This is a genomic window from Catellatospora coxensis, from assembly GCF_016862635.1.
Classification (GTDB): Bacteria; Actinomycetota; Actinomycetes; order Mycobacteriales; family Micromonosporaceae; genus Catellatospora; species Catellatospora coxensis.
Genome location: NZ_BONI01000059.1, coordinates 1 through 54852 on the forward strand (window position 1 = coordinate 1; position 54852 = coordinate 54852).

A 54852-nucleotide genomic window follows, 5' to 3' on the forward strand; every position below is an offset into this window, starting at 1 on the left:
ACTGGAACACGTCGGCCCGGGTTCGCCGCAACGGCGCGGCGAGCCGGGGCCACCCCGCACCACCCGTCCCCATTCCCGCCCTCGGGCCGCCTCCGGCGCCGGGGGCGGCCCCGTCTCCGGGTCCGGTCAGGGTCGCGTCCCTGATGCGGGACCGGACGCCGACAGCCAGGCTGGCCCGCATGGCACGCAGAAGTGGGCAGTGGGGGCGGCAGACGCTGGTATGGCTGCACGCGGTCACCTCGATCGGCTGGATGAGCCTGGCGCTGTGCCTGTGCGTGCTGCTGATCACGCGCACCCCGGCCGGTTACGAGGCCGCCCGCGTCCTCGACAAGCAGCTGCTGGCGCACCTGGGCACGTCGTCGGCCTTCACCGGGTTGATGCTGTCCGCGCTCACGGCCTGGGGATACCTGCGCTACTGGTGGGTGCTGGCGAAGTTCGCGGTCACCCTGACGCAGCTGTACGTGGGCATCGCCGTGCTCAGCCCGCGCCTGGACGCACTGTCCGACCCCGGCGCCGCCGCCGACCCCGGCCCACTGATCGTCGCGTCGGCGCTGATGGCCTCGGCGATCGCCGGTCAGGCCTGGCTGTCGGTCGCCAAACCCTGGCGGCACACCCCGTGGGCCGACCCGCGGTGGCGCACGCCGACCTTCCCGACCTGGCTGTACTGGGCCGCGGTCGCGGTCCCGGTCCTCGACTTCGTGCTCTGGCGGGCGGTGTTCGGCTCGCCCGCGCCGCTGCTCTCACTGATCATCGCGCTGGCCTTCCCGCTCTACCGACGCCGCCACCTGCGCCTGGCCACAGCCTGACCGGCCCGACCAGCCCGGACCGCACCGGCCCGGCCACCCGCGGAGCGGACCCGGCCGAGCCGGACGTGATCGGCTGCCAGACGTGACCGAATCGGTGCCGCGGCGGTTGCCGTGCGGGTCAGCGGTCGCCGACAGGACCGAAGAACTGCGGGAATTCGCTTCCGGCAAGGAGCTCGGCCAGCGTCGGGTCCCGGGTGAGGACCGCCGGATCGGCCAGTGCGGCCTCGCCCAGGCGCACCACCGCGTCCTTGAGGGCGGTGCTGAACCGCTGTGCCTGCGCAGTCGCAGGCAGGTGCCCGACCAGCAGCGCGGGCAGCAGCAGCCGGCGAGCGAGCAGTTCCTGTGCCGACGTCGTCTGCGGGCGGCGCACCACCGAGACGTTGACCCGTACGGCGTGCTCGTTGCCCGGCGGCACGCCCGGCCGGTCGGTCTCGATCGCCGCGTACCGGAAGCCGTGCGCGACCTCGCACGACCCGCACGACACCGGCCCGGAGCCCAGTCGGCCGCCGCACTCGGCGCAGGGCAGCCGGTCCAGCGCCGCGTCCACGACCCGCCAGTCGTGGCGGTGCGGTTCCTGCACGACCATCCGCGCGATGTCGACTTCATCGTCGGGTGACAGCACGCCGAAGCCCGCCACGTAGTCCCGCCACTGCTCCTCGACCAGGGCGTCGACCAGCCCGGCGCAGCGGGCACAGTGCGGCGCGCCGCCGAACTCCCACGCCGGGCAGTCCGGGCAGGGACGCAACGGGTCACCGACCTGCGGGCGTACCGCCATGACCGCCTCCTCACGCACCGGGCCGCGACCGGCCGCGGCCAGCCTGCCAGGCGCGGCGGCCGGGCCGCCAGCAGATTCGGCGCGCCTGCCGCTACGACGGGTTGTCGGACGGCCCCAGCAGCACCCGGTTGCCCAGCGGCTGCGCCAGGCGCACCGTGTACAGCGCGGTGCGCAGCATCGCGTCCCGGACACAGCTCTCGGCGCCGCCCGGCGTGGCGGCGGGGAACGCGGTGGAGACCCGCAGCCGCACGACGGCGGCCTGCGCGGTCTCCACCGCCTCGGCCGCGTACTCCCGCACCGGCTGCCCGGGGCAGAGCGGGCCGGGCGCGGGCAGGCGCAGCGTCAGCGTCACTCCGTCGGCGGCGAGCCCTGCCTGGTCCATCACCCGGTCCGTGAACTCCACCGGCCAGAACGCGGTGTCGGCCGGCGCGGCGACGGCCAGCGGCTGGAACGAGTCCGGCGCGGTGAACAGCCACGCGGGAAGCAGCCGCGGGCCGCGGTCGGTCCGGAACTCGGCCGTGCCGAGTTCCACCTTCGTGATCAGCAGTGGCGCCGGGCTGGCATCGGGCGCCGAGGCGGGATCGCCGACGGCGGCGAGCAGGTCGTACGCCTGCCGGGAGCTGATCGCCGGCAGCTCGAACGTGCCGTCGGGCAGGGCGGCCCTGACCGTCGCCGGGCTGTCCGGCAGCTCGGTCCGCAGCTTCAGCCGCCCCTGCGACATGGCGATCTTCGCGTCGCCGGTGTGGTAGCCGTATTCCCGCACCCGGCCGTCCAGCAGCAGGATCGGCCGCGGCTTGCGGTCCACCGGGAAGTCGGCGAACCGGGCGAGCCGTGCCGCTTCGTCGGCGGGCGGCGACGCCTCGGCGACCAGCGGCACCGCCGCACCCGGCGTCGGAGCGGGCACCGGCGCACACCCGGCGAGCACGAGCGCCGGCACGGCGAGCAGCGGACAGGCGATGCGGATCAGGCGGCGCGTCATGAGTTCTCCCCCGGGACTGCGGTGCACGTCACTGGATCGACGCACAACAGCGCACCCCGGTTGCCGTGCGGGCCCTAGGCGTCGCCGTCGCCCGGCGCGGGGGGCGTGACCAGCCGCCAGTACTGCCGCCGCTGCTCCTCGCGCACCAGCACGCCCAACCGGCGCAGCTCCTCGCGCAGCAGCGCGGACTCGGCCTCCTCACGTTTCGACAGCGCCTTCGCGCGGGCGGCCAGCAGCGCGCCCGCGCCCTCCGGCAGGCCGGGCAGGTCGGGCACCCAGAGCCGGAACAGCGCGCCGTGCGGGTCGCCCTCGTCGCGCCACGGGTAGCCGTGCGCGGTGAACGCCGCCCGCAGGTCGGCGGCGCGCAGGTCGGAGCCCTCCCGGGCGTGTTCCCAGCCGTCCGGGCCCTGCAGCACGAGCTGCTTGCCGTCGACGAACACCGCGGCCACGTCGGCGCGGGCGACCGTACGCGACGGGCCGTCGACGCGGGCCAGCACCGCCGCCTCGTCGGTAACCGTCACCGTGAGCCGCTCGCCGATCGCGGTCAGCACCAGCAGCAGTCCGGCGACCAGGCCCAGCACGAGCGCACCGATCGTGGCCCACGGCTCCGGGATCTCCGCGATTAGCTTGAACGGGCCCTGGAACGGCGCCCAGGACAACCCGGCGATCCAGCCCGCGGCGGCCTTGAGCAGCCAGCCGAGGGCCATGCCCGCGATCGGGAAGCCCCAGGCGATCAGCGCCCGCTCCCCGGCCGGCACCGTCACGACCGTCTCCGCGCCCCGCTGCGACATCGCCGCCCCCTGCCCGTCGGGTGATCTCGCCGCGGTCGACCGGCGGGTCCGCGGCATCGCCGCCGAGCCTGGCACACCTCGTGCCGCGGCGCTACGCGAGTGCGTCGCGTACACGCGGAGCCGGCACACGCGGATCGCGACCGTCCCGCAAGCCGAGGGGCGTGCCCGCGCCGGCGGATGGGTGCTGCACATTTGGGCGTTAAGAAGGGCACCTTCTACATCGCATAGCGATGTGAAGGTGCCCTTCCTTTCACGTCGGCGGGCTCAGTTCGGGGTGCTGTGCTTGTCGAAGCCGATGTACAGGCGGGCCTCGGCGTTGCCGCCGAGCGCGGTCATCGTCTCCAGCTCGCGCAGCCGCAGCAGCGCGGGGTGCTCGGCGTACACGGCCGCGGCCTCGGCGAGCCGGCGCAGCGCGTCGACCTCGGCCTCGACCCGGATGCGCTGCGCGGCGGCGTCGGCCTCGGCGGCCAGCCGGGTCGCGTCGCGCTTGCCGGCCGCGGTGACCTGGTCGGCCTCGGCGCGGGCCCGCGCCTCCAGCACGTCCTTCTCGGCCTTGGTACGCGCGTCGACCAGCTGCGCCTCGGCGAGCCGCTGCGCGGCCAGCACCCGGTTCATGACCTCCTGCAGGTTGCCGGGGAAGACGATGTCCTTCACGTCGGCCCGCAGGATCTCCACGCCGTAGCCGGCCGCCGCGCCCTGCACGTCGCGCAGGATGTCCTCGGACAGCTGGTTGCGGTTGGTGAGGATGTCCTCCAGCGTCATCGACGCCAGCGAGCGGCGGGCCGCGAGCTGCACGTCGCTGTAAACGCGGTCGGTGTAGCTGTCCACCCGCTCCATCGCGGCGACCGGGTCGACCACCTTGAAGTGGGTCAGGATGCTCACCCGCAGCGCGACCTTGTCCGAGGTCAGGATCTCCTGGCCCTTCAGGGTCAGCTCGCGCTCGCGCATGTCCACCAGGGTCACCTCGACGACCGGGCCGCGCTTGCCGAAGCGGCCGCCGGCGGCGGGCAGCTCGTACCGGCCGGCCTCCAGCACGCCGACGAGCCGGCCGTCCTCGTAGCGCAGGCCGCGGTGGGTGTTCTTGATGATGATCTCTGTGGTGGCGCCCATGGCGATTCCTCATGGTGAAGGGAAGAGGGTCGCCCCGGAGCGGGTCCGATGGCTAGGACGGGTATCAGGCTAAAGAGGCCTGTCAGCATGGAATGACGGATTCCAGTGCACTTTGTCTGGCAGACACCCGCTATGAGCCCGCCGGGGCGAGATCACTTCATCACGGACCCCGTTGCCCGGCAACGGATTTTCGGCTCCCGTGGCGGCGGGCCCGCCCATGGCCGATGCTGGAGGCGTGTACGACGTCGCGATCGTCGGGGCCGGGCCGGCCGGGTCGGCCGCCGCGCTCGCCGCCGCGCGGGCCGGGGCGAAGGTGCTGCTGCTGGACCGGGACGTGTTCCCCCGGGACAAGGCCTGCGGCGACGGCATCGCCCAGCAGGGACTCGAGGTGCTGGCCGGGCTCGGGGTCACCGGGCTGACCGACGGGTACCCGCCGATCCGCTCGCTGCGCCTGACCGGGCCGGGCGGTGCGCAGGCGGCGCGGGAGCTGCCCGAGCCCGCGTACGTCATCCCGCGTGCGGTGTTCGACGCCCGCCTGGTCGCCGCAGCGGTGCGGGCCGGTGCGACGTTGGAGCAGCACACGGTACGTGCCGTCACGGTGCGCCCGGACGGCGTCGACCTCGGCGGCGGCCTCGCCGCGCGGGTCGTGATCGGGGCGGACGGCGCGAACTCCACCGTGCGCCGGGCGCTCGGCGTGCCCCGCAACCCGCCGGACCGGCTCGCCGTGGCCATCCGCGCCTACACTCCCGACGTCGTATCGCGAACGCGCCCCGGCTCCGGGCGGCCGCACCGCGACGCGACGCACGCCCTCCCCTCCGGGCCGGAGCAGCGCATCGTCATGACCGGGCAGCGGTGGCCCGCCTACGCGTGGTCGTTTCCGATCGGGGACGGGCGGCGCAACGTCGGATACGGGGAGCTGACGTCAGCCGGGCCGCTCCGCCGCACGCATCTGCTGGAGCGGATGCACGAGCTGCTCGGCGACACCGGTGCGGCCGAGGTGGCCGACGCGCGGGCGCATCACCTGCCGCTGTCGACGTGGCGGCCGCCGGCCGGGCACGGGCGGCTGCTGCTGGCCGGGGACGCGCTGTCGCTGATCAACCCGTTCACCGGCGAGGGCATCTTCTACGCGGTGCTGTCCGGGTCGCTGGCCGGGCAGGCCGCCGTGTCGCCGGGCGGCCCGGCCGCGGGGCAGGCGTACACCGTCGCGCTGCGCCGCCGCCTGGCCCGCCACCTGCGGCACACCAGCCTGGTCGCCCGCCTGACCGCACGGCCCTGGGTCGTCGACGCGGGCATGCGCGCCGCCGCCCGCGACCAGCGCGTCTTCGACGGCTTCGTCACCCTCGGCCTAGGCGACGGCCTCCTCACCCCCCGCCTCCTCACCGCCGTCGCCACCGCCGCCCTCCACCGCCGCTGACCTGGCTGCAGTTTCGGGGAAAGCGCAGCTTCGGAGACACCGATTCCTGCGGTTTGCCCGAAACTGCAGCGAGAGGCGGCCCGGGTGCCACGTGGGGTGCTTCATCTAAACGTTGTATTGGCGGGCGTCACGGTATGGAGGCGGGCGACTACATTGGATCGGCGCCGTCCACCTACCTGAGGACCGCCGATGACTGAGACCCCTGCTCGGCCGCGGTTGCGGCCGCTGCTGACCGCGACCGCGGTGACGCTGACGATGCTGTTGGCGGGCGCTGCGGCCTGCGGGCCAAAGGACAACGCGCCGACGACCGTGGACGACCTGTTCCGGAAGACCGATGTGTACGGCCAGCCGAAGATCAAGATCGGGGTGGCCGAGGACCAGCCGCTCATGGGCAAGATCGTGAACGGGCGGTTCGAGGGCTTCGACATCGAGATCGCGCGCTACCTCGCCGAATCGCTGGGCTTCCAGGGAGACAGTCGCATCGAGTGGGTGCCGCTGCAGACCGAGGACCGCGAGAACGCGCTGGTGTCCGGCCAGGTGCACCTGGTGGTGGCCAGCTACTCGATGACGCCCGACCGGGAGAAGGAGATCGACTTCGCCGGGCCGTACTTCGCCACCAAGCAGGAACTGCTGATCCGGACCGCCGACCGCGACAAGATCCGCAACCTCAGCGACCTGGCCCAGCCCGGCCGGGAGACCTGCGTGGTGGGCGGGTCCACCGGCGAGCGCCAGTTCACCGACCGCGGCCTGAAGGTTTACCCGGCGGCGACCAACCGCGAATGCCTGGAGCGGCTGATGTCGGGCAAGTCGCACGCCTACTCCACCGACGAGACGATCCTCGCCGGATACCTGTCCGAGCACCCGAAGGACCTGTTCATCGTCGACGTGCCGATCGGCGCGAACGAGCGGCTCGGCATCGGTGTGTCCAAGCAGGACCCCGAGCTGCGCGACCTGGTGGCGTACTTCCTGCGCAAGAGCTATGACGCGGGCCGGTCGACGGGCACCAGCCCGTGGCTGGCGGCCTATCGGCGCACGCTGGGGCCGTGGCTCGGCGACGACACCACCCAGCCGCCCATCGACGCCCCCGACCTGGTGGACTACGACGAGAAGGCCCGCAAGCCATGACCGGGTCCGGCGAGCCGGGGCTGCCGCCGCCCCGCAAGCGTTCCGCATGGCGCGCCGGGCAGGGCTTCTGGACGGTGGCGGTCGGTGTGCCGGCCGTCTTCTCCGTGATGCGGCTGTGGATCGAGGCGGGCGGCGAGCTGCAGACCACGCTGCTGCTGGTCGCCAACGTGGGGCCGGTCAACCTGCTGGCGGCGCTGTTCACCACGGCCACCCGGCTGGTGACCACGGGGCTGGTCACGGTGTTCGCGCTCGGCTCGGTGCTGGCCGTGAGCACCGAGGGCTGGCCGCGCCGGCGCCCGCTGTTCGCGCGGTGGTACGCGATCGCGCCGCCGTGGTTCCTGGCCGGGCTGTTCGCCATCGCGCTGGCGACGTGGCAGATCATCTTCCTGCCGCTGCTGGTGGTGGCCGCGGTGGCGGTGTTCCAGCGGGAGCTGGCCGCGCTGGGCTGGCCGCGCTGGCGGTGGGCGGTGACCGTGGCGGTGGCGCTGGCCGGATACGGCTGGCTGGTCGCGCCGACGGTGCTGCAGGCCTGGCGGACCGGGGAGCTGTTCGCGGTGGCGCTGCTGGTCGTGCCGCCGGTGCTGGCGCTGGGAGTGAGCGGGCCGCTGCCCCGGTGGCTGGTGCTGCCCGCGGCGGCGCTGGCGCAGCCCGGCATCGCGGTGGTGATGCTGATCGCGGCCGTGCCGGTGGTGATGACGCCGGTGCTGCCGATGACGGTCACCACCGTGGCCACCCCCGCCGGGGTGCCCGAGGAGGTGCGCGGGCACGTGATCAGCACCGACGACGTCAACACGGTGATCCTGCAGGAGCGCGGCGGCGTGCGGTACATCGACAACGACGACATCGAGGCGCGGGTGCTCTGCCCCACCGCGGAGGAGCTGGTGCGCTACCGGTTCTGGGTGCGCGAGTTCCACGTCGAGGACTCGCTGCTGGGCGCGCTGGGCCGCCGGGTGCGCCCGACGACCCCGGTCAGCGCGGTCTGCCGCATCCCGACCTGAGCGCGGCTCGACCCTGCCGCGAGCGGCTGAGCGGGGGCGGATGTCCGGCGACGGGCGTTAGATGGGGAGCGGGCGCACCGCTCCCCGTCTTCGTCGGCAAGGAGGCCGTAATGCAGAAGATCACTCCGTACCTGTGGTTCGACACCCAGGCCGAGCAGGCCGCGGCGCACTACACCTCGATCTTCAAGAACTCGCGGATCGTCAGCGTCGTGCCCGGCCCCGAGGGGCGCGCGATGCTGGTGAACTTCGAGTTGGAGGGCCAGCCGTTCGTCGGCCTCAACGGCGGGCCGGCATTCCACTTCACCGAGGCGATCTCGTTCTACGTGGACTGCGCGGACCAGGCCGAGGTCGACGAGATGTGGGCGCGGCTGGCCGAGGGCGGCGAGGAGGGCCAGTGCGGCTGGCTCAAGGACCGCTACGGCGTGTCCTGGCAGATCGTGCCGAAGGTGCTCGCCGAGCTGATGGGCGATCCCGATCCGCAGAAGGCGAGCCGGGTCATGCACGCCATGCTCGGCATGACGAAGATCGACATCCAGGGCCTGCGCGACGCGTACGAGGGCAGGTCCTGAGCCTGCGATGTTGTGAAGGGCACCTTCTACAACGCGGAGCGTTGTGAAGGTGCCCTTCCTTTGTTCTAAGCGCGAGGAGTGCGCCACAGGGCGATCGCGAGCCAGACGCAGCCCGCGGCGACGAGCACGCCGTGGCTGACGCGGACGGCGGCCGGGGTGAAGAACTGGGGCAGGAAGGTCGCGAAGCCGATCGCGAACAGGACGCCGGACAGGCGCGGCAGGACACCGGAGCGGGCGATCGCCACGGCGGCGAGGATCGCGCCGGCGGCCAGCAGGATCAGTCCGATGCCGAAGGTGGTCACCGCGGCCGGCAGGTAGCGGATGTCCTCGGCCAGGCCGAGCAGGTCGAGCTGGGCGCCGGCGGTGTGCTCGGCGGCCAGCACGTGCAGGGCGAAGTCCTCCGCGCCGTAGAAGGGCAGGGTGAGGCCGGCGCCGATCCAGGCGGTGACGGCGGCGGTGAGCGCCAGCGGTTCGGCGCGGGTGCCGTCGACGACGCGGCGTACCGCCAGCAGGGCGAGCGGCACGAGGATGAAGCCGATCATCGCGAACAGGTGGGTGGCGACCCACCAGGGCGAGGACATGGCTTCCTGCGCGCCCTGCAGCGTGGTCTCGTCCCGCCACGGGCGCAGGCCCGGGTACAGCGCGAACAGGACTCCGGCGGCGGCCAGCGCGGCGGCCGCCAGGCGGATCCGGGTAAGGGGTGCGGACATGGTCTTCTCCTCAGGGGTGAGCCGGCAGGGAATCGAGCAACGTGGCGATGAGCTGCCGGTATGTCTCGTCGAGGTCTTCGGGCAGGCCGAAGCCGCCGGCGGACTCCAGCGAGGCGAAACCGTGCGCGATGACGCGCAGCTTGCGGATGGTGTGGACCTGGCCCGCGGGGTCGAGCCGCCAGGGCCGTAGCGCGGCCTGGATGACTTCGAGCTGCCGGATGCCGGCCGCGGCGAGTTCGGGGTGGTGCAGCGGGTCGACGGGCATCGCGGCGTAGCGAGCGGGGTGGGCCACCACGTACGCGCGGTAGGCGTGCATCAGGGCGGTGATCGCGTCCGCCCCGCTGCGGCCCATCGCCGCGGCGGCGAAGCGGTCCGCGAGTTCGTTGAGCACGCGTATCCCGACCTGGGTCTTCAGCTCGGCGAGGCCGCCGACGTGTTTGTAGAGCGACGGGGCGGCGACACCGCAGCGCGCCGCGACGGCGGCCAGGGTGAGCGCGGCGACGCCGTGCTCGTCGATGACCTCGACGGCCGCCTGGACGACGGCCTGAGTGGACAGTCCGGCCCTGGGCATGTCGCCGCCCCCTTCCGTTGGCTAATGTGCGTAGCTTACACGCTACTGGCATTAGCCAACCGTCGTCAAGCGGACGCTGCGCAGCGCGGTCGAGCACGGCGGATAAGTGGGCAATTATGGACATTAAGGACTAAATCCGATACAAAGGGCATACCTGATCGAGCGCGTGGCGGGGAAGCGCTCCAGGTGTGCCGGCGACGGCTCCCCCTGACACCTGTGCCTGCCGCTACGCCTCCAGCAGCAATGTCCATGGTCTACGAGTCGGCTCGGTCGATTCGGGTTCGGAGGCTGGCATGTCGTTTCGAAGGTCCCTGGCGACAGGTGCTGCGGTGGCCACCGCGCTCCTGCCGTCACTGCTGAGCGCCACGCCCGCGCAGGCGGCGGTGATCCCCGGCGTGGGCTCCGCGCCGCTGGTCGCGTACGCCGACCGCAACTTCACCGGCGCCAAGCAGTCCTACGGGACGGGCGTGTTCGACGCCGCCAAGAAGGAGCTCGGCGTCGTCGGCAACGACGCCATCACCTCGCTCTACGTAGCCTCCGGATACCGCGCCCTGGCCTGCGACAACGGCGGCTCCGAGGGCAACGTGAACAAGGGTTCGCTGGGCGCCTGCCGCTACTTCGACGCCGGGCTGCACCAGTTCGTCGGCGGCGACCTCAACGACAAGATCTCGCTGCTGGCCGTCATGGGCAAGCCGGTCAAGGGCACCGCCGTCACCGCGTTCCAGAACACCAAGTTCACCGGCACCTCGCTGCCGCTGGGCTCGGGCGGCTTCGGCCAAGTCGCCGGCAACCTGTCCACGCTGGCCGACTCGGTCAAGTCGCTGAAGGTCACCGACGGATACCGCGTCGTCGCCTGCGACAACGACGCCAAGCCGGGCACCGCCACCCTCGACCTCGGCAAGTGCCGGCTGTTCCGCGGCGGCGAGCACGCCACCGTCGGCGGCGACATGGAGAAGAAGATCTCCCTGGTCGCCGTGGGCGCGCCCCCGCTGATCGCCGCCAGCGACGCCGAGCTGGGCGGCCTGCGCCAGTCCTTCAACCCGGGCGTGTACACCGGGCTCGCCAACGAGCTGGCCACCGTCGGCAACGACAAGATCAGTTCGCTGCGGGTCGGCGACGGCTGGAAGGTCGTCGGCTGCCGCAACGACAGCACCGGCCCGAGCGGGCAGGGCGACCTGGGCCAGTGCCGGATGTTCGGCGCGGGCGAGACCAGCCTGGGCGGCAGCGCGCTCAACGACGCCATCTCCACGCTCGTCGTGCAGGCCGGCCCGGCGTCGGGCAGCCTGCTGAACGTGTACGCCGACCGCGACTTCAAGGGCGCCACGGCCGCCTTCGGCCCCGGCGTCTACACGGCCGCGGACCTCGCCCCGGTCGGCAACGACGCGGTCAGCTCGCTGCGCGTGCCCGGCGCGGGCCGCGCCGTGCTCTGCGACAACGACTCCGGGCAGAACCTGGGCACCTGCCGGCTGTTCGTCAAGAGCGACCACCTGTTCGTCGGCGGCGACATCAACGACAAGACCTCGCTGATCGCCCTGGCCCCGTAACAACCGGCAGAACGCACGCGGCCCGCGCCACCCGGCACGGGCCGCGTTCGCGTCGCCGGCACGCGCGGCGGCTCAGCCGGTCGGCTCGGACTCCCGCCGGCGCTGCTGCTCCGCGGCCAGGTGGCCCAGGCTCGGGCCGAGGATCTGGCTGCGGTAGAAGTCCGTCGAGTCCTCCCGCGTGAGCTGGAAGCAGGCCACGGCCAGCAGCACCACCTCCAGCGTGGTCAGCACGCTGCGGGCCGTGGAGTGCCAGCCGGGCAGCAGTCCCAGGTCCGCCAGGGTGTACACCGGCATGCCGATGTCCGACGGCGGCGCGTACTCCAGGCCCACCGCGATGCCGCAGACGAGCACGACCGCCAGCGGGGCGGCGGCGACCCACACCAGGACCCGGGCGGCCTGCCACGGCCGCCGGACCGCGACCGCCAGGACCGCGAAGGCCACCACGGCCAGGACCGCGACCCCGAGGTCGAACCAGAGCGACTCCCGTACGACGGCGACGACGTCCGCCGGGTCGGCCACCTGCGCGGCGAGCCCCGAGCCCAGGAACGTGTCGCCCGCGGCGGGGAACCGGCCCAGCGAGACCGCCGAGACGACCGCGTCGGTCACGGCGACCGCGACGAACGCCGCCAGCGCGGTGCTCGCCACCGTGACGGTGCGCGGCCGGACCTCGTTGCTGACCATGCTCTTCCTTTCCCCTGACGACGACTGCGTCGCACAGTGTGCGGGACGCGCCGGGCCGCGCGTGGCCCCGTCGGGTCACGAATCGGCCGCTCGTCGCGGATGGAGGGACGCGCCGGTCAGGCGCCGGTGACGCCGTCGACGCCCTCGCGGAGGAGATCGGCGTGGCCGTTGTGGCGGGCGTACTCGTGGATCAGGTGCAGCATCACGAACCGCAGCGAGACGTCGGAGCCCCAGCGGGGGTTGTGCGCGACCACGTCCAGCGACTCGGCCTCGCGTTCGATGCGGCGCGCGTGCTCGACCTCGGCCTGCCACGCCGTGAACGCGTCCGCGCGGGTCGCGCCGGTCGCGTCGTACGCCACCTGGTAGTCGTTGTCGGGCGACCAGACCAGGGTGATGTCCTCACCGGCGATGACCTTGCGGAACCAGGTGCGCTCGACCTCGCACATGTGCCGGACCAGGCCGAGCAGGCTCAGCGTCGACGGCGGCATGGACCGCTCGCGCAGCTGCTCGTCGGTCAGCCCGTCGCATTTCCAGGCCAGCGTGGCCCGGTGGTAGTCGAGGAACTGCCGCAGCGTCTCCCGCTCGCCGGCGATCAGGGGCACGTCGGGGCGCTCGGTGGCCATCACGAAGATCCTTCCGTCGGAAGCCACCTTTGTACCAGGTCGCCGGGTAGGCAAGATCGCCGTTTCCGGTCAGCGGGCGTGGTCCGAGCACAGATCATGGCCGCAACCAGCGATCTCGCCTGGCGCCCGCGCTCAGCGGCCGGTGCGCAGGAACGTCAGCGACCGCAGGTGGTCGATCAGGGCCTCCATCTCGGCGAGCTTGTAACCGGCCTCCTCGCGCAGCTCGATGTCCATGCAGCGGTCGACCACCGAGCGCAGCGAGAAGCTGATCCGCGACATCCGGTTCAGGAAACGCTCGCGCAGGTCCTCGGCGAACGCCAGGTGCCGATCGGTGATCTCGATGTCGGTGTCGAGGGCGGCCGCCCCGGCGAGCTCGAGCGCCAGGCTTGCCTGGCCCGCGAAGACGCAGGCCATCTCGACGTCGACGGCGTCGAAGCAGGCCGCGTCGGGCCTCTTCGACAGCAGGATCGCCCCGAGCGGGGCCTCCTGCCCGGTCAGCGGCGCGATCATGATCTGCCAGGGGTGGGCGGTGCCGAGCAGGTCCTTCAGGCGCGGATCGGCGCCCGGTTCGACGACCAGCACCCGGCGCTCCGCCCGGACCAGGGCGCACACCGACAGCAGCGCGTCGGGGGCGTCGACGAGCAGCTTCAGCGTTCCCATCGCCTGCATCGCGGTCACCTGGCACCCGTCGGGTGAGAGCAGCACGACGCAGGCCCCGTCGGCCCGGTCGGCCTTCTCCGCCTGGCTGATGAGCTCGGCCATCAGCGCGTCGACGCCCACCCCGCCGAGCACCCGCTCGGTGATCGTGATCATCGCTTCCTGCCAGGCATGGCGGCGGCAGGCCTCGGTGAACATGCTGGCGTTGCCGATGGCGGCCGCGGCGACCCGGGCGAACTGGGTGACCAGCTCCTCGTCGGCGGCGCTGAACTCGGCCGCCCCCTGCTTCTCGGTCAGGTAGAAGTTGCCCAGCAGGCGGCCGCCGGACAGGATCGGCACCCCGAGGAACGACGTCATCGGCGGGTGGTGCTCCGGGAAGCCCACCGAGCACGGGTGCCGGGAGATGTCGGCGACCCGGATCGGGTGCGGCTCGTTCAGCAGCAGCCCGAGCAGCCCGTGGCCCTCGGGCAGGTGGGCCATGCGGTCGGCGGTCGCGGTGTCCATGCCGTCGAACAGGAACTCGGTGATGTGACCGTCCTCGACGACGCCGAGCGCGCCGTACCGGGCCCGGACCAGGTGTCGTGCGGTGGCGACGAGCCGGTGCAGCACCTGGGTCAGGTCGACCCCCCGGGCCATCTCCAGGTTGGCCCGCAGCAGGTTGCGGATGCGCTCGTCGCCGGCGCCGAGGGCTCGGGCGCTGTCGAGCAGGCGCTGCAGGGCCAGATCGAGTTCCAGCCGCCCGGCATGGGTGTATCGCAGCGCCGAGCCGAGACTGCCCGCCTCGCGCTCACTCCGACCGGTCATCTTCACCGCGAACGGCTCACCAGCGGCCATACCTCGCAGCCCTCCTGTGCGGAGGCCAGATCCTTGAGGCCTGGCGGAGGCCCTCCAAGAAGCATATTCCCTGTTCAGGGAGCTGTCTGCGGCTCACGGCACGGCTTGGCCGGTCACCGGCGGGCGGTGCCGGCCGCCTCGCGCAGGGCCGCACGGGCGGCGGTGTAGTCGGTGAGGACCGCGGCCGCCGGTGTCTCGACCAGCTGCTTGACCACGCCCTGCACCGAGGCGCGCAACCGCCTGGTCGCGCGGCGGCGGCGGGCGCGGGCGGCCAGCCGGACCACCGGGCGCACCAGCACCGCGATCAGGAACCCGGCCAGCAGGCCGCCCGCCAGCAGCGCCGTCGGCATCGGCAGCCAGCCGTCCACCATGGGCGTACGCAGCGGCGGCAGCGCCAGCGCCTGCATGCCCAGCCGTACGCCGAGCCACAGCAGCCCGGCCAGCGCCACCGCGGTGACCAGCCACTGCAGCAGCCCGACCGCCCGCCACCACCAGCGTTTGCGGGCGACGCCGAGGTCGGTCTGCGCGACCGCCCGGTCGAGCGCGTCAGGCAGCTCGTCACGGTGCGAGCGCACCGCCGCGAGCATGGCGTCCTGCCAGGGCGCGGGCAGCGGCGCGCTCGCCCGGTCGGCGGCCTCGCGCAGCGCCTTGGTGACCGCGGCCGTGGCGGCGGGCGAGGCCGGGGCCAGCGACGTGGCGGCCGGCACGGCGGCCCGGTGATCGCCGAGGTGCAGGCGCTCCAGCGGATCGGGCCGGGTCCGGCGGATCCAGCGCAGCAGCGGCCAGCCGGTCATCTTGCGGGCCCGGTGCACGTACGCGTTCTCGACCGCGGCGGCCACCGTCGGTACGGCGGCGGCCTGGGACAGGGCGGCGGTGAGCGCCCTGCTCGCCTCGGCGTCCAGGGCGGCCTTCGGCGGGTCGGCGGCCACGACCGGGGCCAGCGCGGCGGTGACTCCGTCGAGGTCGGCGGCCAGCCGCCGCACCGCGGCCTGTCGGGCGACCACCGCCTGCCGAATCGCCTTGACCAGCGGGTCCAGGCCGGGCGGGCCGATCGTGGAGGTGGTCAGCACGGGCAGCCCGTCGAGGCCGTCGGCGGCCAGCAGGCGGCGCAGGTCCGTCGTGCAGTCCTCAAGGTCGGGGCCGGACAGCAGGTCGGCGGCGTTGAGCGCGACGACCGTGATCTCGCGGTGGCGGTGGAACTGAGCCAGATAACCGGCGTGCACGAGCTTGTCGGCGTACTTCTGCGGATGCAGCACCCAGACGATGAGGTCCACCACGGTCAGCAGCCGGTCGGCCTCGGCCCGGTGCGCGACCTGCACCGAGTCGTAGTCGGGCAGGTCGAGCAGCACCAGGCCGGACAGGTCGGGCTCGGTGCCGCCGTCGCGGATGTGGCGGCGGCCGACGCCGAGCCAGTCGAGCAGCGGGTCCGCGTTGTCGGGGCCCCATACGCAGGCGTGCGCCTCGCCGGTGGTCGGACGTCGCACACCGGTCTGCGACAGCGGCGCCCCGGCCAGGGCGTTGAAGATGCTGGACTTGCCGGTGCCGGTCGCGCCCGCCAGCGCCACCACGGTGTGCAGCTGCGACAGGGCCAGCCGCTCCCCGGCCCGCCCGATCAGCGCGCGGGCCGGGGCGAGGTCGCGTTCGGGCAGCCGGTCGGCGGTCGCGGTGGTGAACCGTTCGAGCGCGGCCATCCGCTCGACCACCGTCGGCGCGCTCACCCGGCGGCCCCGTCCTGGGAGATCGGGTCGGCCCGGCGGGCGGTGTCGACGGCAGCGGCGGCGGCGCGCAGGCGGTCGCCGTCCTGCGTGGACACGCCCGTGCCGTCGAGCACGGCATGGAAACGCGCCGCCTCCTGCTGGAGCAGCCCGTCCACCTTGGCCAGGAAGTCCTGCCGGGCCCGTTCGGCCAGGCGGCGCACGGCGTCGTCGCCGAAGATGGCTTCCAGGACCTTCTGCGCCGCGACGGTGGCCCCGGCCCCGACGGCGATCTCCGCGCCGGTCGGGATGAACGCGGTGGCCGCGAACACCAGGATCATCAGGCACAGCCCGAGCGCGTTGACCGCGTACGCGCTGAACTTCGCCGCGAACAGCTTGCCGCCGGACTCGTCGCGGACCAGGTCGAGCACGCCGCGCTGCCAGTCGCGGACGACCCGGTCGGCGCGGGCGTCGATGTCGGGGCCGACCCGGGCCAGGCCGGGATGGGCGGCGAGCAGCCCGCCGCCCGCCGGATGGGCGCGCCAGGCGGCGGCCGCGTGCTCGGCGGCGTCGGCGGCCGCGCCGTGCACGAACACGACCAGCTGCGACTCGATCGCCGTGATCAGCTGGTCGGTGGGGCGGGGCCGGCCGGTGACCGCGCTGACGAGCTGGTCGCGCCACCGCCCGACCTTGGCCTGCAGGCCGCGCATGAACTCGCCGGTGCCGACCAGCTCCTGCCAGCGGGCCAGCACCTCGCCGCGGAACATGGTGCCGTCGCGGATGCCCTGGTCGACGGCGTTGGCGGCCTCGCGGTAGGCGTTGTCGACCGACGCGCCGAGCGCCGCGACGGCCTCGGCCTGGGCGTCGGCCTCGGCGGCGAGCCGGGCGGTGGCCGGGGTCAGCGCCGCGACGGCCCCGTCGACGGTCTGGCGCACCACGGCCGCGCGGGCCGCGGCGGAGCGGGCCAGCTCGTCCAGCCACTCGCGCAGCGGCGCGACGGCCTGTTCGGACAGCAGCCCGTGCTGGTCGAGGCGCTGCTCGTCGAGCACGAACATGGGCACCCCGCCGAGGCCGTGCTCGGCGAGCATCTCGGTCAGGTGCGGTGTCACCTCGGCGTCGGCGCCCGGCGGCACCCGGTTCAGGATGATCGACACGGCGGTGCCCCGGTCGCGGGCGGCGTGCAGCAGCTCCCACGGCACCGCGTCGGCGTAGCGGACCGCGGTGGTGACGAACAGCCACAGGTCCGCGGCGGCCAGCAGCTGCTCGGCCAGCGCCCGGTTGTCCTCCTCGACGGAGTCGATGTCGGGCGAGTCGAGCAGCGCGACCCCGGGGCTGAGCACCGCGACCGGCATGACCAGCAGGCCGATGCCGCCGCCGGCGCTGCCGGTGCGGCCCAGCCGCGGCAGCAGGTTGGCCTCGCTGAACCAGGCGGCGTCGGAGGGATGGCAGACCAGCACCGGCGCGCGGGTGGTGGGCCGGCGCGCGCCCGCGACGCTGACCGGGGCCCGCACCAGGCTGTTGACCAGAGTGGACTTGCCCGCGCCGGTGGAGCCGCCCGCGACGGCCAGCAGCGGCGCGTCCAGCCTGGCCAGTCGCGGGATGAGGTAGTCGTCGAGCTGCCCGGCGGTGGCCTTGGCCAGGCTGGTGGCGGCGGCCGCGCCCGGCAGGACCAGCGGGTAGCGCACCTCGGTGAGCGCGTCGCGCAGCCGTGTCAGTGCCCCGCCCAGCCCCGCGTCCGCGCCCGTCATGGCTACCACCTATCCAGCATGGCGGAAATCATGCCCCGCGGGCGTCCCTGTGCCGGAAAGCGACCGCGCCGGCCGCGCCGGCCACGGCCAGGCATGCGCCGTAGCCCTCGGCGCGGGCGGTGATCCGTCCGGACACGACGCGCACCGCCGACTCGGTCGCGTCGCTGACGGCGTCCACGCCGGCCGCCGCGGCGAGCGCGCCGCTCTCGTCGTACACGATGCGCAGGCCCGGCCACGCACGGCGCGGGAACGCCGCGGACAGGCAGCGGCGGAACTCGGCGAGCATCAGCCGCGCCAGCGGCATCAGCTCGCCCGGCGTGCCGCTGACGAGGATCGCGGTGACGTGCGCACCGGGCGGCGCGGCGCGCACCGCGTCCTCGATCGCGGCCAGCCGGTGCAGGCCGAGCACGGCCACCACGCCGTCGGCGCGCAGGTCCACCGGCGCGCCGTGGACCGCGTCGCGGGGCGCGGCGTCCGCGCCGCCGGTGGCGGGCTGCGGCCACGGCTCGTCGGCCGGGCGCGGCGGCGGGACGTAGTCGGCGTACAGCGGCTGCCAGCGGTCGTCCAGGTCGAGATCGCCGAGGTGCTCGCAGGTGGCCACGACGTGGAACGGCTCCACGAAGCCGGGCGAGGTCCGCGCCAGCACGCTCGCACCCTGCAGGGTGGTCAGCGCGGCCTCGGCCACCCGTACCCGCCGCTGCCCCGGCGCGCCCGCCGGTCCGGCGCGGGGCCGGCCACCGGGGGCCTGGCGCGCACCGGCCTGCTCCAGGGCCAGCCCGAGCAGGATCGCCTGGAGCTTGAGCAGCTGGGCGTAGGGCCGCCGGACCCGGTCGTCGTCGAGCACCTCGGGCACCAGGTCCAGGGCCGGTGGCGCATCGGTGGTCACCGGCAGGCGGGCCATGGTCGCCCTGGCGTACGCCCCCAGCGCCTCCCCCGGCGTGCGGCCGGGCGCCGGATGCGGCAGGTCGGGGGCATGCTCGGCGTCGTCGGCCAGCACCGCGAAGTAGAGGGCCCGCTTGCCGGGAAAGTTGGAGTAGACCGCGCCGCGGGTCAGCCCGGCCCGCTCGGCGATGCCGTCGACGGTGGCTTCCCGGTAACCGCGGGTGGCGAACTCGGCACGGGCGGCCGACAGCACGCCGGCGCGGTTGCGCTGCTGCGTCTCAGCCCTGGTGAGGCGGCTCATCACTGCTCCCGTGTCCATCCGGTCAGTAAGATAACGCGGCGCTCGAATGTTGTCACCATCTGGCGGTATCATCTGAAGGTCGCCGACCCCGAGGAGCGCGCCCGTGACCCGCAGCGATGTGCTGGCCTGCTCCTTCTGTGCCAAGACGCAGCGGCAGGTGCGCAAGCTCATCTCCGGCCCCGGGCAGGTCTGCATCTGCGACGAGTGCGTCGGTCTGTGCAACGAGTTGATCGAGGAAGAGGCCACCGAGCAGGCGGCCGCCACCCTGCTGCGCCCGCCGACCCCGCGCGACATCCACGCGGCGCTGGAGCAGTACGTCGTCGGCCAGGAGGCCGCGAAGACGGCGCTGTCGGTGGCCGTCTACAACCACTACAAGCGGGTCGCCGCCCGGAACGCGGCCGGGGCCGGTGAGCAGCCGGTCGAGCTGGGCAAGTCCAACATCCTGCTGATCGGGCCGACCGGCTGCGGCAAGACCTACCTGGCGCGGACCCTGGCCCGCACCCTGGGCGTGCCGTTCGCGATCGCCGACGCGACCGCGCTCACCCAGGCCGGATACGTCGGCGAGGACGTCGACAGCATCCTGCTCAAGCTGATCCAGGCCGCCGACGGCGACGTGCGCCGAGCCGAGACCGGCATCGTGTACATCGACGAGATCGACAAGATCGCCCGCGGCGGCGCGGACCGCACCGCCGTGCGCGACGTCTCCGGCGAGGGCGTCCAGCAGGCCCTGCTCAAGATGCTCGAAGGCAGCACGGTGCGGGTGCCGCAACCGAACTCGCGCAAGCAGCCCGCCGAGGAGTTCCTGCAGATCGACACCACCGACGTGCTGTTCATCCTCGGCGGCGCCTTCGCCGGCCTGGAGGAGATCATCGAGCGGCGCTCGCGGCGGCGCGGCATCGGCTTCGCGGCCAGCGTCCAGGCCGCCGAACCCAGCCTCGACGAGGTCATGCCCGCCGACCTGGTCACGTTCGGGATGATCCCCGAGTTCGTCGGGCGGCTGCCCATCGTGACCACGGTGCGCCCGTTCGACCGGGCCACCCTGATGCGCATCCTCACCGAGCCGCGCAACGCACTGATCAAGCAGTACCAGCTGCTGTTCGAGCTCGACGGGGTGGAGCTGGAGGTGACCACCGACGCGGTCGCGGCCATCGCCGAGCAGGCGCTGCTGCGCCGCACCGGCGCCCGCGCGACCCGGGCCATCCTGGAGGAGATCCTGCTCCACGTGATGTACGAGGTGCCCAGCCGCGACGACGTGGCCCGCGTCGTGATCGACCGGGCGACGGTGCTGGACAACGTCAACCCGACCCTGGTCCCCCGCGACCACGCCGCCCGCCGCCGCGCCCGCCGCGCCGACACGGCCTGACCGGCGGCCTCAGCCCAGCAGGTCGATGATCGTCGCCTCGGCCCGGGAGACCCGCCGGTAGACCGTCCACAGCAGGGCCAGGTCCTGCCAGGGCAGGCCCACGGGGGCGTACACGGTGGGCAGGTCGGTGCCGTCGCGGCCGGGCAGATCCCCGCGCAGCACGTCGCCGAGCGTGCCCGCGGCCACCCCCGCCTCCAGCCCCACGTTGCCCAGCGCACCCGAGGCCGCGGCCAGCGCCCGGTCGTCGACCACCACCCGGCTGGCCAGCAGCAGGTCAGCGGGCAGCTCGACCTTGCCCGGCTCGTCCGCGCCGAGCGTGGTCAGGTGCTGGCGCGGGCGCACCTCGTCGGCGCGCAGCAGCGGGCGGCGCGACCAGGTCGCCAGCACCACCACGTCGGCGGCCAGCGCCACCGCCGACGCGCTCTCCAGCGGCAGCGCGCCCAGGGCCGCGGCCCGGCCCGGGTCCAGGTCGGTGGCCACCACCTCCCGCCAGGCGCGCAACCGGCGCAGCCCGGCCGCGACGACCCGGGCCTGCGCGCCCGCGCCGACGAAACCGAGCGTGCCCGCGTCCGGATCGGCCAGCAGGTGGGTGCCCAGGGCCGCGGCCAGCCCGGTGCGCCACGCGGTGACGGCCGCCGAGTCGGCCAGCGCCAGCAGCTCGCCGGTTTCCAGGTCGTGCAGGCAGACGACGCCGCGCAGCGCGGGCGAGGCGGCCGGGAACTTCGCGTTGACCTTCACCGTGTACGCGGGCACGCCCGGCAGCAGCCCCGGCATGAGGCAGGTCGCGGTCCCCGGTCCGGGCAGCTCGGTGCGCACCCGCAGCGGCGGCTGCGCCGGAGCGGGCGCGCGGAAGCCCTCGGCGAGCACCTCCAGCACCTCGTCCACGTCGACCGCGCGGTCGACGTCGGAGCGGGTCAGCAACACGGTCACGTCTGGAGGCTAGCCCGCTCCCGGCGGCGGTCCGGGCCGAAGGTCGTCAACAAACTGATCATGTCGTGAACTGGCGTTTCAACGGGGCTGCGGATGACCTTGGGTGAAAGGTTGTCCTGATGCGATACGTGATGCGCCGCGGGCGGCGGCTGGCCGCGGTCCTGGCGGCGGCCCTCGCCACCGCCGCCGTCCTGGGCGGCGGCCCGGTCCGCGCCGAGCCCGGCCGCGAGCGGCAGACCCGGCCGAACGTGCTGATGGTGGTGCTCGACGACGCCCGGCCCGAGGGCATGGCCGCGCTGCCGCAGACCCTGGCATGGCTGGCCGACGGCACCGCCTACCCGAACACCGTGGCGGCCACGCCGAGCTGCGGGCCGAGCCGGGCCACGCTGCTGACCGGCCGGTACGCGCACAACCACGGCGTCCTGCACCAGGCCGACGTCGGCAACCTCGACCACACCCGCACGCTCCAGCACACCCTGCACACCGCCGGCTACGCCACCGCGGCCGTCGGCAAGTTCACCAACAACTGGGCGCTGGAGCAGACCCCGCCCGGCTTCGACCACTCCGCCCTGGTCGGCGGCGGGTACACCAACGCCCGGTTCGTGGTGGACGGAAAGCAGCGGCGCGTGCCGTACTCGACGACGTTCGTCGGCCGGCAGGTCAACACGTACCTCGACGGGTTCGAGGCCGACGACGCCAAGCCGTGGTTCGTGTACGCGGGCTTCACCGCCCCGCACGCCCCGTGGACCCCCGAACCGCAGTACGCGAACCGCGCCTTCGCCTGGGAACCGAGCCCCGCCGTCGGTGAGGCCGACCGCTCCGACAAGCCCGCGTACGTGCGCCGGCACCGCGCGACCCGGGCCGAGGGCGACGTCATCCGCCTCGGCCAGCTGCGCACCCTGCTCTCGGTCGACGACACGCTGGCCCGGGTCCGCGAGCACCTGGACCGACTCGGCGAGCTGCGGGACACGCTCGTCGTCCTGGTCTCGGACAACGCCAAGTTCTGGGGCGAGCACGGCCTCGACGAGAAGTTCATGCCGTACGCGGCCGGATACCGGGTGCCGCTGTACCTGTCCTGGCCGGGACACCTCCCGCGCGGGACCGACGATCGGCTCGCCTCGACCGTCGACGTCACCCCGACCGTGCTGGCCGCCGCCGGGCTGCCCGCCGGCTATCCGCTCGACGGCCGTGACCTGCGCAGCGGCGGCCGGCGGGACGCGACGCTGCTGGAGTACTGGCAGGACTCGCACAACGGCGGCTTCCCCACCTGGGCCTCCCTCGTCGCGCCCGGCGAACGCCAGTTCACCCGGTACACCGACCTCGACGGCGCCCCGATCTCGCAGGAGTACTACGACCTCGCGGCCGACCCAGGGGAGCTGGTCAACCTGCTCGGCGACGGCGATCCGGCCGACGATCCCGACGTCACCGCCGACGCCGCGACCCTGTCCGCCTGGCAGCAGTGCGCGGGCGCGACCTGTCCCTGACGCGCGTCAGCCGTGCTGGGCGCGCCAGGCCTGGTAGCGGTGCCAGGCGTCCTGCCCGTCGGGCACCCAGTCCCACTCGCCGAACCGCGCGGCGATCTCGTCCTCGGTGAGGAAGGCGTGCCAGGCGACCTCCTCGACCTGCGGGTCCACCGGCAGGTCGCAGCGGACCTCGTACAGGGCCGAGAACCAGGAGTGCTCGGGTGTCTCGTAGAGGAAGGTGAACAGCGGCCGCGGGGCGGGCAGGCCGGAGACGCCGAGTTCCTCCTCGGCCTCGCGCAGGGCGGCGTCGTCGTAGGTCTCCCCGGCGCCGACCACCCCGCCGACGAACATGTCGTAGCACGACGGGAAGACCAGCTTCTGCGCGGTGCGCCGGTGCACGAACAGCCGCCCGTCGCCGGTGCGGGCCAGCACGAACACGCAGCGGTGGGTGAGCCGGCGGGCGTACGCCTCGGCGCGTGTCGCCTGCCCCACCACCCGGTCCTGCGCGTCGACGATGTCCAGCAACTCCCCCGCCGACCGCGGCTCCTGCTCACCCATGCCGCCCATTCAACACGCCCCCGGATGATCATGATCATCCGACTTGCCCGGCACTCGTGCGTATCTTGAGCGGCGTTTCACCCAGGTGCCCGGCAAGTCCGATGATCGTGGAGGTCGGGGCGGTGCGGGGTGAGAATGAGGGCATGTCCGATATCGACGGCGACCTCGCCGCGTGCGCCGAGTCGCACGCCCGGCTGCACCAGACCCTGCAGGAGATCGACGACCAGACGGTACGCGCACCGAGCCGGTTGCCCGGGTGGACTGTCGGGCACGTGCTCACCCACCTGGCCCGTAACGCCGACAGCGTCGTCCGGCGGCTCGCCGCCGCCGCCGCGGGCGAGCTGGTCGACCAGTACCCGGGCGGTCCGGCCGGCCGGGCCGCCGAGATCGAGGCGGGGCACGGCCGCTCCGCCGCGGAGATCATCGCCGACCTGGTCGCGGCCGACCACGCCGTGGACGCCGCCTTCGCCGGGGCCGCCCCCGGCGTGTGGCAGCGCACGGTACGCGCCGGCAACGGCGAGCTGATCCCGGCCACCCAGCTGCTGTTCTCCCGGTGGCGCGAGGTCGAGGTGCACCACGCCGACCTCGGCCTCGGCTACGGCTGGCAGCAGTGGCCCGACGGCCTGGTCGCCCGGTGGCTGCCGATCCTGCTGGGTGAGCTGGCCGGCCGCACCGACGAGCGGGCGCTGATGGCCTGGACGCTGGGCCGCGCCCCGGTCCCCGAGCTGCGCCCCTGGGGATGACGGCCGCGCCGGCGCGCTCGCGGGGGCGGAGCGCGCCGGCGTGTCGTACCCGCCCGATACCGTCACGGTGATCTTCAGAGAGCGGGTGGGCAGCATGTCGGTTCCGGTGTTCCGCATCGACCAGGGCGACGCCTCGTCCTCGGTCGTCCTGCACGTGCCGCACGCGTCGCGGCAGATCAGCGGGCCCGCGCGGGCCTCGATCGGGCTCGACGACGCCGCGCTGCTCACCGAACTCGACCACATGACCGACGCGCACACCGACCTGATCGCGGCGCGGGCGGCCGGGGCGGCCCGGGTCCGGCCCTGGACGTTCGTCAACGAGTGGTCGCGGCTGGTCGTGGACCCGGAGCGGTTCCCCGACGAGCGGGAGGAGATGGCCGCCGTCGGCATGGGCGCGGTGTACACGCACACCTCGCACGGGCAGCGGTTGCGCCCCGACGACCCCGCCTTCGCGCAGCGGCTGCTCGACGCGCACTTCCACCCGTACGCCCAGGGCATGACCGACCTGGTCGACGAGCGCCTGGCCGCGACCGGCCGCGCGATCGTCGTCGACGTGCACTCCTACCCGGCGCTCGCGCTGCCGTACGAGCTGCACGGCGACGGCCCGCGCCCGCAGGTCTGCCTCGGCACGGACCTCGCCCACACCCCGCCGTGGCTGCGCGACGCCGCCGCGACGGCCTTCGCGGGCTACGAGGTCGCCTTCGACACCCCGTTCGCCGGCTGCTACGTGCCGCTCAAGCACCACGGGATCGACGAGCGGGTGTCGGCGCTGATGGTCGAGATCCGCCGCGACACGTACCAGTCCGAGCCCGGCGGCGACCCGCACCCGGGCCTGGACCGCCTGGCCGCGTCCCTGGCCGCCCTGGTCGACGTCCTCAACGATCCCGCACCCCACCCGTGACACCTCCGCGGGCCGCAGTTCCTGGCAACGGGCACCGCGGTTTCCGGGAAACTGTACGAAAGTGCACCGTGATCCCTGCAGTTTCCCCGAAACTGCAGGACGCGAAGAGCGGGCGGTCGCGGGGTCGGGTGGCGGCACGCCGTCAGGCCGAGGCGCGGCGGACCAGGCGGGTGGGCAGGATCAGCGGGTGGGGTTCCTCGCCCGCGATCAGGCTGAGCAGCATCTTCGCCATCTCCCGGCCGAGTCCGTGGATGGGCTGGTGGACGGTGGTCAGCTGCGGGTCGGTGTGCTGAGCGGTCAGCAGGTCGTCGAACCCGACCACCGCGACGTCGCCGGGCACCGAGCGCCCGTGCGCCTTCAGCGCGCGCAGCGCCCCGGCGGCCGCCGCGTCCGACCCGGCGACCACCGCGTCCACCTCGGGGTACGCCGCCAGCAGCCGGGTCATCGCCGCGGCTCCGGACGGCTCGGTGAAGTCGCCGTGCTCGACCCGGGACGGGCTCAGCCCGGCCACCGCCATGGCGTCGAGGTAGCCCCGGTGCCGTGACGCGCCCGCGTCGGTGTCCATCTGGCCCGTGATGACGGCGATGTGCCGCCGGCCCAGGCCGATGAGGTGCTCGGTGGCCAGCCGGGAGCCGCCGCGGTTGTCGGCGTCGACGTACCAGCGGGGCTCGGCGTGCAGCGGGCGGCCGCCGAAGACGACCGGGACGTCGTGCTGGTCGGCGAGCGCCGCGAGCGGGTCGTCGCCGCGCAGCGCCATGAGCATGACGCCGTCGGCGCGCCGCGACTTGAGGATGCGCTGCAGCCGGGCCTGGCCCTGGGTCGTGTTGGCCAGCACCAGCAGCAGTTCGAGGTCGGTCTTCTCCAGTTCCGCGTTGACGCCCAGGATGATCTGCGCGAAGAACGGGTCGGTGAACTGGGCCGGGTCGTGGTGGGACAGCGCGAGCACCACCGCGCCGACCTGCTGCGTGGCCAGCGCCCGCGCGGTCGGGTTCGGCACGAAGCCCAGCTCCGCGACGGCCCGTTCGACGGCGTCGCGCTTGGCCTGGCTGACGTGCCGGGCGTTGTTGATGACGCGGGACGCGGCGGAGCGCGACACACCCGCCCGTGCCGCGACCTCGTCGAGCGTCGGCTGACGCTTGGGACCCATGGAGCCGTGACACCCCTCTGCGGAGACGGTGGCAAGAGCGTACGCGTCACGGCAGGGTTATTGGAAGCGCTCCCGGGCCCTACTTTCCCACCGGGACACGGAGCGGAGCACAGGACACACGGCTGATGTCACCGGATCCCGTGCTGCGACGGCTCACGCCCAGCACACCGGCTTGCCCGGAAGCCGGGGAAAACCGGGAGCGCTTCCAGTTGCAACATAGGAGTGTCGCGTTAAGACGTCAAGACAAGTGTCCGAAACCTTCGCCAGCATCAGCCGAACAGTGGTGGGCACCTGCCATCTGTAACTTTCATCCGGCTGGAACCGCTTCCAGTCGTATCGATTTCTCGGGTGGCCCCGCAGCGGGCGGGCCGGTCGCCGCGTCGGGGATAACCGCAGGACGGGCCGCGGGGCGGCTGGCAGGATGGCCGGGTGACGTACGAGGTGCGCCCGTTGGGGCCGGATGACAACAAGCTGGCTTGGGACCTGGGCAGTCTCGCCTTCGGCTACCACGAGCAGCCCATGCCCGAGACCTGGAACTCGAACTCCCCGGGCCGGCACACCCTCGGGGTGTTCGACCCGGCCGGGCGGATGGTCGCGAAGGCCGTGGACCGCGAGCAGGGCCAGTGGTTCGGCGGGCGGATCGTGCCCACCAGCGGCGTGGCCGGGGTCGCCACCGCCCCCGAGCTGCGCGGGCGCGGCCTCGGGCGGCTGGTGCTGACCCGGCTGCTGGAGGGGGCGCGCGAGCGCGGGGCGGTGCTCAGCACCCTGTTCGACACCACCCCGCTGCCGTACCGGGCACTGGGCTGGGAGGAGGTCGGCGAGCTGGTCTACTGGACGGTGTCCACCCGGGTGCTCGGCGCGATCCGCCCCGACCCGAAGACCACGCTGCGGCCCGCGACCGAGGACGACATCCCGGCCGTGTACGAGATCTACCGCCAGGTCGCCCGCGCGGGCACGGGCCTGATGGAGCGCTCCGGCCCGGCGTTCGGCGCGACCCCGGCCCAGCTGCTGGCCGACTACCACGGCTTCACCGTCGCCGTGGACGACGCCGGGGTGATCGTGGGTTACGCGAGCTGGGATCGCGGACCGGGCTACGACGCGAGCGGCCGGCTCACCGTCGACGACCTGATCGGGCTGACCCCGGAGGCGACGCGCACGCTGCTGGCGATGTTCGGCGGCTGGGCCAGCGTCGCGCCGACCACGGTGCTCCGGCTGGGCGCGACCGACCCGGCCTGGTCGCTGATCGCCCGGGTCGACGCCAAGGTGCACACGGCGCAGCCCTGGATGGTGCGGGTCGTGGACGCGGCCGGCGCGGTCGCGGCACGCGGCTGGCCGCGCCACCTGACCGGCGAGGTGGACCTGGACCTGGTCGACGACGTGTGCCCCTGGCAGCAGGGCAGGTGGCGGCTCACCCTGTCCGGCGGCACGGGCCGGCTGGAGCCCGGGGGCGCGGGCACGGTCCGGCTCACCCCGCGCGGCCTGGCCGCCTGGTATGCCGGTGCCGCCACGCCGGAGCAGCTGCGCCGCACCGGCTTCCTGAGCGGCGGCGACCCGGACACCGACGAGCTGCTGCGTACCGCCACCGCCGGCCCGCCGCCCACCCTGCACGACTACTTCTGACCGGCGGCCACCGGCCGCCGCCACGCCGGACGCCACACGCACGTGGCAGAAGCCCAGCTTGCACCCGCTGTCAGGTTTGGAAGGGCACCTTCTACATCGCATAGCGATGTGAAGGTGCCCTTCCTTTCGCGCGGGGCGGGTGCCCTTTGCTAGCGGGTGCCCTTTGCTAGCGGGCGCTGTCTGGCAGCGGGCGGCGGGGGCGGCCGAGGGAGAGGAGGAGGCCGCAGGTGGTGAGGGTCAGGCCGGCGTAGGCGGCGTAGGTGGGCAGGTCGGCGGGGATGCCGAGGTAGACGGTGATGCCGAGGATGCGGGACAGGCCCCAGGGGAGCAGGGCGAGCTGGTCGTTCCAGACGGTCAGGGCGCGTTCCAGGCCGATGGCGGCGATCAGGCCGCCGATCAGGCCAAGCGGGACGCCGATCGCGGCCAGGGTGAGGCCGGCGGCGCGGCGGCGCAGCAGGCCGTACCGGTCGCGCAGGACGACGGCGGTGGCCACGAACAGCCAGCAGAACGCGGCGAAGGCGACCGTGACGTAGACCGTGCGCAGGGTCGGCGAGGTCCAGAAGGCGAACCAGTACTTGCCCGGTCCGCGCCCGGCCAGCGCCGCCAGCAGCAGCACGCTGCGCAACAGGGCGACCCCGCCGATGACGGCCCACAGGTGGAACGGGTCGCGGCGGCCGACGACGAGGCGGGCCACGGCCGCGAACAGCAGCCAGCCGCCCAGGGTCACCAGCAGGTGCGCCGGGGCCGCGAACCAGGTGTACACGGCCCGGCTCGCCACCAGCACGAACGCGGGCACCAGCCAGACCAGCACCCGGTCCAGCCGCGACGGCGGCGAGTCCAGCAGCGCCACCCGCCACGGGCGCACCGCGCCGAGCAGCAGCGCCCGCGCGGCCCGGCCGCCCCGGCCGCGGCCCCGCAGGCCGACCAGGAACACGATCAGGATCAGCGCCAGCAGCCCGCGGGCGGCCCAGGCCATCGCCGGGTCGCGGTCGGCCCGCACCGCGCCGAGATCGGCGGCGGTGAAGTTGTACGCGGGCAGGTCCAGGTCGCCGCCGTAGCGCTGCATGTGCACGTCGCGCGCCCCGCGGTACACGATCTCGGCCTCCCGCCAGCCGTCGTAGGCGGCCTGGTCGCCGGTGTCCAGCCACTGCGCGTGGCGCAGCACCATGGCGCGGTACGCGCCCAGCGTCTCGAACAGGTTGACCTGATAGTCGAGCGTGCTCGTGAACGACGTGCGCAGCTTCGGATCGCGCCAGGTCGCCGGGTCGGTCACGGCGACCAGGTCGCGCATGCGCCGGGCCAGCACGACGGCCTGCTCGCCCTCGGCGATCGCCTGGTCGACCCGGCCGCCGGTCACGGCGTAGATGCTGTCGAGGGCGGCCGAGTCACCGGTGGCGATGTCCCACTCGAAGATCCACATCATCGGCGGCGGCTCCAGGCCCAGCGCCTTGACCGTGCGGTCCGCGTACGGCCCGAGGTAGAGGCCCTTGGTCAGCGCCTCCCGGGACAGCGCCATGGCCTGCCCGATCGCCGCCACCGTGGCCTGGTCGCCGGAGAACGTGCGGTACGCCCAGTCGGCGGTCAGCTGCGCCGGATCGGCGTCGGGGTCCCAGGCCAGCCGCGCGACGGCGTACGTGTTGAGGTCGTACAGCTGCCAGAAGCCGTCGCGCAGGTAGAGCGACATCGGGCCGGCGCGCAGCGGGCCGCCGTCCTGGGTCCAGTTCCAGACGCCCTCGACCTTCGGGTTCGCGGCCAGGAACTCGCGCAGCGCCTGCCGGTGCAGCACGCCCAGGTCGTTGGGCAGCGAGCCGAAGCCCTCGAACTCCCGCCGCGCCTGGAACTCCACGATCCGGCGGTGCTCGCCCGCCAGCAGGGTCGAGTTGAGCGGCAGGTGGCTGTAGAAGTCGCCGAGGGTGTACTTGGTCGACACGATCAGGTGCGGGTCGTCGAACCCGCCGAGCACCTGCCGGTAGGAGTCGGGATTGGTGTGCAGGTCGCCGACCGCGCCGACGCCGACGGTCCAGGTCCGGAAGATGACCTCCCGGTCGGCCCTGCCCGCCGTGTCCAGCAGCGCCCGCAGCATCGCGCGCACCGCGGCGTCGGTGGTGACCGCGAGCTTCGACGAGTAGTCCCAGCCGTTCTGGGCGTACACCTCGCCGCCCTCGCCGATGCGCACCATCAGCCCGTCCACGAACGGCAGGCTCTCGAACAGCTCGGCCAGGCCCGCCTGGTAGACGGCCCACAGCCGGGGGTCGGCGACGTCCAGCCCGCCGACGGTGTGCCGCAGGTACGCCTCCAGCGGCGGCGACACCGCGAGCATGTCCGTGAGCAGGAAGACCTTCATGCCCATGTCCTCGGCGTACCGGAAGACCGGCCCGAACGCGGCGACCAGTGCCTTGGCCCGGTCGACGTGGGTGTCGCCCGCCGGGTAGACGGCCCGGCCGTCGCCGACCTTGGCGAACGTGACGTACTCCAGGAAGCCCGGCACGACCACGCCGTTGTAGCCCTGCGCCGCGGAGTGGTCCACGAACTGCCGGAACTGCGCGCCGATCCGTTCCACCGCCGCCGCGTCCACCCACGGGGCCTGCGGCAGCAGGGCCTCGCCGACCACGTCGGTGTTGAGGTTGTAGTCGTCGCCCGCGGCGAACGCGGCGGCGTCCGGCTCGCGCCCGACCGAACCGGCGTCGGTCAGCCGCAGCCCGAGGCGCGGCGTGATCACCCGGCCGTCGTCCCCGGCCGGGATCACGGCGACGCCCGAGCGGATCCGGTCGGCGATCCGGTACAGCCCATCCGCCGTCCCGGCCAGATCGGAGCCCTCGACGGTCAATTCCGCGCCGCGCGTGGTGATCCGGTAGGCGTCGGTCGCGGGCGCGAGGCTCGCCTGCACACCGGCCCGCAACCCGGTCGCGGCGGCCGTCGCGGGCACCCCGGCGCCGGGCGTGCCGGTGCCGGGCACCCCCGTGCCGGGTGCCCCGACGGCGGGCTTCAGCCCCGCAAGTGTGACCGCTCCGGGTTCCTTCGTGCCGGGCAGCGACGGCATCAGGGTGACCGCCGGGCGGGGCAGGCCGCGGGCGGCGTAGGCGTCGGCGACCGCGCCGGCGGCCTTGGTCAGGCGCAGCAGGTCGGGCACGACGATCGAGGCCAGTGGCGGCGCGGGCACGTCCTCACGCCGCGGTGCGGCGGCGGCGTCTTCGCGCGGCACGGCGGCCGCGGTGTGGCTCAGGCCGAGCGCGTCCCCGACGCCCCAGGCGACGCCCGCGCCGAGCAGCAGCAGGACGACCGCCGCGGCGAGCAGCGGATACGGTTTCCGGGAGCGGGGAACATGAAACACGCTCGCATCGTAGTGGCTACCCGGCCCCCGGTTGGATCACGATTTTCCAACGGAACCGCGCCGGTCGTCACCGTCCGGCCGGCTGCGGCGGCTGCGGCCCGCTGACCCGGTCGCGCCCGGCCCGCTTGGCGCGGTACAGCGCGTCGTCGGCGCGCTCGAACAGCTCGTCGGCGGTCCTGGCGTGCCGGGGGTAGCAGACGACGCCGATGCTCGCGGTCACCAGGACGGTGGTCGCCGCGTGCACGACCGGGCAGCGCGCGATGGCGGCCCGCAGCCGGCCGGCCACCGCCGTCGCGTCCCGGTGGTCGATGCCGGGCAGCAGCACGCCGAACTCCTCGCCGCCGAGCCGCGCCGCCACGTCCACCGCCCGCAGCTCCCGCACCAGCAACGCCGCCACGGTACGCAGCACCTGGTCGCCCGCGGGATGGCCGTACCGGTCGTTGACCGACTTGAAGTGGTCCAGGTCCAGCATGAGCAGCGACACCGGGGTGCCGGTGCGGTCGGCGTACGCCAGCGCGCCGGTCAGCCGCTCGGCGAAGGAGCGCCGGTTGTGCAGGCCGGTCAGCGGGTCGCGGCCGGCGAGTTCGATGAGCGTGGCCTTCTGCACGGCGATCCGGTCGGCCATCGTGTTGAAGGCCCCGGCCAGCTCGCCCAGCTCGCCGCGGCTGCCGACAACGGCCCGCGCGCTGCCGTCCCCGGCGGCCAGCAGGTCCGCGGCCCGGGTCAGCCGGCGCAGGTCCCGAACCAGGCCGTGCGACAGCAGGAAGCCCAGCGCCAGCGCGGCCGCCATGCCGGTCAGGCTCGCGGTGACGATGAGCTGGCGCGTCTCGCCCCCGGCGGCCAGCAGCTGCCGGTAGAGCGGGGTGTACTCCAGCAGCACCGCCCCGACGATCTTGTTCTGCGCGGCGCGCATGGGCACCGCCACCAGCTCGATCCCGGCCGGGAAGTCGGCGTTCAGCTCACGGAACGCCCGCGGCATGCCGTCGCGCATGGTCGCGGCGACCTCACCCCCGCGGTCCTCGGTGAACAGCTTGCCCTGGTTGGCCGGGATCGCGTCGGCGAGCACGCGCCGGTTCAGGGCGACGATCTCCAGGTCGCGGTTGCCGTCCCGGTTGACGCCGCTGACGTACTCCTGCAGCTGCGACGGCTGCTGGTAGAGCAGTGCCCGGCCCGGCGCGGTGGGCTTGGTGACCGTGTGCGCGACCTGCTCGGCGACGTTCTCCGCCTCGATCTGGGCGGCGCGCAGGCTCGCGGCGTGCTGCTCCCGGATGGCGACCAGGCCGACCAGCGGCAGCAGCAGCGCGACGGCCAGGAATGCCACGGTCAGGCGCGGGCCGACGTGGGACAGGGGCACCCGTAGCGCACCCGGCAGGGGCGACCTCAGCGCTGCCACTCGCCGGTGCACCAGGCGAGATAAGTTGATCATTTTCGACCGCTCGGGCGGCCGCGTCTGTCGGCACGCATCTCAGCTCCCATGACGGGACCCCAGGTCAGCGGCCTACCACTTTAGCTCTACTAACTACCCGATAACAGGGCATCTCGTACCCGCTCCACAGACCAAGATCTGTTTTTGTGGACGCTGGGCGTCGCTATTACGACGTCCAGCGTCCACAAAAACGAATCATGCTCGGGTGAGGCGCTCGGCGATCAGCGCCGCGGGGCGGTCGGTCATCAAGATCGTGTAGTGGTTGGTGTCGGCGACCAGCTCCGGGCGCAGCCGCGGCGCCTGGGCCGCCCAGTGGTCCACCACCGCCTGCGGCAGCATGCCGGGCTCCTGGCCGAACATGCCGCGCGGGGCGTGCAGCAGGGACGCCGGCAGGGCCAGTTTCACCAGGTCGTCGCCGAATTCCGGGCCGTTGACCAGCAGGTCCCGACCGTCGGCGTAGACCGCCTCGGAGCTGGTGCGCGAGCGGATCGCGCCGGGCTCCCCGGTCCCGTCGTAGCGGACGTACTCGGCCATGTCGTCGTTCCACTCCCCCGCCAGCGCCGGGTGCGCCTGGAAGAAGGCCACGTACGCGTCCACGGACGGGTAGGTCTCGCGCAGCCGGGCGACGGCCGGGCCGATGGTCAGCTCCAAGAGCTGGTCCGGGTCGAACTGGGCGGGCACCGGGAGCGGCAGGCCGCCGTCGACCAGCACCAGGCGGCTGAACAGCTCGGGCCGGCGCACGGCGGCGCGCAGGGCGGCGTACGCCCCCATCGACTGCCCGGTCAGCGCGACCGGCGCACCGAGGTGTTCGGCGACGGCGGCCAGGTCGGCGGCGTGCGCGTCCATGCCGTACGGGCCGGGCAGGCCGGCGCTGCCGCCGCGACCGCGCAGGTCCACCGCGATCAGGCTCCAGTCCGCCGGCAGGTGCCGGGCCACGGCACGGAACGACATCGCCGAGGCGGTGATGCCGTGCGCGGCCAGCGCGATCCTCGCGCCCTCGCCGAAGCGCAGCGCGTGCAGCGAACCGCCGGAAACCGGGATCTCGATCGAGCGCATGGATCAGCCTTTCTTCGTCGGGGTGGCGCCCGCGGCGCGGACGGTCTTGGCGGAGGTCGGGTGGGCGGGCTCGCCTGCCGGAGCGGCCGCTGCCCCGGCGAGCCGCAGGGCGTAACCGGCGTAGGTGTCGGCGACCTGGTCGCGGGTGTACGGCTGGTCGGGGCCGAACCAGTGCGCGACCTGCATGCCCATCGAGCCGATCGCGGTCGCGGCGAGCAGGGGGTCGGCGACGTGGAACACACCCTGCTCGACGCCCAGGCACAGCACGCGCAGGCCGAGCTCACGTGACTGCTCGCGCAGGGCCAGGGCGGGCGCGGCCCGTTCCGGGGACAGCGCGTGCAGCTCGGCGTTGGCGACCAGGGCCAGCAGCGGGAAGTCGGCGTGCGCGCCGACCTGTGCCCGCACCAGCGCGGCGAGCTGCGCGGCGGGCCCGGCCGGGCTCTCCACCAGCGCCTGCTGCAGGCGGCGGTGCAGCTCGGCGTGCCCGAGCAGGACCAGTTCGGCGAGCACGTGCTCCTTGGCCGGGAAGTGCGCGTACAGCGTGGCCGAGTTGATCCCGGCCGCCCCGGCGAGGTCGCGGATGGACGTGCCGTGGAAGCCGTACTCGGCGAACAGCCGCAGCGCCGACAGCAGGATCCGGCCGCGGGTGCCGGGCGGGGTGACGCCCTCGGGCAGCTCGACGGCGACGGCGCTCAGCCGCCGCGGCTCCCACCGGGGTGTCGTCACACGCTCTCCTCAACCGATCGAACGATTGGTTGACACCGTAACCGACCGGGCGCATAGTCGCTAGCAATCCGTCCACCCAATCAATCGATTGGTTGGCAACCGGAACCGAGAGGAGAGCCTGCCGTGTCCGTCCCGTCCCCGGATCGCACCGCCGTCGCACCGCTCCGCCGCCTCGCCACCCTCGCCGCCACCGCGCTCGCCCTGCTCCTGGCGCAGCTGGCGGTGCCCGCCCCGGCACAGGCCGCGGGCGGGTTCTTCCACGGCGTCTACGCCAGCGTGTACGGCACCCGCGACTACCACGGCTACGTGCCGTCGTCGTACCGTCCCGGCACGCCCATGCCCCTGCTCGTCGCCCTGCACGGCTGCACCGAGAACGACGTCGGCTTCGACCTGCTCTCCGGCTGGAGCGCCGAGGCCGAGGCACGTGGCTTCATCGTCGTCTTCCCCGACCAGAGCAACGTGGTCAACCCCGCCACCTGCTGGAACTGGTTCCTGGAGACCAACCAGCACCGCGGCTTCGGCGAGCCCGCCATCATCGCCGGCATCACCAACCGGATGCGCTCGCAGTACACCGTCGACGCCAGGCGCATCCACGCCACCGGCGTCTCCGCGGGCGGCGTGATGGCGAACATCATGGGGGTGACGTACCCGGACCTGTTCGCGTCCGTCTCCGTCATGGCCGGCTGCGAGTACGACTGCGACGTGCTGCAACTGCAGACGGCCCAGGAGTCCGGCCGCAAGGCGCGGCAGGAGATGGGCAGCCGCCTGCGCCCCGTACCCGCGATCATCTTCCAGGGCACCGCCGACCTGGTCGTCCCCCCGTCCACGGCGTACCGCATCGCCGAGCAGTGGACGACCGTGGCCGGCACGGACCCGGTGGCCGACACCGTGGTCACCGGCCAGGTCTCCGCCGGGCGCTCCTTCACCCACCTGACCTACCGCGACACCGCGGGCCGCCCCCTCGTCGAGCAGTACATGATCGACGGCGCCGGCCACGCATACCCCGGCGGCTGCCCCTGCAGCCTCTACGGCGACCCCTCCGGCCCCGACGCCACCGCCCTCTCCTGGACCTTCTTCCTCGCCCACCCCCGCCCCTAAAGCAAGGAAGGGCACCTTCACAACGCTCCGCGTTGTAGAAGGTGCCCTTCTTAACTCTCTGCGCTAGCTGACCAGCACCCGCCGCTCGACGGCCGCGACCTCGTCCGCCGGGGCCGGTGCGGGCCGCAGCTCGTCGATGCGGACCAGCACCACGCCGCCGATGATCAGCACGCCGCCGAGCAGCTGCACCGGCACCGGCAGCTCGCCCAGGAACAGCCAGGCGATCAGGACCGCGAACAGCACCTCGGTCAGCCCGACGAACGACGACAGCTTCGCGCCGAGGATCCGGGCCGCGCCGATGCCGGATACGTACGAGATCACCGCCGCCACCAGCGACAGCCCCACGATCGGCACCAGCCAGCTGACCCGCTCGCCGGCGAAGGTCACGTCGCCGAAGCTCGCCCGCAGCGGCAGCGCGCCGACCGCGCCCAGCGCCAGCAGCACCACCGCGCCGATCGCCATGCCGCTGCTGGCCATGGCCACCGACGGCAGCCGCTCGTCGACCCGCGCGCTGAGCACGAAGTACGCCGCCAGGCCGACCGCCGCACCCAGGCCCCACAGCACGCCCACCGGGTCGAAGCCGCCGTCACCGGTCAGGTCGAGCACGAAGAACAGTCCCAGCATCGCCGCGGCCGACCCGGCCAGGGTCAGCGCGCGCGGCCGCTGGCCGTGGCGTGCCCACATCCAGAACACGACGAGGATGATGCCCAGGTATTCCAGGAGCAGGGCGACACCGATGGGCAGGTAGCGGACGGCGTTGAAGAAACCGACCTGCGCCCCGGCGACGGCGAGCAGCCCGAAGACGCCGATCGAGCTGAGATTGGCGCGCAGCACGTGCCACTTGCCACGCAGCGCGAGAACGGTCGGCACGGCCAGGATCAGGGCGGCGATGCCCACCCGGGCGGCGACGGCGGCCTCGGCCGACCAGCCCGCCTCGATCAGGGACCGGGCGAAGGTGCCGGAGGTGCCGAACGTCGCGGCCGACAGCAGGGCCAGACCGAGGCCGACACCGGCGGAGCGTTGGGTCTGCATGGAACTCACCTCGGAGACTACGCTGAACGTAATGAGTGAAACACCGCTACACTCATGACAGTAGACGGGCCGGGTGACAGGAGTCAAGATGCTTTTTGCCCATGACACCGAAGTCGCGCTGGTGGCCGCCGCCGCGCTGGTCAACACCACCGGCTCGGACGGCGAGAAGCTGCCCGACCTGGCCGCGCTCGACGACTTCTTCCGGGCGTACGGCTGGACCGGCGGCCGCGAGCACACCGAGGCAGAGCTGCGCGCGGTGCAAGCCCTGCGCCCGCGGCTGCGCCGTATCTGGGAGGCCGACGAGGACGAGGTCGTCGAGATCGTGAACGCGCTGCTGCGCGAGTCGAACGCGCTCCCCCAGCTCGTCAAGCACGACGAGTGGGACTACCACCTGCACGCCACACCCGCCGACGCGCCGCTGGCCACCCGGATGGCGGTCGAGGCCGCGATGGCGCTCGTCGACGTCGTCCGCAGCGGCGAGCTCAGCCGCCTGCGCATCTGCGAGCACCCCGACTGCGGGGACGTCGTCGTCGACCTGTCCAAGAACCGGTCCAAGCGCTTCTGCGACGCCGGCTGCGGCAACCGGGCCGCCGTCACCGCGTACCGCGCCCGCAAGGCCGCCGCCCGCGCCTGACCTCAGGTGAGCAGCTGGAACATCGCGATCAGGCCGATCACGACGATGAGGGCGCGCAGCGCCGTCGGGGGAAGCCTGCGCCCCCAGCGGCCGCCGATGAGGCCGCCGACGACCGAGCCCGCCGCGATCAGCAGGGCGGGCTGCCAGGCGACCATGCCCAGCGCGATGAACAGCACCGCGGCGACGCCGTTGACCAGCGCGGCCAGCAGGTTCTTGATGCCGTTGACCCATTGCAGGTCGGTGGAGAGCAGCACCCCGAGCAGGCCCAGCAGCAGCACGCCCTGGGCCGCGCCGAAGTAGCCGCCGTACACGCCCGCGCCGAACACGCCGAGCAGCAGCACCGGCCCCACCCGGCGATCCCGGTCGGGGCGGCGGGTCGCCAGCGAGCGGGCCAGCCGCGACTGCAGGACCACCAGCACCAGGGCCAGGCCGATCAGCACCGGGACGATGGCCTTGAACGCGCCGGGCGGCAGCCACAGCAGCAGCACCGCGCCGAGCAGCGCGCCCAGCGTCGAGGCGGTGCCCAGGCGCAGCAGCAACGGGCCGTGCCCGGCCAGCTCCCGGCGGTAGGCGTACGCCCCGGACAGCGAGCCGGGCACCAGGCCGACGGTGTTGGAGACGTTCGCGACGACCGGCGGGTACCCCAGGGCGAGCAGCACGGGGAAGGTCACCAGCGTGCCGGAGCCCACCACCGCGTTGATCCCGCCCGCGGCCATCCCGGCCAGCAGCACCACCGCGCCCTCGGCGACGGTCAGCGTCGTCTGCATCCTTGCCGCGCCTTCCCCGGGCCGGTCGACGCCGACAGGTCGCCGCCACCCGGATACTCATGATCCGATGACGCGAGCCTAGGCGGCATGGCACCGGGGTCACCCTCGATGCGGCGAAGGTCACCCGCCGATGTGCTCAATCGGTGGCCTCCGGACCGGGTTCGGTGAAGACGCCTCCAGGCCGTTCGGATCTTGTCCAACGGCACGCGGCCCTCCACGATGGCATCTGCCCGAACCCAGGCGCACAGAGCACCCCATCGGACCGTCAGCAGAGAAGGCGATGCATGAGGATCTCCCGACCACCATTCCTCGTCATGATCGCGATCACCGCAGCCGCCGTGTTCACGGCCGCGTGCTCGCCGAACGACGACGGCGCCCCGCCTGCGGCACCCAGGAGCGCCTCGGCAGGTCCGTCTCCGGAAGCAGCCGCCTCACCCAGCCCGGCAGCCGTCGCCGCGGCACGCGTCACTGTGTCCTTACCGGACAAGATCGGGAAACGGGTGCAGTCGACCGATCCTGAGCACACCCGCGTCGCATCGTTGGTGCTCATCGGCGCTCGTCCGAATCTCCAGGCCGACGTACCGGCCGTGGCGGCTTTCTACGGCAGCCTCAAGAGCAAGAACCTGATGTTCGTCGCCGCAGTCGCCCAGGAGAAGCCGACCGCCAACGCCCAGGCATACTCGCTCGGCTTCCTGGTCGATGCCGGGGTCCCCCTGGGATTCGACATCAACGGCGGCATCCGGGTCGGGCCCAACCCTAAGGTCAAGGGCCTGATCGGTTGCGATCGCGGCTCGTTCGAGGGAGCCTCCGGGGTCTACTGCGCTTGGGCGGATGAGCACAGCTTCGCCTTCGTATACCGCTATGGGACCGCGTCGAACGCCTCCACCGACGAGGTGTTGGCGACGATCAAGTTGTTGGTGCGGCCCTCGGCCGGCTGACATCGCACGCAGAGACGGTGCGGACCCGGCCGGGTCCGTACCGGCTGTGGCCTCGCCCCATTCCTCGGTTAAGAGAGTTCCACCAGGTCGTCGGGGTCCATGGCATCGCCGATGTCACCAGGTCGATCGGTGGCCAGCAGGCAGCCGTACCGGTGAGCCTCCACGACCGCGTGCGCGACTCCGTGGCCGCCCTTGACCAGGGGCAGCGCCCTGTGCAGGTCGAGCAGCGCATCTCCGGTCAGCGGCAGCACCACGATGCCGCTGTCGTCCCAGGACAGCATCCGCTCCACTCGAACCAGGTCGTCGCGATCCAGGTGCGGCCAGACGTCGACCACGGCGAGCGCCGGCACACCCACCAGCTGGTCGGCGTCGATGACCTCACTTATCAGTTCGCCGATCGACACACGCTCCAGCCGCAGGTGCAGCAGCAGGGCAGAGGGATCCAGGACCAGGCCGATGCTCACGCGGCTCGCTGACCGGAGCCGCCGAGGGTCCGCCTGCGCGCCCGGTGCGCCTCGAGGGCCGCCCGAGCCCGTGCCCGGCCGTCCTCGGTGGGCGCCATGTCACCTTCGTAACCGAACTCGGCCAGCCGCTGGTGCGCGAGATCCCGTCGCCGGTCCCGCTCGACCAGGCTGGCCAGGTACGCGGAGAAGTTGCCGCCGGAACGCGCGCGAGCGAACTCCGCCAGACTGACCGGCATCGTGATCGACGTCCGGAAGGTGCCGGCCCCGGCTTCTCCCTCGAGTTCCGTCATACTTTGAGGGTAGCGCAGTGTTATCGACGCCGTACAGCAGCTCGCCCGTCAGCGGAAGCCGAACATCTGGGTCCAGTAGTAGCGGTAGGTGCCGCCGGTCGCCCGGCCCACGCCCATGGCCTTGTACGAGCAGTTCAGAATGTTCGCCTTGTGGCCGGGCGAGTTCATCCACTGCTGCATGGTCGCCTTCGCGGTGGCGTTGCCCGCGGCGATGTTCTCCGCCGACGGCTGGGTGTACCCGGCCGCCTTGGCCCGGTCCCAGGGGCTGACCCCGTCCGGGGTGGTGTGCGAGAAGTAGTCGCGCTTGGCCATGTCGGCGCTGTGCAGCCGGGCGGCCTTGTCCAGCTTCGGCTCGGCGCGCAGGGCGCCACAGCCGGCGCTCTTGCGGGCCTGGTTGACCAGCGCCAGCATCTGCCCCTCCAGCGTCGACGGGACGGCGGCCTTGGTGGGGCTGGGCCGCACCGACGCGGCGGCCGACGGCGAGACCGACGGGCTGGCAGCCGCCGACGGCGACGCCGACCCCGCGACCGACGGCGACGCGGACCCGGCGGCCGCGCCCGCGGCGGCGGCGGCAGCGGCGGTCCCGGTCCGGTCGGCGGACGGGACCTCCAGTGCCAGCGGGACCAGCGCGTACACCCCGGTCGCGGCCAGCACGGTGGCCGCCGAGCCGAGCGCCAGCTTGCCGGGCAGCCGCAGCCCCCGGGCACTCGCGGCGGCGATCGCGGCGGCCGGGCTGGTCTGCCCCGAGCTGCCCGGGACCGGGCCGTCGGTGAGCGCCAGCAGCGCGGCGAGCACGGCGTACGCGCCGTTGCGGGCGGACAGGCGGCGGCACTGGTCGCAGCCGCGCACGTGCCGGTCGACCTGGGACCGCTCGCGGGAGGTCAGCCGCCTGCGGCCGTGCACGATGGCGTCGAGCCCGGCGCAGCGGCCGTGCCGCCGGGCGATGAGCACGGTGCGCACCGCGCTGCCCAGCGCCGCCCGCGAGCGGTGCACCAGCACGGCGGCGTGGGCGGTGCCGACCCCGAGGACCTCGCCGATCTCGCGGCTGGACAGCTCCCAGCGCACGTTGAGTTCCAGCACCGCGCGCTGGCGCGGTTCGAGCCCGTGCGCGGCGGCCCAGACCAGCTCGTACGCCTCCCGCTGCTCGGCCGCCTGCTCGGGGTGGCGGCCCGGGGTGTCGTCGACCAGCAGCGCCGGATCGGGCAGCGGCGCGGGGGCGACCCGGGCTGCGGCCGACATCGCCCGCTTGTACGCGATGGAGAACAGCCAGGTCCGGATCACCTCGGGGTCGCGCAGCTTGGCCAGGTCACGCCAGGCGACCAGGAACGTCTCCTGCACCACGTCCTCGGCGGTGTGCCGGTCGCCGACCTGCCGGGACACGAAACCCAGCAGCCCCGGCCGGTACAGCCGATAGAGCCGGTCGAAGGCCTCGCGGTCGCCTGCCGCGGCGGCCCTGGCAAGGGACGTGTCTGACCGCATGACTGCCTCCCGAGGTAGCGGTGTCTCGCTGATAAGTCCCGCTACCGGTCGCGCCATTACACCCAACGCGAGAATTTCTGTCCACGCGAGCGGCGGCCCCCGCTCGCGTGCCGGAAATCCGGCCCGCCCGGTCGCGGCCCGTGACCACGCCGCCGCACCGAGCACCTACCGCTGCCGAACGCGGTGGACCCGTTAAGAAGGGCACCTTCCACTACGCGGAGCGATGTGAAGGTGCCCTTCCTTTCGGTCAGTAGACGGAGAGGTGGACGTGGTCGGTGTGGTCGGCGGAGGGGGAGTCGCCGCAGCTCGAGCCGGTCGGTGAATATCGGTGCCAGCCGCCGCCGGTGGCGGTCCAGACCTGGCAGAACCAGATGACGTACATGACCCCGAGCGCGCTGGCGTTCTTGACGAAGTACGCGGCGAGCTTGTTGCCGTAGGTGCGGTCTCCCCCGCTGGCCGTGCCACCGAAGCCGCCCGCCGCGGCCGAGAAGTCGCAGGCGCGGCCCTTGGGGTGCTCGTACATGTCACCGGGACGCCAGCACGAGGTGTACCGCTTGAACCCGTCCTCGCGCGCCTGCTCGTAGGCGTGCAGCGTGCGCGGCGTGATGCAGGCGCTCGACGAGGGCCGGGTGGGGTCGTTGATGCTGCAGATCTCCTTCGGCCAGGTGCCGTCGGCGTTGCGCTTGGCGGGGATGGCCAGCGGCGAGTCCGGGTCCACCCAGCCGCGGGTGGCCTCGCCGCCGAGCGCGCTGAGCGCCTTGTCGGCCGCCTTGCGCAGCTTCGCCATCTCGGCGAGGTGCTTGGCCTGCTCCTTGACGGAGGCGTCGACGGCGGCCTTCGCGTTGTTGATCTCGGTGCGCACCGCGACCAGCTCGCTGATGCGGGACTCGTCGCGGGCGGTCAGCTTCTCCAGCGCGGCGGAGCGGGTCAGGAACTCGTCGGGCGAGTTCGCGTTCAGCATGACGCCGATGACGCCGAGCCGGCCGGACTTGTAGGCCTCGGCCGCGTACTTGGCGACGCCGGCCCGGACCCGGGTGTACTTGTTCTCCGCCGCGAGCAGCGTCTGGTTCATGGAGGTCTGCTCTTTTTTGGCCTTCGCCAGCGCCGCCTCGGCCTCCAGGAACTGCCCGGCCGCGCTCTCCAGGTTCTGGCGCGCCTGGGCGACCTTGGTCGACGGAATCTCGTTGGGCTCGGCGTGAGCGGGCGTCCCGAACCCGGTGACCAGCAACACAGCGGCCACGAGCAGGGCGAGCAGGGACGCGGGCCGGGGGCGGCGCACCGGGGTGGGCACGTGCGGAATCCTTCCGTCGTCCGCCGCGCCGGACACGGGCGCGCGGCGGCGGCCGCCAGGGGTGAGGGGAACTCTGTACGGGCGCGGCCGCCAGGCAGATTACCGCGCTGCGGCGGCGCGGGAAAGTCTCCGAGGTCGCGGTACGTGACGGAGAAGCCCTCGGGAGACGTCAATCCGGCTGGATCTCCAGGTCACGGAGGTAACGCAGGCCGGGGCGGTCACCGAGAGTGATCGGCTCGTCGACAATGAAGCCGTTGCGGCGGAGCACCGCGGCCGAGGCGGGGTTGTCGAGGGTGGTCACGGCGGTGAGCCCGGTCAGCGCGTACGCACCGGCGGCCAGCGCGCAGACCTGCGCCACCATCGCCGTGGCCAGGCCCTTTCCGGCGGCGCTCGCGGCGATCCGGTATCCCAGCTCGGCCCGCCCTTCGGCGACGTCGACCAGGTTGACCCGGCCCACGATCGCCCCGGCCGCGTCGACCACGACGTGGAAGTGGTGCAGCCCGGCGGCCTGCTCGGCGAGGATCGCGGCATGCCGCTGCGCGAAGTCCGCGAAGTAGTCGTCGCCCCGGTCGGGGATGCTCCGGGCGAACCAGGCCCGGTTGGCGGTCTCGAACGCCAGCAGCGCCGCAGCGTGCGCGGCGGTCAGGCGCTGCAGTTCACCCATGCGCCGGGACGCTACCCGAGCGGCCCGCCGCCCCGCCCCGGGTTATTCCGGACACACGAATGCCGGCGCCGGTCTCGGGGACCGGCGCCGGCATCGGCGATGTCGGGTCAGCGACCACGCTTGGTGCGGACCTCGGCGAGCCGCTCGTTCAGGATCTCCTCGAGCTCCTCGATCGAGCGGCGCTCCAGCAGCATGTCCCAGTGGGTACGCGGGGGCTTGACCTTCTTCTGCTCCGGCTCGGTGCCGTCGACCAGCCGCGCGACGGCCCCGTCGAACTTGCACTCCCACGTCGAGGGCACCTCGGCGTCCACGGCGAACGGCACCTCGAACCGGTGCCCGTTGACGCACGAGAACTCACGGGTCTGCCGGGGCGCGAACTCGGTGTTGCGGTCAGACTCGTAGCTGACGGCGCCAAGTCGGCTTCCCCGCAGCACGCGCTCGCCCATACCAGCTCCTCACGATTGAAAACGGCCTCTGGTGACGCAACGACGCGCACACCCGTCGTGTTTCCCCAGCGGCAGACGACAGTACGCGTCCGGCACCAGCACGACAACCCGACACGTCAGGCCCCGGCCGCATCCAGCCGCGCGGCCTGCTCGTCCGACAGCACCACGTCGAGCGCGGCGTGCGCCGTCTCATACTGCGCCAAGGTGCGCGGACCCACCAGTGGAATCGTCGTGGGCGTGGCCCGCAGCAGCCAGGCCAACACCACCTGGTTCGGGGTGGCGCCGAGTTCGGTGGCCACCTCGGCGACCGCGGCCAGCCGCGCCTGCGCGTCGGGGCCCTCGTAGTTCTCCATGGCCCAGTGCCCGGTCCGCTTGTCGGCCGAGTCGTAGACGCCCTTGAGGATCGGCGAGTACGCCACCAGCGACAGGTCGTCGTGCTCGCGCAGGTAGTCCAGCTGCTCGTCGTCCACGATGGAGGCGGAGTCCAGCCCCGCCCTCGGGCGCAGGTAGGTGTGCTGCTGCTGCAGCGCGACCGGCGCGGGCCAGCCGTTGGCCGCGCACAGCTGCCGGATGCGCTCCAGCCGCCAGGTGCGCACGTTCGACCAGCCGATGTAGCGGGCCTTGCCCGCGGCGACGATGCCGGCGAGCGCTTCGAGGGTCTCCTCCAGCGGCGTGGCCCGATCGTCGACGTGCACGTAGTAGAGGTCGACGTGGTCGGTGCGCAGCCGCCGCAGGCTGTCGTCGATCGCCTTGGCCAGGGTCGCCGCGCTCGCGCCCTCGGACCGCGTGCGGGCCAGCGGCCAGTCGGGCCGGCCGTCGCGCCACACGCCGTCCTGGTCCCAGACCATGGCGCTGCCCTTGGTCGCGAGGAAGACCCGGTCGCGGCGGCCAGGCAGCCAGCGGCCGAGCAGTTCCTCGCTCTCCCCGCCGAGGCTGCCCTCCCGCGCCCACCAGCAGTAGCAGTTGGCGGTGTCGACGAGGTTGCCGCCGGCGTCGAGGAACCGGTCGAGCATCTCGACCGAGGTGGGCTCGTCGGTACTGGTCCCCATGAGCATGGCGCCGAGTGCCAGTTGGCCGACCTGCTCGCCGGTGCGCCCGAGTTCTACCGTCTTCATACCCTCACGCTAGAAGCTGGAGCGCGCTCCAGGTCAAGCGGAATAACACGGCGCGGCCCCTCGCCGGGCAACGAGGGGCCGCGCCGCTGATCGGGGCGGGATTCAGGTCGTTGGGAAGTTGTCCGGGGTGCGGATGCGGCTGCGCATGAAGTTGCCGGACTCGGTCAGCACCGAAGTGCCCGCGTACTGGCTGCCGTTGCAGGTGCCGGGCTTGAACGCGGCGCTGCCCTCGTTCGCGTCGGAGTACGTCCAGTTCGCGTACCCGATCTTGAGACGGTCGAGCATGTCCAGCCAGGCGGTGCTGCTGGACGCGTCGACCGCGCCGCCGCCGGTGTAGGTGACCGTGCCGAACTCGGTGACGAAGATCGGCAGCGCGGCCGCCGCCCGCTCCACCTCGGCCCGGTAGTTGTCCTTGTGCGAGGCGGCGTAGAAGTGGAACGCGTACATGATGTTGGTCGCGTTGACCTTGTTGTTGATGATCTCGGTGGAGTTGCCGCCCTCCGAGACGCCCAGCGACGACCAGCCCCGGGTGCCGACGATGACCACCGCGTCCGGGTCGTTCGCGCGGATCACCGGGATGACCTGCTCGGCGTAGTTCTTGATGGTCGACCAGCTCACGCCGTTGGGCTCGTTGGTGATCTCGTAGATCACGTTGTTCTTCGCCGCGTGGCGCGCCGACACCGCGGCGAAGAAGGTCTTCGCCCGCTCCAGGTTGTACATCGGGTCACCCGGGGTCAGCGTGTGGAAGTCGATCATCGCGTACAGGCCGCGCTCGGTGGCCTCCTCGACGAGGTTGTTCACCTGGTTGGTGAACCCGGCCGGGTTGGTCTCGTAACCCTGCTCCTGCACGTACATCGACACCCGCAGCAGGTCGGCCTGCCAGTCGCTCGCCAGCGCGTTCAGCGAGTTGTCGTTGTAGCAGTTGGCGAACCACTGGATGCCGTGGGTGCTCATGCCGCGCAGCTGGATCGGCCGGTTGAACCGGTTGCACAGATTCACACCGCAGACGCGCAGCTGCCCGTTGATCGAGACAGGGGTCCCGGCCGGCTGCGACGGGCTCGGCGAGGGCGACGCCGACGGCCGCGGCGAAGCCGACGGCGAGTTGCTCGGGGCCGGTGAGCTCGGCGTGGTAGATCCGGTGCAGACGGTGCCGTTCAGGGTGAACGAGGTCGGCGTCCCGTTGGCGGTGGTCCAGCTGCCGTTGAAGCCGATGCCGGTGGAGGCGTTGGTGGCCAGCGAGCCGTTGTAGTCCATGCTCCTGGCGATGACCGCCGCGCCGCTCTGGGTGTAGGTGGCCGACCAGCCCTGGGTCACCTGCTGCCCGTTCGGGAAGGTGAAGCCCAGCGTCCAGCCGTTGATCGGGTCGCCGAGGTTCTTGATGGTGATGTTCGCGGTGAACCCGCCCTGCCACTGGTTGGTGGTGTAGGTGACGGCGCAGCCGCTGGCGGCCATGGCGTTGACCGCGGGCAGCGCGATCGTCACGCCCATGGCGAGCGCGCCGATCGCGCCGGCCGCGATCAGGGCGCGCCGGGACGCGCGCGGGAGGAGTCTCATGACGAGCCTTTCGTCGGGATCGGGGTGGGGGCGCGCCGGACGGACCCTCATCGGGCAATGAGGGGGCCGCAAACGCCCTGGCCAGAGACCGGGAGCGCTCCCATCGAGCAGAGCTTAAGGCCCCGGTAATCCCTTCGCAACATATCCATTCATCGACGCCTCATATCGCCGCAGACGCACTGAAACTTTCAGAAATGCGGCCCGTCGTGATCGGATGTACGGTCCGGCACGACGCAGGACGACGCGCATCCACGGGAGGAACACATGGGCAAGGTGCTGTGGCACATCACGATGTCGCTGGACGGCTTCGTCGCCGGGCCGGGCGGGGACATGTCCTGGATGGCCGGATACGAGGGGCCGAACCCCGCCGTCGACGAGGTGCTGTCCCGCATCGGCGCCGTCCTCATCGGCCACCGGACCTACTTCGGCCCCACCGGCGAGGGACCCACCGCCGAAGGCCGGGTGTACGGCGGCGCCTGGACCGGGCCGCAACTCGTCTACACCCGTGACGTCCCCGAGGACCCCAACCCCGAGTACATCTTCGTCGACAACCTGGCCGAGGCCGTCGCCACCGCGAAGGCCGCCGCGGGCGACGGGTACGCGGTGCTGATCGGCGCGGCCATCGCCCAGGACTGCCTGGACGCGGGCCTGCTGGACGAGGTCCTCATCCACGTGGTCCCGACGCTGCTCGGCGACGGCACCCGCCTGTTCGACCGCCCCGGCGGCGACGGCACCCGCCTCGAACAGCTCAGCGTGACCCACACCCCCACCTGCACCAACATCTGGCTCCGCGTCCCCCGCTGACCCGCCCTTGCCGCCGCGCCGCGTCCTTGATCATCCGACTTGCCGGGCACATGTGCGTATCTTGAGCCCACTTTCGCCCATGTGCCCGGCAAGTCGAACGACCTTGGTGCGACACGCGCCCCGCTCATTCCGCGCGCCGCGACCGCGCCCCCGCCGGCCCGGTCCGGGGTTCGGCAGGGCTCAGGGCCGCCGGTTGAGCGCTGCCAGCACTGCGATGAATTCCTGCTGGTCGAGCACGATGCGGTTGCGGTGGCGCGCCCGGCTGCCCGCGCGCCAGATCGGGGTGGGGTGGTCGCGCTCCGGGTCCCCACCGCTGACCCAGATCTGCCAGGCGTCGAAGTCGTCGGCCTGGCCCGCCCACGCCCGGTTCAGCTGCGCCCAGGGGACGACCCGGGTGCTCCACACATGACGGATCTTGATGCCGTCGTCGCCGACGTACACGCCGACCAGCGCGACCCGCCAGACGGCGATCACCCAGCCTGTCGAGAGCAGCGCATAGATCGGCGCCGTGACGGCCGTGAGCTCGCCTGCGGCGAGGCCGCACAGGGGAAGCGCCCCTCCGACGGCTGTCAGCAGCGCAGTGAGGCCCATCCGGAACTCGTGCCGGTCGGCATCTCCATAGGGCCGGATCCATCGCGGCATGGCCGCAGCATAGGGATCGTCGGCAAATTCCGGGCGCTCGCCTGCATGACCTTCGCGATCTCGCCTACGGGCCGGGCGAACGCGAGCTACATTACGCAAACCAGGGCAATAGGGTGAACCACCTGAAAGGCCGGCGCTGCGGCGTGATGGGACGGCGAGCAAGATGAGTGAGGCTTCTGGAAGGTTCTCCCGCCGCACGGCGCTGCGGGCGCTGGCCGCAGGGTCGTTCGTCGCGCTGCCGGGGCTGTCCGCGTGCAGCCGGTCCGCGCCGCCGGCCCCGCCCGCGGCCGGCCCGACGCTCAACCGCTACGGCACCGCGCCGAACGACTACGCGCTGCTCAACCTCAAGCCTGACACGTTCTACGCCTGGGAGGACGGCTTCCGCACCGCGGACACCAACACCGACCCGCAGACGTACGAATGGTGGCACACCGAGCTGACCGGCGACGACGGCATCGTGGTCTCGTTCACGCTGAAGACCCGCCCCGGCGACGGCCTGACCGCCGAGTCCGACCGGCGTCCCGCGGTCAACCTGCTGATCACCACGCCGTGGGGCAACGAGTTCAGCGTGTTCCAGACGTACAGCTGGGACGAGTTCGCCAGCGCCAAGGACCGCTGCAACGTCAAGGTCGGCCCGTTCACGCTCACCGGCGACCTCAAGAGCTACCAGCTGCGCGGCACCGCCAACGACATCACCCTCAACCTTGACCTGACCAGCACCGCGGCCCCGTTCCGGCCCGGCACCGGCCACGTCTACCTCGGCGGGCCCGACCAGTACCAGGCGTGGTTCGCCGCGGTGCCGTCGGGCAAGGCGCAGGGCCACATCGTGTTCTACAACGAGAAGCGCGAGTTCATCGGCACCGGCTACCACGACCACACCTGGGGCAACCTGCCGTTGCCGCAGTTCGTCGACCGGTGGCGCATCGGCATGGGGGTCGCCGACCGCTACTCGGTGCTGGCCCGCGACATCCACCTGCGCGGCAAGTACGACTCGACGGACCTGACCGTGCTGCTCATCGACGACACCGAGGCGGGCAAGCGGCTGGTGGCGGCGTACAACGACGACACGCTCAACGCCACCGAGATGCAGACCGGCGAGGAGGACGACTTCGCCGAGGTGCAGTGGAACTACACCGGCGAGAACTCGGCGATCGTGACGATGTCGGCGACGGACCGGATGGTGCCCGGACGGCCGTACGTCAACCAGACCGGCTCGGTGCTGCCCGCCGCCCGGGAGAAGGCCCCGCGCAAGCGCTGGTACATCCGCAACGAGGCCGAGATCGCGCTGAGCCTGGGCACGATGGGCCCCGGCTACCGGGTCACCGGCAAGGGGACCCTCGACAACGCCCAGTTCGGGCTGCTGTCGGGCCAGCAGCAGACCCCGAAGCCGAAGCCGTCCTGAGCGCCCGGCGCCGGCGCTGACGGCCCGGCGGTAGACAGTGTCTACGAGTTCTGGTAGACACTGTCTATGCCGGACCCGGACACCACCCTGCGCGCCCGCCTGGTCGAGGTGGGCGTGGACCTGCTCAGCCGCGAGGGGCCGGGGTCGCTGACACTGCGTGAGATCGCCCGGCGGGCGGGGGTGTCGCACGGCGCGCCGCGCCGCTACTTCCCCAGCCACCTGTCCTTGCTGTCCGCCATCGCCCAGGTCGGCTACCAGGACCTCGGCGGGCGCATCGCCGGGCTGCGCCACGAGACCGACCCGCACGCCGGGTTGCTCGCGCTGGGCCGCGCGTACCTCGACTTCGCCCGCACCCAGCGCGGCATGTTCGAGCTGATGTTCCGCCACGAGCTGCTGCGCGGCAACCAGATCGGCCTGCGCGACGCCAGCCGCCAGCTGTTCGGCGTGCTCGTCGACCTGGTCGGCCGCGCCCGGCACGGCCTCACCGGCCCCGAGCCCGTCGTCGTCGCCGGGGCGCTGTGGGCCAACCTGCACGGCATCGCCCAGCTCTGGCTCTGGGGCAGCCTGCAGATGACGGTGCAGACCGACGACGTCGACCCGCTGCTACGCGCCGCGCTGGACGCCCACCTGGGCCCGGCCTGACCACCGGAGGACACGTGTCGATCCAGTCCATCACCCGGATGCTGCTCACCCCGCTGTCGCGGGTGGCGTTCCGGCCGACCGTCGAAGGCCGCGAGCACATCCCGCTGGACGGACCGCTCATCCTGGCCGCCAACCACCTGTCGTTCCTGGACAGCTTCATCATCCCGCTGATGACACCGCGGCCGGTCACGTTCCTGGCCAAGGCGGAGTACTTCACCGGCACCGGGTGCAAGGGCCGCCTCGTCCGCGAGCTGATGACCGGCCTGGAGGCCATCCCGGTGCAGCGCGGCGGGCACCGGGCCGCCCAGGAATCCCTGGAGCTGGCACTCGGCGTGCTCGAACGCGGCGGTGCGTTCGGCATCCACCCCGAGGGCAGTCGCTCCCGCGACGGCCGCCTCTACCGCGGCCGCACCGGCGTGGCCTGGCTCGCACTGGCCTCCGGCGCGCCGGTGGTGCCCGCCGCGGTGCTCGGCACGGACCGCGTCCAGCCCATCGGGGCGAAGCTCCCCCGGCCCGGCCGGGTCACCATCCGCTTCGGCGCGCCGCTGCGCTTCACCCAGCCGCCCGGCATCAGCGTCGGCCGGGCCCGCCGCCAGGCCACCGACGACATCATGGCCGCCATCCAGGCCCTGTCCGGCCAGCAACCCGCCGACGCCTTCAACGAGGCCGCGCTGACCCCGTAATCCGCCGGGTCAGGCGGCCTCGCACCAGGCCAGGTCACCCGGGCAGCCGTGGGCCGCGTGCACCACGAAGCGCTGCGCGCTCGCCTCGACGTAAGCGGCCGTGCGGAACGGCCTGCCGTGGTCGTCGATGACGAGGGCGCCGCTGCGGCCCGCGCTCGACCAGCGCAGCCGCAGCTGCCAGGTGCAGTCGCAGGCGCCCGGGTCGGCCTCGATGACGAAGATCTCCGGGTCGCTGTCGGAGACCTTGAACGGGAACGCGACCGCCGGGATCTCCTTGCGGGCCAGGTCCTCACCCGCCTGGGGGAGCGCCCGCGGGTTCGGCTTGTCCAGGTCGATCCGGAAGAACCGCGGCACCGCGCCGCTGCCGCAGCCCTCCTCGGTGAAGAAGACCCGCGGCGCGTCGAGGGCCGGGCCGCGCTGCTTCACCTCGACCTCCAGGCTATGCAGCACCACGGACGTGTCGGACGTGCCCTGCAGCGTGAGCGTGACGCGCGACCGGGACGGGATCGCCTCGACCCGCTGCGCCCACTCGGCCACCTCGTCGTCGGCGGGCCAGTCCCGCGACTCCGCGTTCATCACCCGGTACGGGCTGGCCAGCTCACCGGGGTCGGCGTTCACGACGTACGGCTTGCAGTAGTCGCCCCGGGACAGCACGTCCACACTGAACGGGGTCTGGTCCGCGGCGGCCGAGGTCGGCGGGGTGCCACCGGGGGTGTCCGCGCCCGGGGTCAGGTATGCCAGCGCCACCCCGCTGATCACCGACACCACGACCGCCGAGGCGACGCCGCCGAGCCAGTTGCGCAGCACCCGGTGCCGCCGCCACCAGCCCATCGCCGGGCGGGCCGCCGCGACCGGCGTGGGCCGTTGGGACGGATCGAGTGGCAGCGTCACGTCGTTCCCCAGTCCGGTGTGGAGGCAGTACCGGACGACGACGCTACTGAATGTCCGCGCCGGGTCGCAGCACCGCGACGGACAGTGTTGCCCGGCTGATCGAACGACACCGGTCATCGCACACGAGTGGCGCGCCCCGGATCGGGTCGCGCCACTCGGCTCACCCCCGAGGTCAGCCCAGGGTCGAGGCATCCGGCAGCGGGCCGTCGGCCCAGCGCGCGTCGAGCAGGACCATCCAGCTGTACAGCCGGCCACCGGACCAGCTCTCGCTGCCCAGGGCCCGGCCGGTCACCGGGTCGACGATCAGCCGGGTCTGCGCCTTGGCGAAGTCGCCCTGGCGCGTCACCGCGATCGCGACACCGGACCGTCCGCGCTGGTCGGTGACCCGGCCCAGCGACGTCACGCCGGGCAGCGCCGCCAGCATCCGGTACGCCGCCCCGCGCACCCGCGGGCTGACCGGCAGGTCGATGACGAGACCCATACCGGCGTGGAACAGGAACTCCTGGGCGCTTTCCGCCTCCCCGTCGTTGACGTCGTGCCAGCGGAGCAGGTGCTTCTTGAGCTGTGCCGGGTCCGTCGGCAGCGCGGCCAGCTCCCGTACTGAACGAGGCATTCCGGCGAGCAGGAAGTTGTTCGCCGCGGTGTGCCCCTGCATCGGGCGGGGAGCCCAGGACCCGTCCGCGCGGAGCATGTAGGCGCTCGACGGCAGACCCTCCACCGCGGCCAGCCACATCTGGTGCTGGCCACGCCGGGAGCCCTCGCCGTTTTCGGCGCGCAGCACCCAGTAGTCGCCGTCGGACGCCGCCGCGGTCTCGCTGACCAGGGCGGCGGCCAGCAGCACACCGCCGGCGTCGGTGGGCGGCACGGCGGGGGCGCTGGCAGCCGGGGCGCCGGTGGGCTCTTGCGTGACCGCCGGGACCGTCCCGGAGGTGTTGCCGAGCAGGATCGCGCCGGTCACGGCCAGCGCGACGGCGGGCAGGCCCGCGGCGAGCACGAGGCGGCCGACCGGCCGGCGGGCGGTGCGGGACACGGTCTCCTCCTGGGGGTACGACATGATCGTCATCGGGTCGGCGGGCGGCTCGGTCGGGTCGAGGCTGTTCGGGCGGGCCGCGGTCAGGGCCCGCAGGGTGTCGCGGTGGCTCATCGGGAGTACTCCTGGGCGGTGAGGCGGACCGGGCGGCGGCGGTCCACCGGCGCGGCGTCGGACATGGCCTGCTCCAGGCGTCTGCGGGCCCGGTGCAGGCGGACGAAGAAGGTCGCGGTCGAGCAGCCGACGACCCGGGCGGCGTCCCTGGCGGACAGTCCCTGCCAGGCGGTCAGTGTGAGCGCCTCCCGGTCGTCCTCGGCCAGCCCGGCGAGCGCGGCCAGCATCGCCGCGCGGTCGGCGACGCCGTCGGCCACGTCGGCGTCGGCCTCCACGGCCCAGGCCCGTAGCTCCAGGGCGAGGCCGGTCTGGCGTACGTCGTCGCGGAAGCGTTCCCGGATCACGTTGCGGGCCACGCCGAGCAGCCACGGCAGCGGCCCCTCGGGCACGGCGTCCAGCCTGCGCCAGGCCACCAGGAACGTGTCGGCGACGACGTCGTCGGCCAGGGCGCGTCCGGCACGGCTCACCGCGTACGCGTACACCTGGCGATGATGTCGGTGGTAGATGGCGGTGAACCGCCTGCTCGGCTCGTCATGGGTCACTGGCTCCTTCTCCTTCGCCGTGAAGGTGTTCGGTCACCAGGTAGTGCGCCCCGGACGCCGATTCTTACCAGTGCACCCGCGGCGGCCCGGACCTCTGCGTCGACCGCGCGGGCGGAGCCCACACCGAGATCGTTCGAGTTGCCTGGCAATCGGGCGTATGACGGGTCAAGATACGCACAGGCGCCAGGCAACTCGAACGATCAAGGCACATGCGAGGCGTCGTCGTCGCGGGCCGCCCGGTGTTTTTCACCCGTTGGGCCGGTACGCGGCGGCGGCTTGTGGATTCGTGCGCCATACTCGTAAGCACCGGCTCTCCAGGGGCAGGAGCCTGCCATGACCGTCGCATCCGATCGGGAGAAGATCGCCGAGCTGCTCACGTCCGTGGAGGAGCTGGAGGACGTCGCGCGCACGCTCGACGACGAGCGGCGTACTCGGCTGCTGCGGATCGCGCGGCGGTGGCTTGCCACCTGTGAGCCCATCCGGCCGGTGATCGCGGCCGAGTTGCTTGAGTTGAGCGAGCCGACGGTGCGGGAGTGGGCCCGCGCCGGGGTGTTTCTGATCGTGCAGGTCAACGGGCAGTCACGGCTGGAGCCCCGCCGCTTCCACGAGGTCTGGCACCTGGTGAAGGACCTGCGCCAGGCCGGGCAGACCCGGGGGCTGCTCGACGCCGTGTGGCGCTACCTGGAGGACACCGCGCTGCTGGAACGCGACGACCTCCGGGAGAGCCTCGCGCAGATGCAGCGCGGCGAGGGCAAGGCCATCGACGTCCACGGGCTGCTCGCGCGTACGCGGCAGAGCCCGGCCTAGGCAGGTCACGTGCCCGTCACCCTCGACTGGACGCCCCGCGCCGAGCAGCAGTTCGACGGCCTGCGCAACCGCCAGCAGCAGCAGGTCGCCCAGTTCCTGCGCCACCTCGAAGCGGAGGGCTGCGCGGCCCTCGGCTACCGCCTCACCGGCGGGGCCCCGCTCGACCGCCTGTGCGTGAAGCACGTCGGCGACCTGCGCATCGTGGTCGCGTTCCGGTCCGGCAGGCAGGCGTGCGTGCTCCTGATCGGACGGCACGACGAGGCCGATCCGGGTATCGACGTGTACGCGGCGCTGTATGAGCTCGCCGGGGTCAAGCCGCCGACGGACCCGCGTACCAAACCGCCTTGCTGCGGCGACGGCGGCCTGCCGCCGGAGATCGGCGCGGCCGTCGACGAGCTCGCCGACCGGGCGATCCGGATCCGCCGCACCCGGCGCGGCGAGGGCCGGGCCGCGGACTAGTCCGCGGCCGTCGGCCTCGTGCGGTCGGTCAGGCGCTCGTGGCGCTGCCGGGCCGCCTGCGCCGAGCCGAGGCCAAGCCCGAACGCGATCGCCTGCCAGGTCAGGCCCCGCGCGCGGGCCAGGTCGAGCAGACCCGCCTCCAGGGCGTCGAGGTCGGCCCGCACCCGCGGGATGAGGGTGAGCGCGGCGGTCAGGTCCGTCTCGTCGAGCGGCTCCTCGTCGGGCTCGGGCTGGGCCGAACCCGCGGCGAGCGACACCGACAGACAGACCGCCTCGTACGGGTCCAGCACGTACGGATGCCGCCAGCGGTCGCGCCGGCTCGGGGTCGCGCCGTGGCGCTCGGCGAGGCGGGTCAGGGCGGCGAAGTCGCGATGTGCACGGGCCCGCCCGGCGTCCGGGGGCGCGAAGGGGTCCTCGTAGTGGATGTCAGCCATGCCCACAGCCAATCAGAAAAACGACACGTTGTAAACATCATGTTGAACACGACTTGTTCAACGTCGCCGTACCGTCAGGCGCCGGGCAGCGCTATGTGCTCGTAGGCCAGGGCCTTTTCGAGCGCCTGCTCATCGGTGAGGTGCGGCGTGTGGTGGAACAGGTAGTCGACGACGTGCGGGCACTCGGTGATGCGTTCGAGCTCCTCGACCTTGTCATCGACCTCCTCGTCCGGTGTGTACACCAGCTCGGCCATCAGTGCCAAGGCGCGTTGCCGCAGTTCGGGCGTCAGCGTCCGCATGTCCTGCCCTCCTGGTTCGGTGGCCGAACCGGCTGGAAGGCGCAGCTTAGGATGGGCGCGCCATCGGACGGGCTAGCGGGGGGAGCCAGGGACGTGACCTGGGTTGAGGAGATTCTGCGGCGGCGAAGACGGCACCGGACGTGGTTCCGGATCGTGCTGGCGCTGGCGGTCGTGACCGGGCTGGTCCTGTTCTTCGGCCGGCCGCACTGGCAGCAGTACCAGGCACGGCAGGAGAAGCAGGCGCGCCAGGCGGCC

At 73.0% G+C, this 54852-nt stretch carries 56 protein-coding genes (1 of these 56 only partly in view); 21 read left to right on the forward strand and 35 right to left on the reverse strand.

Annotated features, from left to right (window positions below; genetic code table 11):
• Window positions 1-179: 179 nt before the first annotated feature.
• A complete protein-coding gene (locus Cco03nite_RS28990) occupies window positions 180-806 on the forward strand; it encodes a hypothetical protein (RefSeq protein WP_203695741.1) in 627 nt (208 codons plus the stop codon).
• A 118-nt stretch (window positions 807-924) separates the two neighbouring features.
• On the opposite strand, the gene Cco03nite_RS28995 is transcribed toward Cco03nite_RS28990, so the two are convergent.
• The 4 genes from Cco03nite_RS28995 to Cco03nite_RS29010 form a co-directional block, all read right to left on the reverse strand.
• Complete coding sequence (locus tag Cco03nite_RS28995; protein WP_203695743.1) at window positions 925-1581, reverse strand: hypothetical protein; 657 nt, start codon at window positions 1579-1581, stop codon at window positions 925-927.
• 91 nt (window positions 1582-1672) lie between these two features.
• The gene (locus Cco03nite_RS29000) at window positions 1673-2560 is read right to left on the reverse strand and encodes a hypothetical protein (protein WP_203695745.1); all 888 of its coding nucleotides are present in this window, start codon (window positions 2558-2560) and stop codon (window positions 1673-1675) included.
• Window positions 2561-2634: 74 nt separating this feature from the next.
• Window positions 2635-3351 (reverse strand): YqeB family protein, encoded by a 717-nt coding sequence (locus Cco03nite_RS29005; protein ID WP_203695747.1) that lies wholly within the window; start codon window positions 3349-3351, stop codon window positions 2635-2637.
• A gap of 264 nt (window positions 3352-3615) precedes the next feature.
• Window positions 3616-4461, reverse strand: coding sequence for a slipin family protein (locus Cco03nite_RS29010; protein WP_203695749.1), 846 nt, complete (start codon window positions 4459-4461; stop codon window positions 3616-3618).
• A gap of 199 nt (window positions 4462-4660) precedes the next feature.
• Here Cco03nite_RS29010 and Cco03nite_RS29015 point away from each other — a divergent pair, with 199 nt between their 5' ends.
• The 4 genes from Cco03nite_RS29015 (at window position 4661) to Cco03nite_RS29030 (ending at window position 8567) form a co-directional block, all read left to right on the forward strand.
• Entirely contained in the window at window positions 4661-5875 is a 1215-nt protein-coding gene (locus Cco03nite_RS29015) for a geranylgeranyl reductase family protein (RefSeq protein WP_373314352.1), read from the forward strand.
• Window positions 5876-6064: 189 nt separating this feature from the next.
• On the forward strand, window positions 6065-7000 hold the full coding sequence (locus Cco03nite_RS29020; RefSeq protein WP_203695753.1) for a transporter substrate-binding domain-containing protein: 936 nt from the start codon (window positions 6065-6067) through the stop codon (window positions 6998-7000).
• The gene (locus Cco03nite_RS29025; RefSeq protein ID WP_203695755.1) at window positions 6997-7998 is read left to right on the forward strand and encodes a hypothetical protein; all 1002 of its coding nucleotides are present in this window, start codon (window positions 6997-6999) and stop codon (window positions 7996-7998) included. The genes Cco03nite_RS29020 and Cco03nite_RS29025 overlap by 4 nt, the downstream gene beginning before the upstream one ends.
• A 110-nt stretch (window positions 7999-8108) precedes the next feature.
• Entirely contained in the window at window positions 8109-8567 is a 459-nt protein-coding gene (locus Cco03nite_RS29030) for a VOC family protein (protein ID WP_203695757.1), read from the forward strand.
• A gap of 65 nt (window positions 8568-8632) precedes the next feature.
• Here the strand turns inward: Cco03nite_RS29030 and Cco03nite_RS29035 are convergent, their stop codons facing one another.
• The gene (locus Cco03nite_RS29035) at window positions 8633-9277 is read right to left on the reverse strand and encodes a hypothetical protein (protein WP_203695759.1); all 645 of its coding nucleotides are present in this window, start codon (window positions 9275-9277) and stop codon (window positions 8633-8635) included.
• Window positions 9278-9287: 10 nt separating this feature from the next.
• Complete coding sequence (locus tag Cco03nite_RS29040) at window positions 9288-9848, reverse strand: TetR/AcrR family transcriptional regulator (protein ID WP_203695761.1); 561 nt, start codon at window positions 9846-9848, stop codon at window positions 9288-9290.
• A 329-nt stretch (window positions 9849-10177) separates the two neighbouring features.
• On the opposite strand from Cco03nite_RS29040, the gene Cco03nite_RS29045 reads away from it, so the two are divergent.
• The gene (locus Cco03nite_RS29045; RefSeq protein WP_203695763.1) at window positions 10178-11392 is read left to right on the forward strand and encodes a hypothetical protein; all 1215 of its coding nucleotides are present in this window, start codon (window positions 10178-10180) and stop codon (window positions 11390-11392) included.
• 72 nt (window positions 11393-11464) lie between these two features.
• Here the strand turns inward: Cco03nite_RS29045 and Cco03nite_RS29050 are convergent, their stop codons facing one another.
• The 6 genes from Cco03nite_RS29050 to Cco03nite_RS29075 form a co-directional block, all read right to left on the reverse strand.
• Window positions 11465-12073, reverse strand: a complete 609-nt coding sequence (locus Cco03nite_RS29050) for a hypothetical protein (protein WP_203695765.1) — start codon at window positions 12071-12073, stop codon at window positions 11465-11467.
• Window positions 12074-12189: 116 nt separating this feature from the next.
• Window positions 12190-12696: a DinB family protein gene (locus tag Cco03nite_RS29055; protein ID WP_203695767.1), complete on the reverse strand. Its 507-nt coding sequence runs from the start codon at window positions 12694-12696 to the stop codon at window positions 12190-12192.
• 132 nt (window positions 12697-12828) lie between these two features.
• Window positions 12829-14187, reverse strand: a complete 1359-nt coding sequence (locus Cco03nite_RS29060) for a GAF domain-containing protein (protein ID WP_203695769.1) — start codon at window positions 14185-14187, stop codon at window positions 12829-12831.
• Between the two features lie 113 nt (window positions 14188-14300).
• A complete protein-coding gene (locus tag Cco03nite_RS29065) occupies window positions 14301-15905 on the reverse strand; it encodes a GTPase family protein (RefSeq protein WP_203695778.1) in 1605 nt (534 codons plus the stop codon).
• The gene (locus Cco03nite_RS29070) at window positions 15902-17629 is read right to left on the reverse strand and encodes a GTPase family protein (protein ID WP_239167751.1); all 1728 of its coding nucleotides are present in this window, start codon (window positions 17627-17629) and stop codon (window positions 15902-15904) included. Before Cco03nite_RS29070 ends, Cco03nite_RS29065 begins: the two co-directional genes overlap by 4 nt.
• A gap of 28 nt (window positions 17630-17657) precedes the next feature.
• Window positions 17658-18830: a TetR/AcrR family transcriptional regulator gene (locus tag Cco03nite_RS29075; protein ID WP_239167752.1), complete on the reverse strand. Its 1173-nt coding sequence runs from the start codon at window positions 18828-18830 to the stop codon at window positions 17658-17660.
• Between the two features lie 85 nt (window positions 18831-18915).
• On the opposite strand from Cco03nite_RS29075, the gene clpX reads away from it, so the two are divergent.
• Window positions 18916-20175, forward strand: coding sequence for an ATP-dependent Clp protease ATP-binding subunit ClpX (gene clpX, locus Cco03nite_RS29080; RefSeq protein WP_203695780.1), 1260 nt, complete (start codon window positions 18916-18918; stop codon window positions 20173-20175).
• Between the two features lie 9 nt (window positions 20176-20184).
• On the opposite strand, the gene Cco03nite_RS29085 is transcribed toward clpX, so the two are convergent.
• On the reverse strand, window positions 20185-21105 hold the full coding sequence (locus Cco03nite_RS29085; RefSeq protein ID WP_203695782.1) for an ornithine cyclodeaminase family protein: 921 nt from the start codon (window positions 21103-21105) through the stop codon (window positions 20185-20187).
• 119 nt (window positions 21106-21224) lie between these two features.
• On the opposite strand from Cco03nite_RS29085, the gene Cco03nite_RS29090 reads away from it, so the two are divergent.
• The gene (locus tag Cco03nite_RS29090; protein WP_203695784.1) at window positions 21225-22589 is read left to right on the forward strand and encodes a sulfatase-like hydrolase/transferase; all 1365 of its coding nucleotides are present in this window, start codon (window positions 21225-21227) and stop codon (window positions 22587-22589) included.
• Window positions 22590-22595: 6 nt separating this feature from the next.
• Here the strand turns inward: Cco03nite_RS29090 and Cco03nite_RS29095 are convergent, their stop codons facing one another.
• A complete protein-coding gene (locus Cco03nite_RS29095; RefSeq protein WP_203695786.1) occupies window positions 22596-23126 on the reverse strand; it encodes an NUDIX hydrolase in 531 nt (176 codons plus the stop codon).
• A gap of 143 nt (window positions 23127-23269) precedes the next feature.
• On the opposite strand from Cco03nite_RS29095, the gene Cco03nite_RS29100 reads away from it, so the two are divergent.
• Both Cco03nite_RS29100 and Cco03nite_RS29105 read left to right on the forward strand, forming a co-directional pair.
• Window positions 23270-23869, forward strand: a complete 600-nt coding sequence (locus Cco03nite_RS29100) for a maleylpyruvate isomerase N-terminal domain-containing protein (protein ID WP_203695788.1) — start codon at window positions 23270-23272, stop codon at window positions 23867-23869.
• A gap of 94 nt (window positions 23870-23963) precedes the next feature.
• Window positions 23964-24770: an N-formylglutamate amidohydrolase gene (locus Cco03nite_RS29105; protein WP_203695790.1), complete on the forward strand. Its 807-nt coding sequence runs from the start codon at window positions 23964-23966 to the stop codon at window positions 24768-24770.
• A 142-nt stretch (window positions 24771-24912) separates the two neighbouring features.
• Here the strand turns inward: Cco03nite_RS29105 and Cco03nite_RS29110 are convergent, their stop codons facing one another.
• The gene (locus Cco03nite_RS29110; protein ID WP_203695792.1) at window positions 24913-25917 is read right to left on the reverse strand and encodes a LacI family DNA-binding transcriptional regulator; all 1005 of its coding nucleotides are present in this window, start codon (window positions 25915-25917) and stop codon (window positions 24913-24915) included.
• Window positions 25918-26346: 429 nt separating this feature from the next.
• Between Cco03nite_RS29110 and Cco03nite_RS29115 the strand changes: the two genes are divergently transcribed.
• Window positions 26347-27537, forward strand: coding sequence for a GNAT family N-acetyltransferase (locus Cco03nite_RS29115; RefSeq protein WP_203695794.1), 1191 nt, complete (start codon window positions 26347-26349; stop codon window positions 27535-27537).
• A gap of 166 nt (window positions 27538-27703) precedes the next feature.
• Here Cco03nite_RS29115 and Cco03nite_RS29120 read toward each other — a convergent pair whose 3' ends face one another.
• The 4 genes from Cco03nite_RS29120 to Cco03nite_RS29135 all read right to left on the reverse strand — a co-directional run bounded on the left by Cco03nite_RS29120 (window position 27704) and on the right by Cco03nite_RS29135 (window position 34076).
• Window positions 27704-30868: a hypothetical protein gene (locus tag Cco03nite_RS29120; protein ID WP_203695796.1), complete on the reverse strand. Its 3165-nt coding sequence runs from the start codon at window positions 30866-30868 to the stop codon at window positions 27704-27706.
• Between the two features lie 67 nt (window positions 30869-30935).
• A complete protein-coding gene (locus tag Cco03nite_RS29125; protein ID WP_203695803.1) occupies window positions 30936-32222 on the reverse strand; it encodes a GGDEF domain-containing protein in 1287 nt (428 codons plus the stop codon).
• Window positions 32223-32489: 267 nt separating this feature from the next.
• Entirely contained in the window at window positions 32490-33350 is an 861-nt protein-coding gene (locus Cco03nite_RS29130; protein WP_203695805.1) for an alpha/beta hydrolase, read from the reverse strand.
• 3 nt (window positions 33351-33353) lie between these two features.
• Window positions 33354-34076 carry a TetR/AcrR family transcriptional regulator gene (locus Cco03nite_RS29135; protein WP_239167753.1) on the reverse strand — a complete coding sequence of 241 codons (723 nt, stop codon included), beginning with the start codon at window positions 34074-34076 and terminating at the stop codon, window positions 33354-33356.
• Window positions 34077-34199: 123 nt separating this feature from the next.
• Between Cco03nite_RS29135 and Cco03nite_RS29140 the strand changes: the two genes are divergently transcribed.
• Window positions 34200-35174 carry an extracellular catalytic domain type 1 short-chain-length polyhydroxyalkanoate depolymerase gene (locus Cco03nite_RS29140; RefSeq protein WP_203695807.1) on the forward strand — a complete coding sequence of 325 codons (975 nt, stop codon included), beginning with the start codon at window positions 34200-34202 and terminating at the stop codon, window positions 35172-35174.
• A 63-nt stretch (window positions 35175-35237) separates the two neighbouring features.
• On the opposite strand, the gene Cco03nite_RS29145 is transcribed toward Cco03nite_RS29140, so the two are convergent.
• Window positions 35238-36206 carry an EamA family transporter gene (locus Cco03nite_RS29145; protein ID WP_203695809.1) on the reverse strand — a complete coding sequence of 323 codons (969 nt, stop codon included), beginning with the start codon at window positions 36204-36206 and terminating at the stop codon, window positions 35238-35240.
• 88 nt (window positions 36207-36294) lie between these two features.
• Here Cco03nite_RS29145 and Cco03nite_RS29150 point away from each other — a divergent pair, with 88 nt between their 5' ends.
• Complete coding sequence (locus tag Cco03nite_RS29150; protein ID WP_203695811.1) at window positions 36295-36840, forward strand: CGNR zinc finger domain-containing protein; 546 nt, start codon at window positions 36295-36297, stop codon at window positions 36838-36840.
• A 2-nt stretch (window positions 36841-36842) separates the two neighbouring features.
• On the opposite strand, the gene Cco03nite_RS29155 is transcribed toward Cco03nite_RS29150, so the two are convergent.
• Window positions 36843-37607, reverse strand: coding sequence for a sulfite exporter TauE/SafE family protein (locus tag Cco03nite_RS29155; RefSeq protein ID WP_203695813.1), 765 nt, complete (start codon window positions 37605-37607; stop codon window positions 36843-36845).
• 314 nt (window positions 37608-37921) lie between these two features.
• Between Cco03nite_RS29155 and Cco03nite_RS29160 the strand changes: the two genes are divergently transcribed.
• A complete protein-coding gene (locus Cco03nite_RS29160) occupies window positions 37922-38545 on the forward strand; it encodes a hypothetical protein (protein ID WP_203695815.1) in 624 nt (207 codons plus the stop codon).
• 68 nt (window positions 38546-38613) lie between these two features.
• Here the strand turns inward: Cco03nite_RS29160 and Cco03nite_RS29165 are convergent, their stop codons facing one another.
• The 8 genes from Cco03nite_RS29165 to Cco03nite_RS29200 form a co-directional block, all read right to left on the reverse strand.
• A complete protein-coding gene (locus Cco03nite_RS29165; RefSeq protein ID WP_203695817.1) occupies window positions 38614-39009 on the reverse strand; it encodes a hypothetical protein in 396 nt (131 codons plus the stop codon).
• Window positions 39006-39299 carry a hypothetical protein gene (locus tag Cco03nite_RS29170; protein WP_203695819.1) on the reverse strand — a complete coding sequence of 98 codons (294 nt, stop codon included), beginning with the start codon at window positions 39297-39299 and terminating at the stop codon, window positions 39006-39008. Before Cco03nite_RS29170 ends, Cco03nite_RS29165 begins: the two co-directional genes overlap by 4 nt.
• Window positions 39300-39347: 48 nt before the next feature.
• Window positions 39348-40778, reverse strand: a complete 1431-nt coding sequence (locus Cco03nite_RS29175; protein WP_203695827.1) for a sigma-70 family RNA polymerase sigma factor — start codon at window positions 40776-40778, stop codon at window positions 39348-39350.
• A 247-nt stretch (window positions 40779-41025) separates the two neighbouring features.
• Window positions 41026-42069, reverse strand: coding sequence for a coiled-coil domain-containing protein (locus Cco03nite_RS29180; RefSeq protein WP_239167754.1), 1044 nt, complete (start codon window positions 42067-42069; stop codon window positions 41026-41028).
• Between the two features lie 169 nt (window positions 42070-42238).
• Window positions 42239-42733, reverse strand: coding sequence for a GNAT family N-acetyltransferase (locus Cco03nite_RS29185; protein ID WP_203695829.1), 495 nt, complete (start codon window positions 42731-42733; stop codon window positions 42239-42241).
• Window positions 42734-42840: 107 nt separating this feature from the next.
• Window positions 42841-43179: an RNA polymerase-binding protein RbpA gene (locus tag Cco03nite_RS29190; RefSeq protein WP_120319291.1), complete on the reverse strand. Its 339-nt coding sequence runs from the start codon at window positions 43177-43179 to the stop codon at window positions 42841-42843.
• A gap of 116 nt (window positions 43180-43295) precedes the next feature.
• Window positions 43296-44294, reverse strand: a complete 999-nt coding sequence (locus Cco03nite_RS29195; RefSeq protein WP_203695831.1) for an aldo/keto reductase — start codon at window positions 44292-44294, stop codon at window positions 43296-43298.
• Window positions 44295-44396: 102 nt separating this feature from the next.
• Window positions 44397-45848: a cellulase family glycosylhydrolase gene (locus Cco03nite_RS29200; protein WP_203695833.1), complete on the reverse strand. Its 1452-nt coding sequence runs from the start codon at window positions 45846-45848 to the stop codon at window positions 44397-44399.
• 264 nt (window positions 45849-46112) lie between these two features.
• On the opposite strand from Cco03nite_RS29200, the gene Cco03nite_RS29205 reads away from it, so the two are divergent.
• Complete coding sequence (locus tag Cco03nite_RS29205) at window positions 46113-46652, forward strand: dihydrofolate reductase family protein (RefSeq protein WP_203695835.1); 540 nt, start codon at window positions 46113-46115, stop codon at window positions 46650-46652.
• Window positions 46653-46832: 180 nt separating this feature from the next.
• On the opposite strand, the gene Cco03nite_RS29210 is transcribed toward Cco03nite_RS29205, so the two are convergent.
• On the reverse strand, window positions 46833-47294 hold the full coding sequence (locus Cco03nite_RS29210) for a hypothetical protein (RefSeq protein WP_203695837.1): 462 nt from the start codon (window positions 47292-47294) through the stop codon (window positions 46833-46835).
• Between the two features lie 163 nt (window positions 47295-47457).
• Between Cco03nite_RS29210 and Cco03nite_RS29215 the strand changes: the two genes are divergently transcribed.
• From Cco03nite_RS29215 to Cco03nite_RS29225, 3 genes are all read left to right on the forward strand, one after another.
• Complete coding sequence (locus tag Cco03nite_RS29215; protein WP_203695839.1) at window positions 47458-48696, forward strand: lipocalin-like domain-containing protein; 1239 nt, start codon at window positions 47458-47460, stop codon at window positions 48694-48696.
• Between the two features lie 66 nt (window positions 48697-48762).
• On the forward strand, window positions 48763-49338 hold the full coding sequence (locus Cco03nite_RS29220) for a TetR/AcrR family transcriptional regulator (protein ID WP_203695841.1): 576 nt from the start codon (window positions 48763-48765) through the stop codon (window positions 49336-49338).
• 14 nt (window positions 49339-49352) lie between these two features.
• The gene (locus tag Cco03nite_RS29225; RefSeq protein WP_203695843.1) at window positions 49353-50021 is read left to right on the forward strand and encodes a lysophospholipid acyltransferase family protein; all 669 of its coding nucleotides are present in this window, start codon (window positions 49353-49355) and stop codon (window positions 50019-50021) included.
• Window positions 50022-50030: 9 nt separating this feature from the next.
• Here Cco03nite_RS29225 and Cco03nite_RS29230 read toward each other — a convergent pair whose 3' ends face one another.
• The 3 genes from Cco03nite_RS29230 to Cco03nite_RS29240 all read right to left on the reverse strand — a co-directional run bounded on the left by Cco03nite_RS29230 (window position 50031) and on the right by Cco03nite_RS29240 (window position 52598).
• Entirely contained in the window at window positions 50031-50912 is an 882-nt protein-coding gene (locus tag Cco03nite_RS29230) for a hypothetical protein (protein WP_203695845.1), read from the reverse strand.
• Between the two features lie 172 nt (window positions 50913-51084).
• Complete coding sequence (locus tag Cco03nite_RS29235) at window positions 51085-52056, reverse strand: CU044_5270 family protein (protein WP_203695847.1); 972 nt, start codon at window positions 52054-52056, stop codon at window positions 51085-51087.
• The gene (locus Cco03nite_RS29240) at window positions 52053-52598 is read right to left on the reverse strand and encodes an RNA polymerase sigma factor (RefSeq protein ID WP_203695849.1); all 546 of its coding nucleotides are present in this window, start codon (window positions 52596-52598) and stop codon (window positions 52053-52055) included. The genes Cco03nite_RS29235 and Cco03nite_RS29240 overlap by 4 nt, the downstream gene beginning before the upstream one ends.
• 333 nt (window positions 52599-52931) lie before the next feature.
• Between Cco03nite_RS29240 and Cco03nite_RS29245 the strand changes: the two genes are divergently transcribed.
• Complete coding sequence (locus tag Cco03nite_RS29245; RefSeq protein ID WP_203695851.1) at window positions 52932-53405, forward strand: hypothetical protein; 474 nt, start codon at window positions 52932-52934, stop codon at window positions 53403-53405.
• A gap of 9 nt (window positions 53406-53414) precedes the next feature.
• Window positions 53415-53864, forward strand: coding sequence for a hypothetical protein (locus Cco03nite_RS29250; protein WP_203695853.1), 450 nt, complete (start codon window positions 53415-53417; stop codon window positions 53862-53864).
• Here the strand turns inward: Cco03nite_RS29250 and Cco03nite_RS29255 are convergent.
• Both Cco03nite_RS29255 and Cco03nite_RS29260 read right to left on the reverse strand, forming a co-directional pair.
• Complete coding sequence (locus Cco03nite_RS29255; RefSeq protein WP_203695855.1) at window positions 53861-54298, reverse strand: DNA-binding protein; 438 nt, start codon at window positions 54296-54298, stop codon at window positions 53861-53863. The two genes, Cco03nite_RS29250 and Cco03nite_RS29255, sit on opposite strands and share 4 nt — an antisense overlap.
• A gap of 74 nt (window positions 54299-54372) precedes the next feature.
• Window positions 54373-54597 carry a hypothetical protein gene (locus Cco03nite_RS29260; RefSeq protein WP_203695857.1) on the reverse strand — a complete coding sequence of 75 codons (225 nt, stop codon included), beginning with the start codon at window positions 54595-54597 and terminating at the stop codon, window positions 54373-54375.
• Between the two features lie 93 nt (window positions 54598-54690).
• Here Cco03nite_RS29260 and Cco03nite_RS29265 point away from each other — a divergent pair, with 93 nt between their 5' ends.
• Window positions 54691-54852, forward strand: the beginning of a protein-coding gene (locus Cco03nite_RS29265; protein WP_203695859.1) for a hypothetical protein. 417 nt of this gene lie beyond the right edge of the window; 162 of the gene's 579 nt are visible here — the first part of the coding sequence; the start codon lies at window positions 54691-54693; its stop codon lies off the right edge, out of view.

Excerpts from the sequence above, each read along its gene's own strand:
- Cco03nite_RS28990 (WP_203695741.1), top strand. The coding sequence starts at position 180 with ATGGCACGCAGAAGTGGGCAGTGGGGGCGGCAGACGCTGGTATGGCTG.
- Cco03nite_RS28995 (WP_203695743.1), bottom strand. The coding sequence starts at position 1,581 with ATGGCGGTACGCCCGCAGGTCGGTGACCCGTTGCGTCCCTGCCCGGAC.
- Cco03nite_RS29000 (WP_203695745.1), bottom strand. The coding sequence starts at position 2,560 with ATGACGCGCCGCCTGATCCGCATCGCCTGTCCGCTGCTCGCCGTGCCG.
- Cco03nite_RS29005 (WP_203695747.1), bottom strand. The coding sequence starts at position 3,351 with ATGTCGCAGCGGGGCGCGGAGACGGTCGTGACGGTGCCGGCCGGGGAG.
- Cco03nite_RS29010 (WP_203695749.1), bottom strand. The coding sequence starts at position 4,461 with ATGGGCGCCACCACAGAGATCATCATCAAGAACACCCACCGCGGCCTG.
- Cco03nite_RS29020 (WP_203695753.1), top strand. The coding sequence starts at position 6,065 with ATGACTGAGACCCCTGCTCGGCCGCGGTTGCGGCCGCTGCTGACCGCG.
- Cco03nite_RS29025 (WP_203695755.1), top strand. The coding sequence starts at position 6,997 with ATGACCGGGTCCGGCGAGCCGGGGCTGCCGCCGCCCCGCAAGCGTTCC.
- Cco03nite_RS29030 (WP_203695757.1), top strand. The coding sequence starts at position 8,109 with ATGCAGAAGATCACTCCGTACCTGTGGTTCGACACCCAGGCCGAGCAG.
- Cco03nite_RS29035 (WP_203695759.1), bottom strand. The coding sequence starts at position 9,277 with ATGTCCGCACCCCTTACCCGGATCCGCCTGGCGGCCGCCGCGCTGGCC.
- Cco03nite_RS29040 (WP_203695761.1), bottom strand. The coding sequence starts at position 9,848 with ATGCCCAGGGCCGGACTGTCCACTCAGGCCGTCGTCCAGGCGGCCGTC.
- Cco03nite_RS29050 (WP_203695765.1), bottom strand. The coding sequence starts at position 12,073 with ATGGTCAGCAACGAGGTCCGGCCGCGCACCGTCACGGTGGCGAGCACC.
- Cco03nite_RS29055 (WP_203695767.1), bottom strand. The coding sequence starts at position 12,696 with ATGGCCACCGAGCGCCCCGACGTGCCCCTGATCGCCGGCGAGCGGGAG.
- Cco03nite_RS29060 (WP_203695769.1), bottom strand. The coding sequence starts at position 14,187 with ATGGCCGCTGGTGAGCCGTTCGCGGTGAAGATGACCGGTCGGAGTGAG.
- Cco03nite_RS29070 (WP_239167751.1), bottom strand. The coding sequence starts at position 17,629 with ATGACGGGCGCGGACGCGGGGCTGGGCGGGGCACTGACACGGCTGCGC.
- Cco03nite_RS29075 (WP_239167752.1), bottom strand. The coding sequence starts at position 18,830 with ATGGACACGGGAGCAGTGATGAGCCGCCTCACCAGGGCTGAGACGCAG.
- Cco03nite_RS29090 (WP_203695784.1), top strand. The coding sequence starts at position 21,225 with ATGCGATACGTGATGCGCCGCGGGCGGCGGCTGGCCGCGGTCCTGGCG.
- Cco03nite_RS29095 (WP_203695786.1), bottom strand. The coding sequence starts at position 23,126 with ATGGGTGAGCAGGAGCCGCGGTCGGCGGGGGAGTTGCTGGACATCGTC.
- Cco03nite_RS29100 (WP_203695788.1), top strand. The coding sequence starts at position 23,270 with ATGTCCGATATCGACGGCGACCTCGCCGCGTGCGCCGAGTCGCACGCC.
- Cco03nite_RS29105 (WP_203695790.1), top strand. The coding sequence starts at position 23,964 with ATGTCGGTTCCGGTGTTCCGCATCGACCAGGGCGACGCCTCGTCCTCG.
- Cco03nite_RS29110 (WP_203695792.1), bottom strand. The coding sequence starts at position 25,917 with ATGGGTCCCAAGCGTCAGCCGACGCTCGACGAGGTCGCGGCACGGGCG.
- Cco03nite_RS29130 (WP_203695805.1), bottom strand. The coding sequence starts at position 33,350 with ATGCGCTCGATCGAGATCCCGGTTTCCGGCGGTTCGCTGCACGCGCTG.
- Cco03nite_RS29145 (WP_203695809.1), bottom strand. The coding sequence starts at position 36,206 with ATGCAGACCCAACGCTCCGCCGGTGTCGGCCTCGGTCTGGCCCTGCTG.
- Cco03nite_RS29150 (WP_203695811.1), top strand. The coding sequence starts at position 36,295 with ATGCTTTTTGCCCATGACACCGAAGTCGCGCTGGTGGCCGCCGCCGCG.
- Cco03nite_RS29155 (WP_203695813.1), bottom strand. The coding sequence starts at position 37,607 with ATGCAGACGACGCTGACCGTCGCCGAGGGCGCGGTGGTGCTGCTGGCC.
- Cco03nite_RS29160 (WP_203695815.1), top strand. The coding sequence starts at position 37,922 with ATGATCGCGATCACCGCAGCCGCCGTGTTCACGGCCGCGTGCTCGCCG.
- Cco03nite_RS29170 (WP_203695819.1), bottom strand. The coding sequence starts at position 39,299 with ATGACGGAACTCGAGGGAGAAGCCGGGGCCGGCACCTTCCGGACGTCG.
- Cco03nite_RS29175 (WP_203695827.1), bottom strand. The coding sequence starts at position 40,778 with ATGCGGTCAGACACGTCCCTTGCCAGGGCCGCCGCGGCAGGCGACCGC.
- Cco03nite_RS29185 (WP_203695829.1), bottom strand. The coding sequence starts at position 42,733 with ATGGGTGAACTGCAGCGCCTGACCGCCGCGCACGCTGCGGCGCTGCTG.
- Cco03nite_RS29190 (WP_120319291.1), bottom strand. The coding sequence starts at position 43,179 with ATGGGCGAGCGCGTGCTGCGGGGAAGCCGACTTGGCGCCGTCAGCTAC.
- Cco03nite_RS29195 (WP_203695831.1), bottom strand. The coding sequence starts at position 44,294 with ATGAAGACGGTAGAACTCGGGCGCACCGGCGAGCAGGTCGGCCAACTG.
- Cco03nite_RS29200 (WP_203695833.1), bottom strand. The coding sequence starts at position 45,848 with ATGAGACTCCTCCCGCGCGCGTCCCGGCGCGCCCTGATCGCGGCCGGC.
- Cco03nite_RS29205 (WP_203695835.1), top strand. The coding sequence starts at position 46,113 with ATGGGCAAGGTGCTGTGGCACATCACGATGTCGCTGGACGGCTTCGTC.
- Cco03nite_RS29210 (WP_203695837.1), bottom strand. The coding sequence starts at position 47,294 with ATGCCGCGATGGATCCGGCCCTATGGAGATGCCGACCGGCACGAGTTC.
- Cco03nite_RS29215 (WP_203695839.1), top strand. The coding sequence starts at position 47,458 with ATGAGTGAGGCTTCTGGAAGGTTCTCCCGCCGCACGGCGCTGCGGGCG.
- Cco03nite_RS29220 (WP_203695841.1), top strand. The coding sequence starts at position 48,763 with ATGCCGGACCCGGACACCACCCTGCGCGCCCGCCTGGTCGAGGTGGGC.
- Cco03nite_RS29235 (WP_203695847.1), bottom strand. The coding sequence starts at position 52,056 with ATGAGCCACCGCGACACCCTGCGGGCCCTGACCGCGGCCCGCCCGAAC.
- Cco03nite_RS29245 (WP_203695851.1), top strand. The coding sequence starts at position 52,932 with ATGACCGTCGCATCCGATCGGGAGAAGATCGCCGAGCTGCTCACGTCC.
- Cco03nite_RS29255 (WP_203695855.1), bottom strand. The coding sequence starts at position 54,298 with ATGGCTGACATCCACTACGAGGACCCCTTCGCGCCCCCGGACGCCGGG.
- Cco03nite_RS29260 (WP_203695857.1), bottom strand. The coding sequence starts at position 54,597 with ATGCGGACGCTGACGCCCGAACTGCGGCAACGCGCCTTGGCACTGATG.